We start from the raw sequence: 57,671 nt of genomic DNA on the forward strand, positions 1-57,671 counted from the left end.
ACGCCCACCACTACGGCGGCTCGGGCGTGGGCAACCTGGGCGCGGTGCACGCGGAGAGCGTCCCCTGGCACGGGCTGGCCGCGTCCGCGACGCTGCGGGTGCCCCCGCTCGGCGCCCTCTGGCTCCGCCGCGACTGATCCCGGTCTGGCGGGTTAAGAGGTCGGCGATCTGGCGGTGTCCGGCACCCTTCGACACCGCCAGATCCGCGGAACTGGCGTCGATCTGCGAGCGCCACGGCGGGCGCCGGTCAGACCAGGCCCGCCTCCCGTAGCAGCTTCCAGAGGCCGGCGCCGTCCGGCGCGGCGAGCCACTTCTGCCCGACCGGGCCGGCGGACGGGCGGCCGGGCGGGGCGGGCAGGCTACCGGCCAGCACCGACTGGGTGGGTGACAGCCGGCGGATCGCCACCCCGGCCACGTTGTCCGGGTGCGCGGCGGCGAACTCGCGGTAGATCTCCTGGTCGTGCTGCCCGTCGTCGCCGATCAGCAGCCACCGGACGTCCGGGAACTCCCGGGCCAGCCGGGCCAGGGTGGCCCGCTTGTGCTCCTTGCCGCTGCGGAACCACCGGTCGGCCGTCGGCCCCCAGTCGGTGAGCAGCAGCGGCCCCGCCGGGTAGAGGTGCCGGGAGAGAAACCGGGTAAGCGTCGGCGCGACGTTCCAGGCGCCCGTGGACAGGTAGAAGACGGGGGCGCCGGGGTGGGCGGTGACCAGCCGCTCGTAGAGCACCGCCATGCCGGGCACGGCGGCCCGGGCGTGCTCGTCGAGGACGAAGGTGTTCCAGGCGGCGAGCAGCGGCCGGGGCAGCGCGGTGACCATGACCGTGTCATCGATGTCGGAGAGGATGCCGAACCGGACGTTCGGGTCGAGCACGCGGACCAGGGCCTCGACCGGCTCGGCGTCGGGGACGCTGAGGCGTACGCTGCCCCAGCCGGGGGTGAAGTCGGCCTCGATGACGGTGTCGACGAAGCCGCTGCGGTCCGCCGTCGTCTCGTGGCATACGTCGCCGGCCTCGATGGTCACCGTGGCGTGCTTGGCGGGCAGGGTGGCGAAGCTACGCCAGCCGCGGACCTTCTCCGGTCGGGCCCGCTGGCGGACGTCCGGCCGGCCGAGCAGCACCCGGCAGAGCACCCGCGCCCAGCCCGGCGCGCCGTACCCGGCGTACGCGATGATGTTGACCTTCCAACCCGTGCGCCGCAGCCGACGCTCGACCAGGCCGTGGACGGCGTCCTCGATCCGTGCGGCCCGGTGCAGCCGCGGTACGGCGAGTTCTCCGGCAGGTGTGGCGGGCACGCTGTCACCCTGCCACACGCGGGCGACGGCGGCCACGCGAGTGCGGCCGGCCCCGACTCCGCCGATCCGCCCCGCCGCCGGGTGGCACCGTGAAAAACTGCGGTCGGGACGACGACGGGGGCGTTGGTCGTGTCGACAGCTGTGCAGCACCGCGGGTGGTGGCACCCCACACTCGACCGACCGGCGCTCGTCGCCCTGCTGCTCGGGGCGGCCGGGGTTGGCTACCGGCTGGTCCTGACGCTGCTGACCCTGCCCGGCTCGAACAGCGACGAGGCGACGTTCGGCCTCGCCGCCCTGCACATCGCCGCCGGCCGCGAGCGGCCGGTCTTCCTGTACGGCCAGCACTACATGGGCGTGCTGGAGTCCTACCTGGCGGCCCCGTTGGTCGGCTGGGCCGGGCCGAGCTGGCCGGTGCTGCGGCTGCCACTGCTGGTGCTCTACGCGGTCTTCCTCTGGCTGGCGTACCGGCTGACCCGCCGCCTCTACTCCCCCTGGCTGGCCACCTTCGTGGTGGGGCTGCTGGCGCTCGGTTCGGAGCGGGTGGTCCGGGACCAGCTCACCGTGGTGGGCGGCCGGCCGGAGGTGAAGCCGGCGGTGCTGGCGATGCTGCTGATCGCGGTGGCCCTCGGCGAACGCCGGGTGCGGCACCGCTGGCTGGCCACCGGCGTGTTCGGCCTGCTCGCCGGGCTGGCGCTCTGGTCGGACTGGCTGATCGTGCCCTACCTGGCGGTGGCCGGGATCGTGCTGCTCTGGGCGGCGCCCCGGGACCTGATCGGCTGGCCCGGTGTGCTGCTGATCGCCGGCTTCGTGGTCGGGGTCGCCCCGATGATCAAGGACAATCTCGATGCCCCGCCCGGGCAGGACTCGCTGTCGGTGTTCCGGCAGATCAGCACGAAGGCGGGCGCGGCGCCGTCCTGGTCGGACCGGGTGCACGGCGGCCTGCTGGAGGGGGTGCCGCTGGCCGGCGGGCTCTGCCGCGCGGCCGGCTGCGCCCGGTGGCAGGAGTGGTTCGGGCTGCTCTACCCGGTGCTGCTGGTGGCCGCCGCCGTGCTGGGGCTGGTCGCCCTCCGGCAGGCCGCCAACGCCGCCGGACGGGTCCGGGTGGTCGCGCACCTCGCCCTGGTCGTCGGGGCCGTGCTGACCCTGCTCGGGTACGTGCGCAGCCCGCTCGCCGCGACCGATCCGCTGGGCAACGCCCGCTACCTGTCGGTGCTGCAGATCTCGCTGCCGGCGGTGCTGTGGCCGCTCTGGCTGGCCGCCGCGGAAGCCTGGCGGGGCACGGCGGGAGTGGCGGCCCGGGTCGGCGGGGCGGTGGCCGGCCTGGCGCTGGCCGCGGTGGCCGCGGCGACGGTGGCGGCCACCGTGGCGTTCGTCGCGGACGCCCCGTCGGTGCGGGCCGAGGAGCGGCAGACCCGTGAGCTGGCCGACGCGGTCCGTGGGGCCGGGCTGCACGAGGTGTACGGCGACTACTGGACCTGCAACCGGCTGATCTTCAACACCGGCGAGGCGGTGGTCTGCGGGGTGCTCGACGGCAACCTGACCCCGGGGCAGAACCGCTACCCGCCGTACTGGCGGCAGGTGGGGCGGGCGGCCCGGCCCGGGTACGTGCTCAAGGCCGGGTCGTCGGCGGAGCGCACGCTGCGCTGGTGGCTCGGCGACGGGGCCGACGCCGCCGTGGTCGCCGAGGTCGGCGGCTATCGCGTGTACCACCCGGAGAGCGCCGTCCGGCCCTGGCGCTGAGGTTGGGTCGTACGCTGAGCCGATGCTCATCCTGCTGCCCCCGTCCGAGGGGAAGGCCGAGGCCGGCACCGGTCGCCGGCTGGACCTGTCCCGGCTCTCGCTGCCGGAGCTGACCCCGGCCCGGGAGGAGGTGCTGGCCGCGCTCGTCGCGCTCTGCGCCGGGCCGGACGAGGCGGCGGCCCGGGCCGCGCTGGGCCTCAGCGAGGGGCAGGGCGGCGAACTGCGCCGCAATGCCCGGCTGCGTGTGGCGGCGACCGCGCCGGCCGACCGGATCTACACCGGGGTGCTCTACGAGGCGCTCGACCTGGCCTCGCTGCCGCCCGCCGCGGCCCGGCTGGCCCGCCGCTCGGTGCTGGTCAGCTCCGGCCTGTGGGGCGCGGTACGCCTCACCGACCGGATCCCGCCGTACCGCTGCCCGGTGGGGGCGAAGCTGCCGGGGATCGGGGCGCTGTCGGCGTACTGGCGGCAGGCGCTGGTCCCGGCGATGGCGGCGGCGGCCGGCCGGGGGCCGGTGCTGGACCTGCGTTCCGGCGCGTACGCGGCCACCTGGGCGCCGCGCGGGGAGGTCGCGGAGCGCACGGTGACGGTGCGGGTGCTGCACGAGCGCGACGTCGATGGGGTGCCGACCCGGTCGGTGGTGAGCCACTTCAACAAGGCCACCAAGGGCCGGCTGGTCCGCGACCTGCTCACGGCCGGCGTCCGGCCGCGCACCACTGCCGCCCTGGTGGGAGCGCTGCGGGACCTGAAGTACACGGTCGAGGAGCAGCCCGCGCCCGCCGGCCGGCCACGCCAGGTTGACGTCGTCGTGACGGAGTTGTAGCCGCAATTTTTCCTCAAGGCTCGGGCGCAGCGGTTTCGTCGTGCCGGCCAGGGGGCCACGGTAAGGGAACCCCACGCCGACAAGGAGTTCCTGCCATGGCCTCCGACTCCACGCTGCTCGACCGGCCACACCGGTCGCTGCCGCTCCCACCGCTGGACTGGCTGACCCTGGCCGACGCGTTCGAGGTCGCCTGCCTGATGCGCTGCACCCCACCCCCGGCCACCGACGGCCGCCGGGTCGACTCCGGCACGTACCGGGGCGGGGTCGCCGAGTTCAACCACGAGGCCGCGGCGCACCGGATGCGGCAGCTGCTCGGCCGCCTGGACGTACCGGTGGAGCACGAGCTGACCACCGGCGGCCTGCGCCGCCGCTACGAGCTGCACCGGTTGTCCGTGCCCCGGGAGCACTGGTCGGCGTACGCGATCCTGCTGGAGACCGGCTGGCGGCAGGGCCGCCGGGAGCTGCTCGGGGGGCCCGTCCCCGGCGCCTCCCCGGCCCGGCGGGTGTGGCGGCCCCGGTTGGCCGCGGCGGCCTGGCGCGCGGCGCTGCTGGCCGGCGGGCGGCACGTCCGCCGGCATTGTCTCGGCGTCCGGCTGACCGACCGGGACCTGGCCGCGGTCCTGGTCCGCAGCGCGGCGCTGCTGGACGTCCCGGCGGTGCTCCGGCCCGGCGGCGGCTGCTTCCTGGTGAGCGTGCCCAACGGCCCGCACCGCGCGCGGATCGTGGACAGCGCCACCCTCGCCCCGGCGCAGGCCTGCTGAGCCGTCCGCCCGGCCCGGCCGCCGCGCGGCGCCGCCGGGTCGAACCGTCCGCACCGCGCCGGGCGGGACCACCGGCGCCGCGTCCGGGCTTGCGCGGCGGCGGGTGCACAGCGCAGAGTGCAGCGCGTGAGCCGACGCTGGTCTGTGCGCGGCCGGCGGCCGACCTCGGCGCCGGCGGCCCTGGTGCTGCTGTTGGTGTCGACCCTCGGCGGGCTCGCCGGCTGCCGGGACGCGCCGACCCCGGCCGTGCGGATCCGGATCGCCACGGGCAGCCCGACCGCCGTCTACCACGCCTTCGGCCAGTCGCTGGCCGCCATCCTCAACCGGGAGCTGCCCGGCGTGCAGGCCAGCGTGGTGGTCACCGCGGCGTCCGCGCAGAACGTCCGGCTGGTCGGCTCCGGGGAGGCGGAGCTGGGCTTCACCCAGGCCGACGTGCTGCCACCCCGGTCCCCGGACCACCCCGCCGTACTCGCCGTGGCCCGGGTCTACGACGACCTGCTGCACCTGGTCACCACCGCCGGCGGCCCGGTACGCACGCTCGCCGACCTGCGCGGGCGGCGGGTGTCGGTGGGCGCCTACGGCTCCGGCACCGAGGTCACCGCCATTCGCCTGCTGGAGGTGGCGCAGCTCGGCGGCGACCAGGTCTGGCAGGAGCACCTGGGCCTGGACGACTCGCTCGCGGCGCTGCGGGCCGGCCGGATCGACGCGTTCTTCTTCTCCGGCGGCCTGCCGGTACGCGGCGTCGCCGACCTGGCCGGAAGCACCGCGATGCGGCTGGTCGACCTGGGTGAGTGGACCGAGCCGCTGCGCCGCCGGTACGGGCAGGTGTACGTGACCCGGGACATTCCCCGCTCGGTGTACGGTGTGGACCCGATCAGCACGGTGGCCAACCCGAACTACCTGATCGTCCGCGCCGACCTACCGGAGGCGTTGGTGCGGGAGCTGACCCGGCTGCTGATGGACCGCCGGGAGGAGCTGGCCGCGGCCCATCCGGCGGCCGGCCGGATGAGTCCCCGGTCCGCGATCGTCACCACCCCGCTCCCGTTGCATCCGGGGGCGGCGGGCTGGTACCGGTCGACCAAACCCTGACCCCGAAGGATCCGCGGCGCGGGCTCAGCCGACGACGGAGCCGACCCGCTCGGCCGGGCCGGTGCCGTCGGCGCCGTCGCCGCTCGCCGGGCCCGTGACGGGTTCCTCCGGGCTAGGGAACCACAGCTCAGCGACCAGCCCCCGGGGCCGGCCCTGGCGCATCGTCAACCGGCCGTCGGAGGCGTCGACCAGCACCGCCACGATGGTCAGCCCCAGCCCGGCCCCGTCCACGTTCTGCACGTCGGGCGCCCGCCAGAACCGCTCGGTGGCCTGGTCGAGCTGGCTGGCCGTCATGCCCGGGCCGGTGTCCCGCACCTGCAGCGCGATTCCACCGTCGGCGGGGCGTACCGCCACGGTCACCTCTGCCCCGGTACCGCTGAACTTGACCGCGTTGTCGATCAGCGCGTCGAGCGCCTGGTCGATCGCGGTCGGCACGGTCCGGGCGTACGCGGGCGCCGCGGCTGCGTCCAGCCGGAGGGTGACCGACCGGTGCCGGGCCAGCGGCAGCCAGGCCGCCAGCCGGGAGGCCGCGACCTCGGCGGCGTCCACGGTGACCCGCTGGTTCTCCGCCCGTTCGGCCCGAGCCAGGGTGAGCAGGGCGTCGAGCAGGGTGGCCAGTCGGTCGGTCTCCTCCAGCGCCAGCCGGTGCTCGGCGCGGCCGTCGTCGTCGGTCAGGCTCGGTCCCAGCTCCTCCACCCGCAGCCGCAGCGCGGTCAGCGGGTTGCGCAGCTGGTGGCTGGCGTGCGCCACGAACGCCCGCTGCCGGTCCATCACGTCGGAGACCGCGTCGGCCATGTTGTTGAAGCTCGCCGCCAGTCGGCGCAGCTCGGGCGGGCCGAGCCGGGGGCGTACCCGGGCGGTGCGGTCGCCCTCGGCGATCTCGTGGGTCACCGCGTCCAGCTCGGTGACCGGACGCAGCACCCAGCCGGCCAGCCCGAACGCGGTGGAGATGCAGGCCAGCACCACGAGCACGCCGATCGCGGTGAGCAGCGCCCACCAGGAGGCCACGGTACGTCGGACCTTGCCGGCCGGGGTCGCGGTGACCACCGCGCCGAGCACCTCGCCGCCGTCGGTGACCGGGACCGCCACCACGACCGGTTCGTCCACCCAGGGCCACACCGAGTCGGGCCCGCTGAACTGCTGGCCCGCCAGCGCGGTGTCCAGGGCGACGACGGTGCCCGGGCCGGGCTCCCAGCTCACCGAGGCGGTCACGGTACCGCCCTCCCGGTCGACCAGCGCGGCCGCGATGCCGTACAGGTCGTCGTAGGCGGCCAGCTCGCTGTCGAGCGGGCCGGGCCCGCCGCCGCGCAGCGCCGGGCCGCCCAGCGAGGCGAACCGGCTGGCGTCGGCGAGCCGGTCGGCGCGGACCCGGTCGGTCTCCCGGGTGGCCAGGGTGACCGCCAGCGGCGTCTCCAGGGCCAGCAGGACCAGCACCATCAGCAGCAGATAGCTGATCACCAGCCGGCGGCGCACCCCGGCCCCCTCACTCGCCGCGGAGCCGGTAGCCGACCCCGCGTACGGTCTCCACCAGCTTCGGGTCGCCGAGCTTGCCCCGCAGCGAGCCGACGTGCACCTCGACCGTGTGCCGGTCCGCCCAGGTGGTGCCCCAGACGTCGAGCAGGATCCGGTCCCGCGGCACGGCCACGCCGGGCTGCCGGGCCAGGGAGAGCAGGATGTCGAACTCCTTGCGGGTGAGCGCGACCGCTCGGCCGGCCACGCTGACCGTCCGGCCGCCCACGTCGATGCGGACCGCGCCCGCCTCGATCAGGTTGCGCTCCGGCACGGTGTGCGCCGCCCGCCGCAGCACCGCCTCGATGCGCGCCTGGAGCTCCACCATCGAGAACGGCTTGACCACGTAGTCGTCGGCGCCCAGCCGGAGGCCGAGCACCCGGTCGCGTTCCTCGCCCCGGGCGGTCACCGCGATGATGCCGAGCTGGCTGCTGCGCCGGCGCAGTTCCCGGCACAGGTCGGTGCCGTCGCCGTCGGGCAGGGTCAGGTCGAGCAGCACCAGATCGCAGGGGGCGGCGGAGAGGGCGGCTTCCACGGTGGCCGCGTGCTCCACCTCGTAGCCCCGCCGGATCAGCGCGGAGGACAGGGCGCCGGCCACCCGACGATCGTCCTCGACCAGGAGGATCCGCACCCGTGCCTCCGTTCCCTCTACCTGCTGCCCACGCATCGTGGCAGACGTGCGCGCGCGACGGGAGCCCCAGGCACGTCGTGGGTACGGCGGGTCGGGCCGGTGGGCTATGGTTCTGCCTTGTGTCCGCTCCCGCCCCCGCGCACGACGAGCCGGCGTTCGCTCCCGACGTCGACGCCCCGACCGCCCTTCGGCAACGCCCCGGGGACCCGGGATCCCGCGCCGACGCGGAGGGCCAGTCGGATGCCGTGGCCGAGGAACGTCCGGGGCGGCCCTGGCACCGGCACCCGGCGGTGGCGCCGGTCGCGCTCTACGCCCTGCTGCGGCTCAGCGGGCTGGTCGTCCTCGGGCTCTTCGCCCACCGGTCCGGCGCGGACTTCTGGTCGCTGCTGCACAGCCGGTTCGACGGCATCTGGTACGTGGGGATCGCCGACGACGGATACGACACCGGGATGGTCGGCAACCACCCGAAGTCCCACAGCACGCTGCCGAACCTGCCGTTCTTCCCGCTCTACCCGGGGCTGATCGCGGCGGTCGCCGCCGTCACCCCGTTCTCCACCCAGGTCGCCGCGCTGATCGTCTCCTGGGCGGCCGGCCTGGCCGCCGCGTGGGGCATCTACGCCGTCGGCGCGCACCTCAGCTCGCGCAAGGTGGGCCTGATCCTGGTGGCCCTCTGGGCGGTCCTGCCGCACGCCGTCGTGCAGAACATGGCCTACACGGAGACGGTGTTCACCGCGCTCGTCGCGTGGACGCTCTACGCGCTGCTGCGCCGGCAGTGGCTGACCGCCGGCCTGCTCTGCCTGGTCGCCGGCCTCTCCCGGCCGACCGCCACAACCCTGGTCGCGGCGGTCGGGGTGGCCGCTCTGGTGGCGATCGTCCGCCGCCAGGACGGCTGGCGGCCGTGGGTGGCGGGGCTGCTCGCCCCACTCGGCTACCTGGGTTACCTGGCCTGGATCGGGCATCGCCTCGGCCGGGTCGACGCCTACTTCGAGATGCAGGAGAAGTACTGGCGGATCGGCTTCGACGGCGGCGTCTCGACGGCCAGGACGCTGAAGAAGGTGCTGGTCGAGCCGGCCTCGCTGCCCATGTACGTGTCCACCCTGCTGCTGGGTGTCGCGGTGGTGCTGATCGCGCTGCTCGTGCTGCACCGCTACCCGCTGCCGCTGGTGGTCTACTCGGTCATGTTCTTCCTGCTCAGCATCGGCACGGAGAACTACTACTGGGCGAAGGGCCGTTATCTGGTGCCCGCCTTCACGCTGCTCCTGCCGGTCGCCGTGGGGGTGGCGAAGGCGCGGCGGAGCACCATGCTGGCCGTGTTCGCGTTTCTCGTGGTCGTCTCCGCGGGTTACGGCGTCTACCTGAGCCTGATCTGGAAGTGGTCGCCCTGACCGCTGGCGCTTCGGCGGGTGCCGCCGCCCGCAGCCGCTGACGGACCACCGGGCGCCGACGTGCTGTCGGCGTTGCTCGACTGCCGGCTCGGTATGCTACGCCGAGCCCGATCACCGGCCGGCCGACGCCGCCGGGTGTCGGCTGGTCCCGGCCCGCGCGGTCGCCTCGGTCCCCCGGGCGCGGTCCGACGCACGGCTCCGATGGCGCGACGGCGCGCCCTGCGACGATGCGAGTTGAAGGATGACTGACACCAACGACCGTTCCCCGTCCGTGTTCGTCCACCCGACGGCCGAGGTGGAGGACGGTGCCCAGGTCGGCGACGGCACCAAGGTCTGGCACCTGGCCCACATCCGGTCGAGCGCCCAGGTCGGTGCCGGTTGCGTGATCGGGCGCAACGTGTACGTCGACGCGAACGTCACCGTCGGCGACCGCGTCAAGATCCAGAACAACGTCTCGGTCTACCAGGGCGTCACCATCGAGGACGAGGTCTTCGTCGGCCCGTCCGCGGTGTTCACCAACGACTTCCGCCCGCGCGCCCAGAACCCGGACTGGACGATCACCCCGACCCTGGTCCGCCGGGGCGCCTCGATCGGCGCCAACGCCACCCTGGTCTGCGGCATCGAGGTCGGCGAGTACGCCATGATCGCCGCCGGTTCCGTGGTCACCAAGGACGTCAAGCCGTACCAGCTGGTGGCCGGCAACCCGGCGCGCCCGAAGGGCTGGGTCGACGAGAAGGGCGACGTCGTCTCCCGGGACGTCGACACCCCCCCGGCGCAGCACTGACGGCACCGGTGGCCGGCCGGGAACCCCCGCGCCGGCCACCGGCCCCACCGCTACTCGAAGCCGTGCAGCGAGGTGGTGACGACGAGATCGGGGTGCCGGCGGGCGAGCTGCCAACCGACCGTCACCCCGTAGGTGCCCGCCACCACGACCCGGCGGGTGCGGGTCAGGTCCAGCTTGGGCAGCACGTCACGTCGAACGACCCGCCACATGATTCTCGGCCGCACGATCCGGTAACCCCGCTCGAAGCCGGAGTCGTGCACCAGCCTCGCCAGCTTCCGGTGCGCCCGCTGTGCGTTCAGGACGCCGAGTTCGGGCCAGATGGACTCCTGCCGGCGGGTGCGGTTCCGGGCCGCGGACAGCACCTTGCCGGGCACCCGGTAGACGATCGCCTGCTCGACGCGGAGCATCGGGCGGCGGGACTCCGCCACGTCGATCGGGTGGACACGCAGCCGGGGATCCCGCGCCGCCTCCCGCCACAGGTTCGCGTCGTGGGTGATGACGTCGACGCCGAAGCCCGCCGCGGCGGCACGCAGTGCGAAGTCCCGGGCCGGGTAGAACCGGGGCGCGTTGATCGCGACGAGGACGATCCGTTCCCCCGCGACCGTCGCCGGGGCGGCAGTCGCAGCCGGTTCGGGACCGGCCGCGGCCGGGCCACCCGGGCGAGCCGGGGCCGTCACGGGGGCCTCCGGGACCTGTTCGCCGGTCAACTGCGGCAGTACGGCCGGCGCCTCGTACCGCGCCTGGAGCGCCGCCCGGGCGGCGCTCACGTCGGCCCTGCCGAGGCGCGCGCCCAGGCGACGGTAGCCGTCCACCATCCCCGAGGCGTCCTGCGCCGTCTCGACCAGCGTCCCGGCCACTTCGGACAGCACGGCCAGCATGGGCTCGGTGGGCGCCTCAACGGCCGCCAGCACGGGCGTGCCGGTGGCGACGGCCTCGACCAGGAGTTCGCCGAGCCCCTCCGGCTGGCCGGCGTGCACCAGGAGGTCATGCCCGTGCAGCAGGTCGGCAAAGGCGGTGTGCGGCACCGGGGGTACGAAGGTGACCCGGTCGCGTAGCTTGAGCTCCTTGATGCGGTCCGTCACCCGGCGCCCCGTCGTGGCGGCGTCGACGAGGGTCAGCGTCACCCCCGGATCCGCCGCGGCGACCTCGGCGAACGCCTCCAGGGCCATCGAGAGGCCCCGCCGCTGAAGGAGCGGCCCGACGTGCAGCCAGCGGCGCAACTTCGCCGGCGGCGTGGACCGTGCGGGCAGGACGTCGAAGTCGACGATCTTCGGCACGACCCGGAGCTTGTCCAGGTGCGCGGGGAAGTTCGCGCCGAGGAGCTCGGACAGGAACGGGCTGGTGCAGACCACCTCGTCGGCCCGCTCCAGCACCCGCTCGTAGCGTTCCCGCGTCGCCGGCTGGGCCAGCATCTGCGCCAGCAGCGGCGAGGACTCGATCACCACGACGCGGGCGTCGGGCCGGGCCAGGGCGGTCGCCACCACCCCGCCGAACATGCCGCCGTGCGCGTGCACCACCGGCGCCTCGATCCGGCCGGTGGGCAGCGCGGCGCGCACCGCGTCGAGGTGCGCGTCGGCCCGGGCGACGAACTCCCGGGGCCGGGCCAGCAGGGGTACGGCCATCCGGGTCAGTTCGGCCTCGGGTTCGTCGAGCACCGCCGCGGCGTCGACGAGCCGGGCCAGCCGCTCCAGCGTCACGGTGACCAGCGGCGCCGCCGACGAGGAGGAGGACGTCGGCCACTCCTCCGTGTGCAGCACGGACACCCGGTCGTACCGCTGCCCGAGCGCGGCCACCGCGGCACGGACGAACGTGCCGGCGAGCGGATCCGCCGGTGACGGATACCAGGGAGTGACGACGGCGAGGTCGGCAGCAGCCGGCCGGCGCGCCTCGTCCACGACCGGCTCGAACCGGACCGGCAGGTCCCGCCGGCGGCGGCGCGCCGCGTACGCCACCGGCACGGCCTCCGGATCGCCGGCGACCAGGAGATCGACTCCGGCCAGCAGACCGCGCTGGCCCAGCACGAGGCGGCGGGCGGCCTGCACCGCCTGCCGGGGGTCCCGGGGGACCCGATGCACGGTGGCGGCGGCGGGCAGGTCGACGCCGGTCCACTCCGGCACGTCGGCCACGACGGCCAGCACCTGGTGCCCCTGGTCGACCAGCCGGGTGAGGTGAGCGGCGGCGGCACTCACGCGGGTGCTACCGAGCGCCAGGTAGACGACGTTGTGCTCGGCAGTCGTCACCGGGATCCCTCCGCGAGCCGGCGCAGCCGTGCCTCCCAGGGACCGAGCGTGGCCGCCCGGGTGTAGGTGTGCGCGTGCCGAAGCGCGGCCTCATGGGTGTCCCGGTCGACGTCCCGGGCGGCCTTCGCAGCTGCCACGAACGAGTGGGCGACGCAGTCGGCGTCGAGCCGTGGACCGGCGAACCAGAGCGGATAGCCCTCCAGCACCTCGACCGCCGCGATCTCCGGCTCGTGCACCGACACGATCGGCTTGCCGGAAGCCATGTACTCGAAAACCTTTCCGGAGGTGACGTAGCGGGCGCCGGGCACACAGAAGACCAGGCCGTCGGTCTGCGCGTACACCCCGGCCGCCTCGGCCTTGCCGAAGGCGCCCCGGTAGCGCACGCCCATGTCCTCCTCCTCGGCGATCCGCTGCCGCAGGGGCGGTGCGTTGTCGGGGAAGAATCCCAGGTGGCCGTGGATGTCCAGCTCGGCATCGGCGAGCAGCGGATGCTGCCGGGCCTGCCGCCACCCGGCGAAGAGCACGTCGAGGGGGAGGTACGAGGTCACGGTGCCCACATAGGCGAACCGCAGCGGCTTGTTCGGGTCCGGCACGGTGTGCTCCGGCCGGCCGAGGATCTCCGGCTCCCAGCCGTTCGGCACCACCTGCATCCGGTCCGCCGCGAACGGGTAGCGCTCGGCGTGCCAGCGCCGCATCCCGTCGTTGACGAAGACGATCTCGGCCGCGTCCCGCAGGATCCGGGCCTCCCACCGCATCGCCTTGCCGCCCTCGGGCACCGAGAGCTCCTCGGTGAACTGGTTGAAGGTCCAGGCATCCCGGTAGTCGACCACGTAGGGCACCCGGAAGGCGCGGCCGAGCAGCCGGGCCGCGGCGAACGAGACGAACGGGTTGCCGGTCGCCAGGACAAGGTCGAACCGCTGCTCGCTGTGCAGCCGCCGCGCGGCCCGGAAGACGCCGGGCATCCAGCCGAGATATGGCTCGGGGAAGATGGCCTTCTGCAGCGCCGCGTGCAGCCGGTCGGAGAGCATCGGGAAGTTCGCCCGCAGCCGGCCGAACTTGCGCAGGTCCGTCTCCCAGTGGCGCATGTTCATCGCGGGGCGCTCGACCCGTATCCGCGGGTCGACCGTCGCCTCCAGCGTCTCGTCGCTGGCGTCGGACAGATAGTGGGTGAAGAATTCCCTCGGTGCCGTCAGCACCGTCACATCCCAGCCGGCCTGGGCCAGGTGGTTGGCGGTGGCGCGGGCGCGGAACACGCCGCTGGCCCGGCTGGGCGGGAAGTAGAAGGACAGGTAGAGAATCCGGGGGCGCGTTTCCGTCGCACCGGTTGCCGCGTCGATGGCGCTGTCACTCCTCGTCTGGCCCCGACTCACCGGACCTCCCGCGCTGGCCGCGGTGGCACCGCGACCGGCCCCGGAGGTCCGGGCGTTCGGGTTCGGATCAGGTCCCATGGAGTTGACCCGGGCGGGACGGACCCGCCCGGGATCAGATCATCCGCCGATGACGACGCGGCGAACGCCGGGCCAACGGGCCGGGTCGGTCACCCGGCGCCCGTCCACCAGCACCGTCACGCCGGGCAGGTCGCTCTGGCCGAGCGTCCGGTACTCGGCGTGGTCGGCCTGGACGACCGCTGCGGTGACCGGCTGGCCCTCGTACGCCGGCAGCCCGTGCGCGGTCAGCTCCTCCGTGGTGTACATCGGGTCGGAGACGTACGGCGTGGCGCCCCGGGCCCGCAGCGCCTCGACCGTCGGGAAGACGCCGGAGAAGGCGGTCTCCTTCACGCCGCCGCGGTAGGCGGCGCCGAGCACCAGCACCGCCACGTCGGTCAGGTCGCCGTACGCGGCGGCCAGCAGGTCGACGGCGTACTGCGGCATGGCGGCGTTGGCCTCGCGGGCCGAGCGGACCACCGTTGCGGCCGGGTCGTTCCACAGGTACATCCGCGGGTAGATCGGGATGCAGTGTCCGCCGACCGCGATGCCCGGCTGGTGGATGTGGCTGTACGGCTGGGTGTTGCAGGCCTCGATGACCTTGGTGACGTCGACGCCCACGGTGTCGGCGAACCGGGCGAACTGGTTCGCCAGGCCGATGTTCACGTCGCGGTAGGTGGTCTCGGCGAGCTTGGCCAGCTCGGACGCCTCGGCCGAGCCCAGGTCCCAGACGCCGTTCGGGCGGTTGAGGTCGGCGCGCTCGTCGAAGTCCAGCACCGCCTCGTAGAAGCGCACGCCGTGCGCGGCGGACGCCTCGTCGATGCCGCCGACCAGCTTCGGGTAGCGGCGCAGGTCGGCGAAGACCCGGCCGGTGAGCACCCGCTCCGGGCTGAACACCAGGTGGAAGTCCTGGCCGGCGGTGAGGCCGGAGCCCTCCTCCAGCATCGGCGCCCAGCGGTTGCGGGTGGTGCCGACCGGCAGGGTGGTCTCGTAGCTGACCAGGGTGCCCGGCTTGAGGCCGCGGGCGATGGCCCGGGTGGCGTCGTCCATCCAGCCGAAGTCCGGCACGCCCTCGGCGTCCACGAAGAGGGGGACGACCACGACGACGGCCTCGGACTCGGCGACCGCGGCGGCCGTGTCGGTAGTCGCGCTGAGCAGCCCGGCGGACACCGCCTCCTTGAGCTTGGTGTCCAGGTCGGTCTCACCGGGGAACGGCACCGCGCCGTCGTTGACCAGCTGCACGACCCGCTCGGAGACGTCCGCTCCGATCACCCGGTGGCCCTTGGACGCGAACTGCACGGCGAGCGGCAGCCCGATCTTGCCCAGTGCGACGACGCAGATGTTCATGGCTACTTCTTTCCTCCTAGTGGAAGCCTGTGCCGCAGGCGGGCCAGCAGCCGGCGCGGCGTCAGCGGTGCTACGGCGATCACCAGCTCACCCTTGTGGTTCGTCGTGGCGGTAAGGACGTGCAGGTGGCCTCCCCGCCGCCGCACCGTGCGCTGTGGCACGGGCCGCGCCGGTCCGCGCAGGGCCGTCTCACCAACGGTACCGAACGCCTCGGCCTCCGCCCGGACCACCCGGAGTTCGCCACCGGGGGCGACGCCGGCGAGCAGCCCGGCCAGCGGAAGCTGCGCCCGCACCACAGTCCCGTTGCCGTCCGCCTCGAGCGTCGCGTCGGCGCTGACGGTCTCGCCGGCACGGAGCCGGATCGCGGCGGCCAGCCGGGGCAGATCCCCGCGCGGGCTGCGGGCCGTCACCGCCAGCGTCCGGTTGCCCAGGAACGACACGGAGACGGTGTCCAGCCGGGCGATCCAGTCGGCGACCCGGTCGGTGACCTCGAACCAGCGGTCGGCCATGCCGAGCCGGGGGTCGCGGAAGCCGGGGTAGCCGGCGTACCAGTGCTCCCCGTCGACCACGGCCGGCGGGATGCCCTCCTCGGCGTCCTGTCGGATGACGGCGAGCAGGTCGTCCAACTCCCCGTGCCGGGCGGTGCCCAAGCGCACCCGCGCCTGGATCGGCAACTGGTCGCGGATCTCGTCGGTCAGGTAGCGCTCGACCAGGGTGCGTACGCCGGCCCGGACCTGCTCCTGCACGCCCCGGTCCAGCGCCAGGAAGTCGTTCTCCAGCAGCTTGGCGACTTCCCAGGTGAAGTGCCGCAGCAGGATCGCGTCGCGGCGCTTGCCCGCCTCGACCAGACCGGCGACGAACTCCACCAGCGACTCGGCGCAGCGCAGCCGCTCCAGGTGGCGGCTGCGGTAGGTGATGTTGCGGGCGTTGAGCCGGCGCACCGCGTAGTAGTAGTCGTAGTCGGCCAGCACGGAGATCCGGCGGGCCCGCACGCAGGCCTCGATGGTGAACGGCTGGTCGCTGCCGACCGGCATGTCCTCCGGGTACCGCAGCCCGTACCGCTCGATCAGATCCCGCCGGAACAGCTTCGTGTTCGACAGGGACCAGGGCAGCGCCGAGTCGAACAGGTCCAGGTCGGGCTCGGTCCGGGCGAAGACCGCCTGGTGGATGTAGCGGCTGTTGACCCCGACGGTCCGGCCCAGCACCACGTCGGAGTCGTAGCGGTCCGCCGCCGCGACGAGCCGCTCCAGCGCCTCCGGGCCGAGGTAGTCGTCGGAGCCGATGAAGAAGACGTACCGGCCGGTGGCGTGCTCCAGGCCGCGGTTGCTGGGCGCGGCGGGCCCGCCGGAGTTGGGCTGGTGGATCACCTTGACCGTGCCCGGGTGGAGCCGGGCGAACCGGTCCAGCTCCCGGCCGCTGCCGTCGGTGGAGCCATCGTCCACCGCGATGACCTCCAGCCGGTCCGCGCCGATGGTCTGCTCGACCAGTGAGGTCAGGCACCGCGTCAGGTAGGGCATGGTGTTGTAGACGGCGGTGATGACGGTCACGTCGGGTCGGTTCACCCGCTGACCCCCGCGGGTGGCTGCGCGTCGGTCGTCCGCGCCACCGGCTCCCCCGCCGCCGCGTCACCGACCGGTCGGGGCCGCCCGGGCAGCAGCCGCCGGTAGACGACGTCCAGGACCTTGGCCTGGGCCTCCCAGGTCCAGCTCTCCAGCAGACCGGGCCGGTCGTACGCCGTGCGGTAGCGGGCCGGGTCGGCCAGCACCGCCCGGACGACGCGCACGTAGTCGGCCACGTCCTCGGCTCGGAACACCTCGCCCTGGCCGGTCGACCGTACGGTGCCCGCCATCGTCCGCACGTCGCTGACGATCAGCGGCAGCCGCGCGTGCGAGTACTCGAAGAACTTGGTGATCAGCGCGATCTCGTGGTTGGGCCAGTGGTGGATCGGGATCACGCCGGCGTCCGCCGCCGACAGGAAGGGCACCACCTGCCAGTGGGCCACGTACGGCAGGGCGTGCACCCGGTCGGCCACCCCGAGCTTGGCCGCCCGGGCGAGGAGACCGGAGACGTACGGGCCGGTGGGCTTGTTGACCACCAGCGCGACGTGCACCCCGGGCAGCTGCGGCAGCGCGTCGACCATGACGTCCAGCCCGCGCTGCCGGGCGGCGGCCCCGCTGTAGACCAGCAGCGGAGTGTCGGCGCCGATGCCGCAGAGCGCCCGCAGATCCGGCGCGGGAGCGTCCGGAACCGGCTCCTCGCCGTGGTCGGCGGCCGGGGCGTTGAGCACCACGTCGGGCAGGGTGGCCAGCCCGTGCTGGCGCTGGAGCAGCTCGGCCAGGCCGTCGGAGACGGTCATCACCGCGTCGGCGTACCGGGCGTACTCCCGCTCGTGCGCCATGTGCGCGGGCAGCCAGCGGGCATTGTCCTGCCAGGGTCGGAGCCCGGGCAGGAACTCGTGGGCGTCCCAGACCAGCTTGATCTCGCGCCCCGCGGCGGCGGCGCGGATCTTGGCGCGGGCGCCCACCCCGAGCATGCGGAAGTCGTTGGCGTGGATCAGGTCCGGCCGCAGTTCGTCGAGCACCGGCCCGTAGGCCAGTTCGTAGTCCCACAGCCCCGGCTCCAGCCGTCGCCAGGCGCCGTCGCCCTTCACCGCCTGCCAGAACAGGGTGTAGGCACGGTCCCACGGATTGCGGAACCGGCGTCGGGTGCGGGCCCGGGTGAGCTGCCAGTATCGAAACGAGACCCATTTCCGGGTCGCCTGGGCGGCGAGCCGCTCGGCGGCCAGCAGGCGGCGGCGCAAGGCCAGGCGGGGGGTGTCGGGGTCGGCCAGCTTGAGCTGAGCGGCCCGGACCGCGAGATCGGCCTGCCAGGCCTTGACCGCCTGGGCCCGGTGCGCGGCGATCCCGCTGGGCGGGTACGCCAACGGCCACCGCAGCCAGGCGCGGCGGAACTCGTGCCGGCGGCGGGCGAGCGGATCGGGCATGGGCAGCAGCCGCACCTGGGCGTCGCCGAGGGACCAGCTGCGTGCCTCCAGGACCGGCGATCGACCCAGGAGGATGACCTCCCACCCGGCCTCCGCCGCGGATCGGGCGGCCTTCTGCACCCGCGAGTCCCCGTTGACGGCGTTGTCCACCAGCATCACGACCCGGCCCCGGGCGGTCGGGTCGGCAACGCCGTCGAACCTCATGATGCTTCTCCCGCCTCCCCTGTCGGGCCCCGTCTCCTGCCACGGAACCCCGGCGAGTGTACGGCAAGCGCCGAGGATGCCTCGCGGACATCGGACGATCGGACAGTTAGGCGTCGTAACGGGGCACCTCGGCCCCTCACTACGATGGACCGGGTGAGTGTTCCCGCGCAGGCCGCCACGGCGGCTCCTCGTAGCGTTCTCGAGCGCGACCCTCGATCCCCCGCCCCCTCGACCGGCTCCGCCGGGACCCCGCCGGTCGAGGCCGGCCGCCCCACCCGCCAGTACTCCCTCGACGTGCTCCGGATCCTGGCGATCTCTGGTGTGGTCGCGATCCACACGGTCGGGATGGTGCTGGGCCACGACGAGCTGCGGGGCACGGTCGAGTGGTGGCTGGCGGCCGGCATCGACATCGGGGCGATCTGGACCGTGCCCCTGTTTGTCATGATCAGCGGTGCGCTCACCCTCTCCCCGCGGGCACACGCCGCCGGACCCGGCGCCTTCTATCGCAAGCGTTTCGTCCGGATCCTCCCCGCCCTGGTGGTCTGGCACGTTGTCTACCTGGTGGTGGCCCGGATGGGGCTGCGCGGCGAACGGCTCACCATCGAGGGCCTGGGCGTCCTACTGTTCGATGCCCGGGTCTTCACCGCGCTCTATTTCCTCTGGTTGATCGCCGGGCTGTATCTGGTCGCGCCGGTGCTCGTCGCCTTCCTGCGCGACGGCGGCCGGCGGCGGGCGCTGATCCTCGCGGGCGTGGCACTCGGGTTCACCGTGATCGCCTTCCTGGGGTCCGCGATCGCCGCCCGGCTGGGCGCGCCCCGGCCGATCCACCTCGGCGCGCTCACCCTGTGGTGGCCGTACGTGGGCTACTTCGTCGCCGGATGGGCGCTGCGCACGGTCCGGCTGGGCCGCCGCGGCCTCGTGCTGGCGTCCGTCGCCGGGCTCGCCCTGCTCGCCGAGGGGGTGTGGCAGTGGGGCACCCGGGCGGAGCGACCACTGCTGCAGACCCTGATGCCGATCGGCTACCTGGGGGCGAGCGTCGCCGCGGCCACCATCTGCATCTTCCTGGTCGGCGTGACCCTCGGCGACCAGCGGACGCCCTCCCCCCGCGTCGGCCGGTGGCTGGTCCGGCTCTCCGAGGCGTCCTTCGGCGTGTTCCTCGTCCACCTGCTCGTCTTCGAGGTGCTCCGGTTCAGCGTGCCGGCCATCGCCGCGGGCGCGTCCCTGCCACTGATGCTGGGCACCTTCGCGGTGGTGCTGGTGACCTCGTTCGCGATCTCGCTCGGGGCGGCCCGGATCCCGTACATCCGGGCCGTCTTCTGAGGCGGGCCACGATGGTGGGCGGTACGACGCGATGACGCTGCTGTCGCCAGAGGAGAACGCCGCCTACTGGAACCGGCGGCACCTCACCGAGGGCTACCTGCGCTCGGGCGGCGACATGTCGTACGACGAGGGCACGAACCGGATGTTCTACATCCTGCGGCTCGGGCTGCTGCTGGACATCATCGGGCACAACGCCGATCCGGTGGCACCGCTGTACCTGCTCGACGCCGGCTGCGGGAAGGGCTGGTTCAGCCGGCAACTCGCCCAGTTCGGCCACCAGGTTGACGGCATCGACGCCAGCGAGAGCGCGATCGCGTACTGCCGGGACCGGGGCGGCCCGGCCCGGTTCCACGTCTCCCCGCTGGCCCAGTGGCGCAGCCCCTGGTTCTACGACGTGGTCCTGGCGGTCGACGTGCTGTTCCATGTTCTCGCCGATGACGAGTGGGAACGATCGGTGCGTAACCTCGCCTCGCTGGTGGGGCTGGGCGGACGGCTGGTGGTCAGCGACTGGGGGGAACCGGACGACCGGGTGTACGGCGACTACCAGGTGGTCCGGGGCACCAACCGCTACCTGCCGCTGCTGAGCGAGTGCGGCCTGCGCTCCGACGGCTGGCGGCCGTACGCGTTCCGGCAGAACCCGATCGGGTTCCACGTCTTCACCCGAGAGCACTGAGGGGACCGACCATGCGTCTGCCCGAGGTCCTGGCGCTGCACCTCAGCGGCGTCCGGGAGGTCGTCGACGTCAGCCGCGAGGGGGTCGACCTGGCGGCGCGGTACGCCCTTCCCGACGACGTCAGCCACCGCCGGTGCCCGGTCACCGACGCCGCCGAGCTGGTCCGCACCCCGGACCGGCTCCTGGTTGGCCTGCTCGGGCCGGAGCCGGCGGTGCACCTCCAGGCAGCAGAGGTGGCGGCGGCGCTGGCCGGGGCGGCCGCCGGAACCCGGGGAGTCCTGCTGCTCGCCTGGCCGGTCGACGAGCTGCCGGTCCACCTGCTGGCCGGGCCGATGGTGGCGGCCCGATGCCAGGTCGTGGACGCGATACCGCTGGGCACCGCGGGGATCCGCGGGGTTTCCGCCGCCGTCGTCGTGCAGCGGGTCGACCGTCCGCTGCCGCCGCGTGGGCACCTTGTCGACATGACGGTCGCCCGGCGGACCGCGCATCCCGTCCCCGAGCCGGCCGACGAGCTGCGGACGGTGCTGCGCATGGCCAACGAGCACCGGCTCACCGGCCTGGTGACCCGGGCGGTGCGACGGCGCTTGCGCGAGCTGGAGGAGCAGGTCGAGCGCCAGCGGCAGCGGCTCGACGAGCGCGACGCCCGGCTGGCGGAGCTGGAACGCGAACTGGCCCGCCAGGCGACCGCCGGGGCCCCGGCGGAAGGCGCGGACCGGTAGCCGGGCGAAGGGCGCCACCGGAGCCGGACGAGGGATTCTTCGGATCCGGGCCCGGCTCGAAGTAAGGTGTCCAGAGCCCAGGCCGGGGCGAATCGGGCCCGGTTTCGCCGCCCGTGCCGGGCACCGCGTTCCCACAGCCGTCGCAGCAGGTCAGAAGAATCGGGAGAACATGCCGTGAAGGTAGTCAGTGTCGTCGGTGCCCGCCCTCAGCTGGTGAAGCTCGCACCAATTGCGGCCGCGTTCCGGGACACCGGGCACCAGCACGTCATCGTGCACACCGGCCAGCACTACGATGCCGACCTGTCCGACGTGTTCTTCTCCGGGCTGGGCATCCCGGATCCGGACGTCCACCTCGGGATCGGTTCGGGCAGCCACGGCGCCCAGACCGGCGGGGTGCTGGCCGCGATCGACCCGGTGCTCGCCGAGGAGAACCCGGACTGGGTGCTCGTGTACGGCGACACGAACTCGACCCTTGCCGGCGCCGTCGCGGCCGTCAAGCAGCACCTGCGGGTGGCCCACCTGGAGGCGGGGCTGCGCTCGTTCAACCGGCGGATGCCGGAGGAGCACAACCGGGTGCTCACCGACCACGCGGCGGACCTGCTGCTCGCGCCGACCGAGGAGGCCATGCGGCACCTCGCGGCGGAGGGCCTCGCCGCGCGGTCGGTGCTGGCCGGCGACGTGATGGTCGATGTCTGCCTGCGCATCCGGGATGCCGTGCTGGCCGGCGGGCGGACGGCCCCGGAGCTGCCCGAGGGGATCGACCCCGCGGAGCCGTACCTGCTGGCCACGCTGCACCGCGCGGAGAACACCGACGATCCGCAGCGGCTGGCCGCCCTGCTCGGGGCCCTGGCCGCGGCCCCCGTGCCGGTCGCGCTGCTGGCCCACCCGCGGCTGGTGTCCCGCGCGGAGGCGTACGGGCTGAAGCTCGACCAGGGCGCGATCCGGGCCGGCCGACCCCTCGGCTACGCCGGGATGGTCAGCGCGGTGCTCGGCTCGGCCGGCGTGGTGACTGACTCCGGCGGCCTGCAGAAGGAGGCGTACCTGCTCGGGCGGCCATGCACCACGCTGCGCGGCGAGACGGAGTGGGTGGAGACCCTCGCCGGCGACTGGAACCGGCTGGTGCCCGACCCGCACCTGCTGGAGCCCGGCGCCTGGGCGACGACGGTGAGCCGACCGGCCCCCGACGCCCCGCGCGGCACCCCGTACGGTGACGGCCACGCCGCGGCGCGGGTCGTCCAGCTGCTCGAGCAGCATCTCTGACCGTGACGGGCACTGAGCGAGCGGGAGGAGAGCCCGTGTCCGGACCAGCGAACGTGGCGATCGTGACGCCCTGGTACCCAACCCGGCAACGCCCCTTCCTGGGCGCCTTCGTGCAGGCGATGGTCGAGGCGACGGCTCCGGGGCACGACCGGGTACGGCTCTACCACTGCGAGGAGTGGGGCCACCGGCTGCCACCGGACACCAGCGACGCCGTCGATCAGGGCTACCGGGAACTGATCGCGCACGCGGTACACCCGGGGCGAACCGTGGGCGGGGCGGAGCTGGTGCACCTTCCGGTGCCGCTGCCGGTCACCACCGACTACGCCGCCATCGCCCGGCGGCACGAGGAGACCCTGCGGTCGGTGCTCGGCGGCCAGCCGATCGACGCGCCCGTGGTGCACGCCCACGTCGGGCTGCCCGGCGGGTGGGCGGCGCTGCGCAACGCCCGGCCCGACGCCCGGGTGTTCGTCACCGAGCACGCCACTTTCCTCGATCTGGTGCTGGCCCAGCCCGAGGCCCGCGCGATGTACGAGGAGCTGCTGCAGCGGTGTGCCGGGGTGTTCGCGGTCGGAGAGGCCGTCCGGCGGCCCTTGGTCGAAGCCTTCCCGCAGCACGCCGACCGGGTTGGCTACCTGCCCAATCCGATCTCCTTCGACCAGCAGCGCGCTGCGCCCGTCACCGCGCTGCGCCGCTGGCTCTTCGTCGGCGGACTGATCCCCCGCAAGGGGGTGCGCTGGCTGCTGGAGGCATTCGCGTCCTGCCGGGCCCGGGACCCGGAGCTGACCCTCACCTTCGTCGGCGAGGGCGAGCTACGCGGCCAGCTCCAGCAGCGCGCCGAGGAACTCGGCGTGGCCGACGCGCTGACCTTCACCGGCGCGGTGCCGCCGGACCGGGCCCTGGCCCTGATGCGCGAGCACGACCTGCTGGTCCACCCGAGCCGGTTCGAGACGTTCGGAATGACCGTGGTCGAGGCGGTGGCCGCCGGCCTGCCGGTGCTGGTGACCCGCTGCGGCGGCCCGGAGGAGACCCTGGCCGGGGTCGAGGACGCCGCCGCCGAACTGGTCGATGTGGAGGAGGGCTCCGAAGCCCTGATCGCCGGCTACTGGCGGCTGCGCGAACGGTTCGACCGGCTCGACCTGGCGGGCGCCCAGCGGGAGCTGGCCGCCCGGTACAGCTACCCGGCGGTGGCCCGCGCCCATGACCGGGTGTGGTTCTCGGCGGGCAATTCCGTGGCGGATGCGGTGCAGGCGGGACTGGGTGGACGGATCGATGACTGAGCAGGTGCTCATCCTGGCCCTCGGGGCCACCCGGAAGCGGGCCGTCGTGGAGGACGCGGCCGAGGTCGTCGCACGCGGCGGCCGGGTCACGGTGTTGATCACCTCGGCGGCGGACTGGCGCCGGGAGCGCTTCGCGCCGGGCGTCCGGGTGGTCGACCTGACCGAGCTGGAGGGGCGTCGCCTTCCGCTGCGCGTCGAGCGGGCGGTGCTGTACCGCGCTCCCCGGCTCGCCTTCCGGGCGGTCGGTCGGGGTCGCCTGGCCGGGTGGACGAAGCGGGCCGGGCGGGCGTACGAGCGGCGGATCGCCGACCGGGTGCACCGGCGCGTCTTCCTGCCGGCGTACCAGCGGCTGCGCAACGACCTGGTGCCGCAGCGGCTGGCCGAACGGGTGGTCACCGAGACCGCGGCGGATCTCCTCGTGGTCGCCGACCCGGCCTCGATCCCGCTGGCCGCACGGATCGTCCGGCAGTCCCCGGCGCTTCGGGTCGGCTACGGCCTGCCCTACCTCACTCCGGCCGCCCCCAGCTGACCCCCGCGGTCGGGGGCGTACGACACGACCGGCCGGTGCCCCGAGGGGCACCGGCCGGTTTGCCGTTCCGGCTCCTGTGGTCAGGCCTGGCCGAGGAACTCCTCGAAGGCCCGGGCGGTACGCCGGCCGTCGTGCACCCGGCGCACGTAGTCAACCGCGCGCCGGCCCAGCTCGGCGGTGCCCTCCCGGTCGGCGAGCAGCCCCTCCAGCACCGACTGGAGGGTCTTGCCGGTGGCGTTCGCCATCGGCGGCCGCTCGCCGACGGTGTGCTCCACACTCGGCGCGAGGTACGCCACCACCGGCTTGCCGGCCGCCATCGCCTCGACGGCGAAGGTGCCGTAGCTGCCCGTGGTGATCTGGTCCACCACGATGTCCGCGCCCTTGACCATCTCCACCATCTCGGCCCACGGCACGCCCTCGGCGAGCCGCAGCTCGATGGCGCCGGAGTCGTGCAGGCTGTTGAGCACCGGCAGGATGCGGTCGGTGCCCTTGGTCCACCGCTTCGAGGGGCCGTGCAGGACGACCGGGCGGGACCGCTGCATCACCGGTTCGTCGCAGGCCCACGCCTCCAGATCGACCACGAGCGGCGCCCACGTGGCCCAGGGCAGGTCGTCGAGCAGATCCGGGGTCGTGACGAAGAGCGGCAGGCCCGACTCCTCCGCCACCCTGCGGTTGCGTTCGGACCGGGCGGTGAATCGCTCGACGTACCCGGCGGGTGCGTCGAAGAAGAGCGAGTCCTCGTGCCGCTCCATGTGCCGCAGCGGGTGCCGGACCTCACTGCCGTGCGCGAGCAGGGCCACCTTGATCTTGGCTCGGCGCAGCGCCGGCAGGTCGTACTCGATGTTGTCGCCGTTTAGCGAACCGAAGATCGGCAGGAACGCGTCCACCACCAGATGGGTGTACCGGCCGATCACCCGGTGCAGCTGTTCGACCTGCACGTCGAGATCGTGCAGCAGTCGCTCCGGGTCGAGGTAGACGTCGGCCGGGTAGATCAGAGTCGGCGACGTCTTGCGCATCAGGACCTCGGCCGACACGTCCGGATTGTCCCGGCAGATGGCCTGGGCGAAGGCGGCCGCCTGGCCGGCGTAGTTCGCCGGGCCGAGGCCGAGCCGTACCCGGGTCACGTCCAGCTTGCGCCAGGTGGGCAGGGCGGTCGGCGGGGCACTCGTGTCGACGGTCGCCGCCGCGGTGACCGGACGCTCGTCCACCGCCCAGGAGACGTCGGAGCGCCTCTCCGCGGGCGGCGCCACCGGCGAGATCCGGCGGTAGAGCTCCAGCAGCCCGTCGCACTGCTGCTCCCAGGAGAGGTCGTGCAGGATCGGCTCGGTGATGTTGCCGACCAGCTCCGACCGGTGGGCGAAGGCGTCCCGGACGGCAGCGGCGAAGCTCACCGGGTCGTCGGCGGTGAAGACCGCCCCGACCTTGTGCTGGTTGACGTACGCGCCGAGCGTCTTGACGTCGCTGGCGACGACCGGCAGACCGGCGTGCAGGTACTCGGCCAGCTTGGTGGGCAGCGAGATCTCGTAGTTGAGGGTCCGCTGGGAGCAGATCAGCCCCAGGTCGGCGGTGGAGAGGTAGTCCGGGACCGCATGCTGCGGCACGTACGGCACGACGTGCACGCGCTGCCGTACCCCGAGCGTCTGCGCCCGCTCCAGCAGCAGCTCCCGCTCCGGGCTGTTGCGGCCGGAGACGATGGCCAGGTGGAATTCCGGAAGCTCCGGCAGGGCGGTGACCGCCGTGCCGAGGCCGCGCTCGGCGGCGAGCCAGCCGGAGTAGACCAGCAACGGCACCTCGGGTGCCAGCCCGCAGGCCTGCCGTACGGAGGGCGGGTTGGCGCTGACGCCGATGGTCTCCCGGATCGGCGTGTTGCGCACGACCAGCGGGGTCTCGGGCAGCTGGAAGTCGTCGCGGATCAGCTCGGCGATCTCCGGGGAGACGGTGACCACCGCGTCGGCGAAGTTGATGAACTCCTTCTCGTACGCGATGTACGCGCTCGCCTGCTCCGGCTTGGGCCAGTCCACGCCGCTGACGTATTCGTGCGCGTCGTAGAGCCAGGCCACCTTCTCGCCACGCGCCCGCATCCGGGCGACGCTGAGCGCGGCCGTGCCGATCATGGTGATGTCGTTGGCGTGGATCAGATCCGGCTTGAGCTCCTCGATGACCGGCCCGAAGGCGAGATCGAGGTCGAGCAGGAACGGGTAGTCGCGGCGCCAGTTGCCGGTCGGAGCGGGCGTGTGCCGCTGCTCCCACTGGAACGCCCGCACCCGGAACTGGTGCACCGCGCGGCTGGCCTTGACCATCGCACCCAGCGCCCGGCTCGCCGGGTAGGCGATCGGGGAAATCGCCTGGGGGCGGTGCTGGTCGTCGCGGAGCCAGCCGATCCGCGCGGTCACCTGGCGTACCCACGCCTGGTGGGCCGCCCGGCGGCGAGCCAGGCTGGACTTGTCGGCGATGCCGAACTGGGTGATCTTCCGCCGGATCCGGTGGCCCTTCGCGCGCTCCCGCATGTGGCTGCCGACGGGCAGCCGCACGACCTCGACGGGACCCATCATCGAGCGCTGAGGGCGGACCCGTCCCCCGGCACCGATGAGAGTCACGTCCCACCCGGCACGCGCGGCGGCGAGCGCGGTCTTCTGCACGCGGGAGTCCCCGGTGATGCCGTTTCCGACGATCACCGCCAGCCGCGGCCGGCGGGCGGACGGTTCCATTCCATGTCCTCCAGGAGTCGTGGGGCTCAGTCGGTACGAGCCGCGCGGTGGGCCGCCAGCGGGCCGCCCACCGCGCTGCCAGGATCGTCAGACAGCGGCCGGCACGGCCGGAACGTCGCGCGACGACACGTCAACCGTGCTGCCGTCCGCCGCGGAAGACAGCAGCGCTGCCGCGACCTGGACCGTCCGCAGACCCTGCCGGAGGGTCACGATGTCGCTCTCCTTGCCCTCGACCGCGTCCCGGAAGCGCTCGTGCTCCACCAGCAGCGGCTCCCGCTTCGGGATGGCGTACCGCACCATGTCGCCCTCGGCCACCCCGCGGAACGCGCGCAGCGCCTCCCACTCGGTGTCGATGGCGCCGTTGGCGTAGAAGGTCAGGTCCGCGGTGAGGGTGTCGGCCACGAAGCAGCCCCGGTCACCCGTGATCACAGTGGACCGCTCCTTGAGCGGGCTCAGCCAGTTGACCAGGTGGTTGACCATCGTGCCGTCGGCGAGCTGGCCGACCACGGCGACCATGTCCTCGTGCAGCCGACCGCTGCGGGAGACCGTCCGCGCCGAGACGGAGGCGTACTCCTGCCCGGTGACCCAGCTGGTGAGGTCGATGTCGTGGGTGGCGAGGTCCATCACCACGCCGACGTCGGCGATCCGGTGCGGGAACGGGCCCTGCCGCCGGGTGACGACCTGGAACACCTCGCCCAGCTCCCCCGCCTCCAGGCGCAGGCGCAGGTTCTGCAGGGCGGGGTTGTACCGCTCGATGTGGCCGACCCCGGCCACCAGGCCGGCGGTCTCGAACGCCTCGACGAGCCGGCCGGCGGCCTCCACCGACTGGGCCAACGGCTTCTCGATCAGCGCGCCGACGCCGTTGCGGGCCAGCTCCAGGCCGACCTGCTCGTGCAGCGCGGTCGGGCAGGCGACCACCGCGTAGTCGATGCCCATGGCCAGCAGGTCGCCCAGTTCGGGCACCACCGGAGCGCGCAGCGTACCGGTGACGTCGCCGGCGGGGTCGACGATGCCGACCAGGTCCACACCGTCCAGGCCGGACAGGACCCGGGCGTGGTTGCGGCCCATCGCGCCGAGGCCGATCAGGCCGGCGCGCAACTTACGTCCCTCGCTCATCGGGCACCCCCGGCGAGGTTCGCGCCCTCGGCGATGCGCTCGAGGTCGGCCGGGCTCAGCGCCGGGTGCACCGGCAGCGAGATCACCTCGGCGGCGGCCCGCTCGGTCTCCGGCAGGTCCCACGGGCCGGGCTTGCCGTCCTCGGTCAGGTACGGCTTGAGCCGGTGGATCGGGGTCGGGTAGTAGACCGCGTTGCCGATGCCGAGCTCGGTCAGGCGCCGCTGGGCGGCGTCCCGGTTGCCCTGGGTCCGGACCGTGTACTGGTGGTACACGTGCTTCGCGTTGTCGGCCACCGGCGGGGTCACCATGCCGGTGATGTTGGTGTCGAGGAACTTCGCGTTCGCCCGCCGCTGCTCGGTCCACTCCGGAAGCTGGCGCAGCTGCACCCGGCCGATGGCCGCCGCCACGTCGGTCATCCGCATGTTGGCACCGACGATCTCGTTGGCGTACCGCTGCTCCATGCCCTGGTTGCGCAGCAGGCGCAGGGTCCGCGCCAGCTCGGGATCGGCGGTGGTGATCATGCCGCCCTCGAGCGAGTGCATGTTCTTGGTCGGGTAGAAGCTGAAGCAACCCGCGGTGCCGAACGCGCCCACCGGCTGGCCGTCGAGCGCGGCGCCGTGCGCCTGGGCGGCGTCCTCGACCACGGCCAGGCCGTGCCGCTCGGCGATCTGCATGATGCGGTCCATCGCGGCCGGGTGACCGTAGAGGTGCACCGGCATGATCGCCACGGTGCGCGGGGTGACCGCGGCGGCCACGGCCTCCGGGTCGACGCAGAAGGAGCCGGGCTCGATGTCGACGAAGACCGGCTCGGCGCCCACCAGACGGACGGCGTTCGCGCTGGCGGCGAAAGAGAACGAGGGAACGATGATCTCGTCACCGGGGCCGAATCCGAGCGCCATCAGGGTCAGCTGGAGCGCCGAGGTGCCGGAGTTCACCGCGACGCAGTGCCGACCGGCGACCAGCTCGGCGAACTCCTCTTCGAACGCCTTGACCTCCGGCCCCTGCACCACCAGGCCGCTGCGCAGCACCCGGACAGCCGCCTCGATCTCGGCCTCACCGATCACCGGCCGGGCTGGGGGGATGAATTCTGCGTTCAGCCCAGACATGGGCTTCCTCCTGTCAACAGGGAGCTCGTTCGGGACGCGATGCTAGCCGGTCCACCAGAGACCGGACTTAGGGGTACGGAAGCGGTCATGACCCGATGGGATCGATGGCCACGGTCATGGGGGATAGGTGAACGTCCGGTTCTGTCCGGACTGCCGGTTGGCATGCTACCTCCAGTGCGGTGGCGACAACGGCCGCCAGTCGGGGCAAATCCTCCGCGGACAGGGGGGCCCGGGACACCGCGAGCCGCCAGTACAGCGGGCCCACGATGAGGTCGACCGCCAGGTCGAGATCGGTGTCGGGGCCGAGCTCGCCACGCTCGATCGCCCGGCCGATGAGCTGGCCGCCGACGTCGCGCTGGTTGCCCCGGAGAGCCTCCTCCAGGGTCTGGGCGATGCGCGGGTTGCGGGCGGCCTCGGCCAGCAGGTCGGGGATGATCTGCGCCGCGAGCGGGTGCCGCAGCGCCCGGGACATGATCAGGAACAGCATCTCCAGGTCGGTGCGGAGGTCGCCGGTGTCCGGCAACGGCAGGCTTCGCCCCGCCGCCGACGAGACGATCTCCAGCACCAGCTCCAGCTTCGAACTCCAGCGCCGGTAGATGGCGGTCTTGCTCACTCCGGCCCGGCGGGCCACCGCCTCGATGGAGAGCCTTCCATAGCCGACCGCGGCGAGTTCCTGCATGACGGCGCCGCGGATGGCCGTGGTGATCTCATCTCGCAACACCGCCGCTCCGGCGGGAGCACGCCTCTTCTCGGTCGTCACGTGGGACAATGTACCGCAGCGACGGTACGGTTGCGTCCCGACGTGTTTTGAACTACCGTCCACGCATCGACGGAGCGGCGATCCGCACCCCCCGTGCCCCCCGCTCTCTGCCGTCGCGGATCTTCCCAACGCACAAGAGATCGGAGCGCCTACCCATGGCCAACACGGCGGTGGCCGACGCCGACTCAGGACTGACCCGGGCACAGCTCGCGGCCCGGCACGGCCTGTCCGTCGCCGGCGCGCGGCCGACCCTGGCCGCGTATGTGAAGCAAGTGTGGTTCTACCGGCACTTCATCACCACATACGCCAACGCCAAGGCGGTCTCCGCGTTCAGTCAGGCCCGACTGGGCCAGATGTGGCAGGTGTTGACCCCGCTGACCAATGCGGCGGTCTACTACCTGATCTTCGGCATCATCATCGGCACGAGCAGGAACGTGCCGAACTTCATCGCGTACCTCTGCGTGGGCGTGTTCGTCTTCAACTTCGCCCAGCTGGTCATCCTCGGCGGCACCTCGGCGATCACCGGCAACCTCGGGCTGATCCGGGCGCTGCACTTCCCGCGCGCCAGCCTGCCCATCGCGGTGACCCTCACCCAGCTGCGCAACCTGCTCTACGCGATGGCCGTGCTGGTGGTGATCGTGCTGGTCACCGGCGAGCCGATCACCCTGGACTGGCTGCTGGTGATCCCGGCGATGGTGCTGATGACGATCTTCAACGCCGGCCTGGCCATGGTGCTGGCCCGGCTCGGGTCCAAGCTGACCGACATGAAGCAGATCATGCCGTTCGTCATGCGGACCTGGATGTACGGCTCCGGCGTGCTCTACAGCGTGAAGGCGTTCGAGCAGAACCTCCCGGCCGTGCTGGCCCACCTGGTGAACGTCAACCCGCTGCTGATCTACATCGAGCTGGTCCGGCACGCCCTGCTGGAGAACACCATCCTCACCTCGTCGGCGCCCAGGCTGTGGCTGCTTGCGATCGCCTGGGCGGTCGTGATGGGCGTGGGCGGTTTCATCTACTTCTGGCGCGGCGAACAGGAGTACGGTCGTGGCTGAGCTGAACGTACCCGCCAACGTGGCCACGACGGCCGTCGGCGAGCGGATCCCCACGGTGATCGTGGACGACGCCCACCTCATCTACCGGATCTACGGCGCCGGCACGGGTAGTGCCGCGTCCCCGGTGGCGGCGCTGCGGCGGATCGTCCGCCGCCAGCCCCAGAAGCCCACGCTGCGGGAGGTGCACGCGGTCAAGGGCGTCAGCTTCACCGCCTACCGGGGTGAGGCGGTCGGTTTGATCGGCAGCAACGGCTCCGGCAAGTCGACCCTGCTGCGGGCCATCGCCGGGCTGATGCCGGTCAACCGGGGCGCGATCTACACCCAGGGCCAGCCCTCCCTGCTCGGCGTCAACGCCGCGCTGCTCGGCGACCTGTCCGGCGAGCGCAACGTCGTGCTCGGCTGCCTGGCCATGGGCATGAGCCCGGAGCAGGTCAAGAAGGCCACCTCCGAGATCCTCGCCTTCTCCGGGATCAACGAGCGCGACGACTTCGCCTCCCTGCCGATGCGGACGTACTCCTCCGGCATGCAGGCCCGGCTGCGCTTCTCGATCTCCGCCGCCAAGCGGCACGACGTCCTGCTGATCGACGAGGCCCTCGCCACCGGCGACTCCCGGTTCCGCCGGCGCAGCGAGCAGCGCATCCGCCAGCTGCGCGAGGACGCGGGTACCGTTTTCCTGGTCAGCCACTCGATCAGCTCGATCCGGGACACCTGCGAGCGGTCGATCTGGCTCGAGTCGGGGTTGATCCGGATGGACGGCCCCACCGACGAGGTGACCAAGGCGTACGAGAACTACATGGCCAGCCGCTGAGGCGGCAGCGGGTTTCGACGGCCGGCGCCGCCCTCGCGGGCGACGCCGGCCGTCGGGACGTTACGCCGCTCACCCCAACCGCTCATGGATCAGTGAGGACCGCAATGACGCAGGACCGCACCACCGCACCGGATGCCACGCCGGCCGGCCCGGCACCCTGGCGCCCCTCGCGGACGGTGGCCGTGATCCTCGCCGGGGGGACCGGGACCCGCCTCGGGCTGGGCATCCCGAAGCAGCTGTTGAAGGTCGCGGGCAAGCCGATCGTCGAGCACACCCTCGCCGTCTTCGAGGCCGCGCCGGAGATCGACGAGATCATCGTGCTGATGGCCGCCGGCCACGTGGCGGAAGCCCGGCGGATCGTCGCCAACGCCGGCTTCCACAAGGTCAGCAAGGTGATCGAGGGCGGCGAGACCCGCAACGACACCACCCGGATCGCGCTCGACGCGATCGGTGCCGGCGATGTCAACGTCCTCTTCCACGACGCGGTCCGCCCGCTGGTCAGCGCCCGGATCGTGCGCGAGTGCGTGAACGCCCTCTGGACGTACTCGGCGGTCGACGTGGCCATCCCGTCCGCCGACACGATCATCCAGGTCGACGAGGACGACTGCATCACCGACATCCCGGTCCGCGCCACCCTGCGCCGGGGCCAGACCCCGCAGGCGTTCCGGTCGGGCACGATCCGGGAGGCGTACCGGCGGGCCGAGGGCGACCCGGACTTCGCCGCCACCGACGACTGCGGCGTGGTGCTGCGCTATCTCCCCGGCACGCCGATCAAGGTGATCGACGGCTCGGACGAGAACATCAAGGTCACCCACCCGGTCGACGTGCACCTGGCGGACAAGCTCTTCCAGCTCGCCGCCGCGCAGGCGCCCCGGTTGAGCGACCACCGCAGCTACACCGAGGAGCTGACCGGCCGGACCATCGTGGTCTTCGGCGGCAGCTACGGCATCGGCCACGACCTCACCGAGCTGGCCCGCCGCTACGGCGCCCAGGTCTTCCCGTTCAGCCGCTCCACCACCGGCACCCACGTGGAGCGGGCCGAGGACGTGGCCGCAGCGCTGACGACCGCCTTCGAGGCGACCGGCCGGATCGACCACGTGGTGGTCACCGCCGGGATCCTGGAGAAGGGCGCCCTCGCCGAGATGGACGACGCGACGATGGACCGGCTCCTGCAGGTCAACTTCGTCGGCCCGGTCACCGTCGCCCGGCAGTCGCTGCCGTACCTCCGGCAGACCAAGGGGCAGCTGCTGCTCTACACCTCCAGCTCGTACACCCGCGGCCGGGCCCGGTACGCGCTCTACTCGGCCACCAAGGCGGCCCTGGTCAACCTGACCCAGGCGCTCGCCGACGAGTGGGCCGACTTCGGCGTACGGGTCAACTGCGTCAACCCGGAGCGCACCGCCACGCCGATGCGTACCAGAGCGTTCGGCGAGGAGCCGGAGCACACCCTGCTCTCCGCCGAGGCGGTCGCGCAGGCCTCCCTCGACGTGCTCGTCTCCGAGCTGACCGGGCAGGTCATCGACGTCCGCCGGGCTCCCGGCGAGCAGCCGGTCGGCGAGCAGGTCGCCGTGGTGCCCGCCCAGCCGGACGCGCACCCGGTGCCGACGTCGGGCCGGGCGACCAGCGGGACGGGGTGGTAGCGATGCGTGGTGACCTGGTCCGGAAGCTGCTCGCCCGGGCACTGACCACCGGGCTGGCGGTGCTGGCGTTCCTCGTCGTGGCGCTCACCGGCGCGACCGGTTGGGGGCTGGCGATCGCGGTCGCCGCCCTGGCCGCCGCCGGATGGGAACGGCGGGTACGGCCCACCGCCGACGGCGTCGCCGAGTCGGTGCTGGTCGCCGCCGGGATCCTGGTCGGCTACGCCCGCCGCCTCGACGCCGGCTTCGATCCGGCGCTGGCCGCCACCGCGCTGGTGCTGCTCGGCCTGGTGCTGCTGGTCGGGCCGCTGCGCGAGGCCGGGGCGCTGGAGATCCGCGCGGCCAACCTGCCGGTCCGCACCTGGACACCGCTGGTGGCCGCGCGGCTCGGTGACGCGCTGCTGGTGCTGCTCGCCGTGGTGGCGGTGGCCGCCGTCCTCGCCCTGCCGGCCTGGCTCGCGCTGGTCGCCGCCCTGCTGGTCGGGGCCGGGTGCGGCGCGGTCGGGCTGGACCTGGCCCGGCGGCGGTTCCGGCCGCCGGCCGGGGGCGGGCCGGTGGGCCGGGCGCTGCGCCGCCACCAGCCCGAGTTCGTGCTCTACTTCTCCGCCCCGCCCGGGTCGGAGTACCAGGTCACCATGTGGCTGCCCTACCTGGAGCGGATCGGCCGGCCGTTCCTGGTCATGCTGCGGGAGCCGGAGTTCCTGCCGGCGATCGCCGCCGCGACCAGCGCGCCCGTGGTGTTCTGCCCGACGCTCAAGGCCATGGACGAGGCCCTGGTGCCCAGCCTGCGGGCGGCGTTCTACGTCAACCATGGTGCGAAGAACAGCCACTGCATCCGGTTCGCCCACCTGACCCACGTGCAGCTGCACCACGGGGACAGCGACAAGGCGCCCAGCGCCAACCCGGTGTCGGCGATCTTCGACCGGATCTTCGTGGCCGGGCAGGCCGCGATCGAGCGGTACGCCCGCGCCGGCGTGGAGATCCCCGCCGAGAAGTTCGTCGTGGTCGGCCGCCCCCAGGTGGAGGCGATCGAGGTACGCCGGGAGCCGGTCCGCAGCCTGGCCAACCCGACGGTGCTCTACACGCCGACCTGGACGGGGCACCACGCGGACGCGAACTACTGCTCCCTTCCGGTGGCCGAGACGGTGCTCCGCCGGCTGCTGGACCGGGGCGCCACGGTGATCCTGCGGCACCACCCGTACACGGCGCAGAACCCGGCCTCGGCGCGGCAGCTGGCCCGGCTCACCGAGCTGCTCGCCGCGGACCGGGCGAAGACCGGCCGGGCGCACCTGTGGGGCGCGGCGGCCACCCGCGAGTTGACCCTGACCGACTGCGTCAACCGCTCCGACGCGCTGGTCTCGGACGTCTCCGGGGTGATCTCCGACTACCTCTACTCCGGCAAGCCGTACGCGGTGACCGACATGGGCGCCGACGGCGACGAGTTCGTCGCCCGGTTCCCCCTGGCCGGCTCCGGCTACGTGCTGCGCCGGGACATGTCCAACGTGGACGAGGTGCTGACCGAGCTGCTCGACACCGACCCGAAGGCTGCGGCCCGCTGGGCCACTCGCACCCGCTACCTGGGCGACTTCCCCGCCGATTCGTACGCCGAGGCGTTCCTCGACGCCGCCCGCCGGCAGCTCGAACCGGGCTGGAACCCGCCGGCCCCGCGCGCCGCCGACGCGGTCGCGCCGGACGGCTCGCCGCTGTCCCCCACCGCCTGACCCACCCCCACCGCCTGACCGCTCCGTCGCCAATGGCCGGAGCGGTCATCGGCGTGTCGAAAATCACCGCCACACATTCACCGTTGTAAATATTTATCTCCATCATCATACTTGCTCCCGGGCGCCCAGCCGACTCGGTGTAGTCGGCCCCGTTACCGGCGACGCGGCACGTCCGCACGCCGGCCACCCCTCGTCCACAGGAGCACCTATGAAAACGGTTTTCCGTCAGCTCGCCATGTGGCTCGGCGCGCTCGCGCTCGCCGTGGCGGCCGCACTGACCGGTCCGACCGCGGCCCAGGCCGCGGCGCCGGCCTGGCCCCTGCTCAGCAACGGCTCGACCGGCGCCAACGTCACCACCGCCCAGTACCTGCTCCGCCACCGCGGCTACAGCCTCACGGTCGACGGCCAGTACGGCGCCGGCACCACCTCGACCGTGAAGTCCTTCCAGTCAGCCAACGGCCTCTCCGCGGACGGCCAAATCGGCGCTCAGACCTGGGGCAAGCTGGTGGTCACCCTGAGCGCCGGGGCCAACAACGACGCGGTCCGCGCGCTGCAGACCGCACTCAACAAGTACGGCTACGGTCTGGCCGTGGACGGCGACTGGGGCCCGGCCACGACCAACGCCGTGAACAACTTCAAGTCCGCCCGTGGCCTCTCCGGCGGCTCGGTCGACACCACCACCTGGCAGTACCTGACCGGCGGCAGCGGCGGCACCGGCAACTACCGGCTGGTCATCGGCAAGTCGGTGCTGCCCCGCAGCGAGTACGACGATCCGCACCACGACTACCCGGCGATCGACCTGCCCACCGTGACCGGCACGACCACGTACGCGATCACCTCCGGGACGATCGGGCACGTCGGCGGCAGCTGCGGCCTCGGCATCGGCATCACCGCCGACGACGGTGCCTACTACCTCTACTGCCACCTGAACTCGCGCTCGGTCGCCGCCGGCTCCCGGGTCAGCGCCGGCCAGGTCCTCGGCTACACCGGGGCCACCGGCAACGTGACCGGGCCGCACCTGCACCTGGAGGTCCGGGTCAACGGCGCCAACCGCTGCCCGCAGAACATGCTGCTGGCCATCTACGACGGCGTCGCCCCACCGGCCCCGTCCGCCCTGCCCGCCACCGGCTGCTTCTACTGACGCAACCTGCGGTCGTGATGTCGTCGCCCTGCCTGCGGGGCGACGGCGTCACGGCCCGTCGGGCGCCGCGAACGGCGCGAGCAGGTCGAGGACCACGGCGGGGTCCTCGACGTGCGCGTTGTGGCCGAGCCCCGGCAGCGTCGCCACCGGCACGCCCAACTCCTTGAGCTGTCCGTCGGACACCATCGGGTCCTGCTCTCCCCGGGCCAGCAGCACCGGCACGTCGGTCGCGGCGAGCAGGGCGGGCAACTGGGGCTCCCCGACCGCGAACGCGGCCGGGTCCATGGCCAGCCGCCAGCGGCCGTCCTCGCGGCGCAGCCCGGCGTCCACCACCGGGTGGTCGGGGGCGAACAGCCCGGCCAGCCCGGCCACCCGCAGGTAGCGGCGGGCCGCCTCGTCCCGGCTGGCGAACCAGGTCACCGGCCGCTGGGCGAGCTCGCGGGCCTTGTCCAGCTCGGCCGGCGACCAGGCGACCTTGATGCCGAGCCCGACCACCCCGTCGATCGGAAGCTGCCGCGCCCGTGCGGCCAGCGCCAGCGCCACCACCCCGCCGAGCGAGTGCCCGAGCACCACCAGCCGGTCCCGGGGGCCGAGCCGGTCGGCGACCGGGCCGAGCCCCGCCACCACCCGGTCCGCGAGCGCCTCGAAGGAGTACGCCGGCAGTTGCGGCGACCAGCCGTGCCCGGCCAGGTCGGGGGCCAGCCAGCGGCCCGCCCAGCGGCGCTCCAGCAGCGGCGCCCAGGGCAGCCACACCTCACCGGTGGCGCCCATGCCGTGCAGCAGCAGCAGATGGCGGGTACCCGTCTCGTCGCCCATACGGCGCAGTGTGCCACCGGACGGACACCAGGCGCGAGACCGGCCCCGGATACGGCGTCGGGCACCGGCTCCTGGAGCCGGTGCCCGACGTGCAGGGGTGGGATCAGGCGGAGTAGCCGCGGGTGGCGGCCCAGTTCGCCAGATCGATGGTGGTGATCCAGTACTCGGGCAACGCCGGGTTCGCCGAGTCGGCGATCCGCACCGTCCGGCCGTCGTCCTTGTAGCCGACCACGGCGATGTAGTGGCCGCCGGGGAACGAGTGCCAGCCGCCGTTGGTGTCGGTGGCGGAGCCGGCGATGTTGACCACCACGCCGCGGCCGTCGGTGATCGCCTTGACCACGTCGGCCTGGAGCTGGTCCATCTGCGCCGGGGTCGCGGCCTGGCCGGGGATCATGTGGGTCCGGTACGGGTTGCCCTTGACCATCTGGTTGAGCCCGCGGGTGGTGTCCTCGGCCGAGTTGGTGCCGTTCTCGCCGGCGTTCAGCGGGGCGACCATCGCGTCCTGGGTGGTCTCGACGCCGCTCGCGCTCAGCGCGTTGCGCACCGCGGCCGGACCGCAGTTCCAGTAGGCGGTCTGGGCCTCGTAGTTGTAGTCGAGGACCTTCGTCGACGGCGGCTTCGGCTTCGCCTTCGCGGTCTTCGTGACGTCCGGGTCCGGCTTGGCCGAGCTGGCCTTCGCCGACGGCGACCCGCTCGGCGACCCGCTGGGCGAGGCGGTCGGGGACGGGGCGGCGACCCGGGCCTCGCTCCGGGTGGCGACGTCACCGAGGCGCGGCGCCAGTTCGGCGACGGCGGCGGTGGTCTCCTGCCGGACCGGCGCGTCGTTCGTGCTGGCCAGTGCCGCGCTGGCGCCGCCGGCCAGCACGAGGGCCGCGGCGGAGCCGGCGACGATCTGGTACGGGCGCTCGGTCGCGAGGCGCCGCAGCTGACGCTTCAGGTGGTGCTTCACGTGTTCCTCCACGGGGGCCGGAGCGGCACACGCCGACCCGACGCGCGGAGTAGCTCACGCGCGTTCCTGGGCGGGTGGCCGCGGGAAAAGAGCGCCCGGCGGACCGGGCAGCGGGGGTCGGTTACCGGAACGGACTCGCGGGTCAGGCGAGCGCCGGCACCGTGGCGCCGTGGAGGCGGGGGGAGGATCGGGGGGTGGTTCGCACGAGGTTGGAACTCCTTCCGTGGCCGCCTACCGGGTTAGCTGACGGATTCGGGCGGGAAGTAGGCCCTACCGCGGGCCTTGGCTCGCGGATTCACCCCGGTGTTGCACTGGGTCCCCGGTTCGTGAGATCACGATTGAGCGGGTCGGCGCGGCGTCGCCACTTGCGATCGAAAACCGCACCGGACGCGCTGACACTACCGGTGGGTACGCCGCCTGCCAAGCGTGACCACCTGCGTAAACGTCAACCACCGTTACCGAGACCGGAACAGCCGGTCACTGACCTGACTCAATGGGACGACCGTTTTAACGGGAACCGTCGGGTGACTATCGGACATCCGGGTGGGGATCGAAGGGGAATTGCGGGGCTCGATCGCCCGGCCTGATCCGGTTGACCGTTTCCCCGGTCGCCGTGACCGGGCTCACCTAATTCGGATAACGATTCAGCCGACCCGCGCCGGACGCCACCGTGCGGGGTGCGCCGCGACGGCGCCGGCCGACACCGGGGCGAGGGTCTGGGTCACCGCCTCGGCGGGGCGTACCGGGACCGCTCCGGGGCGCACCGCCTCGGCGGCCGCGTACGCCTCCACGGCCAGCACCCGGGCCGCCTCGGCGGCCACTTCGGCGTCCCGCCAGGCCCGCCGCTCCCGTTCGGCGGCCGCCCGCCACCGGGCCCGCCGGCCGTCGCGTACCACCCGGGCCAGGGCGATCTCCTGCTCGGCCGGATGCCGGCGCGGGTCCCACCCGTTGCGCCCGGCGAGGACGTCCGCGAGCTGCCGGGCAGTCAGGTCGCCCTGCCAGTGCGCCGTCATGGCGGCGTGGTGCAGCCACCGCTCCCGGGCCGCGTACTCGGCCGGCGTCCGGGGCGTCCGCGGCTCGGGCAGCACGGCGGCCCCCGCGAACCGCCGGGCGGCCGCCTCGGCCTCGTCGTACGCCCGCCAGGCCCGGTCGACCTCGTCGTGCGCGGTCAGCCACTGCTCGCGCCACCGGCGCGCGGTCTGCCGGGCCCCGGCGGCGGCGACCGCCACCTCATCGGCGTACCGGCGCAGGTCGGCGTGGCGGGCGGCCGCCACGGCGGCCGGGTCGGGGGCGGGATCCGGCGGAGTCCCCCGCTCGGGCCGGGCGACCAGGGCGGCGAGCACGCCCAGGGCGAGCACGAGCAGGGCCGACCAGATGGCGGCGGCCACGGGAATCTCGGTCAGGAAGTGGTAGAGAAGGGTCTGCTTCATGGTCGGCACCTCACGGGAACGACGTGGTGGAGAGGTCCGCACGGCCGGCGGGGCGGGGCGCGACCGGGTACGGGCGCCACCGGGCCGGTGCGGGGTGAGGTTCGGGTACGGCGTGGGCGGGCCGGGCCCGCCGGGCTCGTCAGCGGGCGGGCGGGGCCCGGGAGCCGACGGTCGCCGGGACCAGCCCGACCAGGACGCGGTGCCGGTCGGCCGGGGCGACCACGACACCCCGCACCAACGAGTCCGGTGCGCTGGCCAGGACTGCCTGCCGGTCGCCGGTCGCGTCGGACGACGTCCACCCGGCCGCCGCAGCCGATCCGGTCCCGATCCGCGCGGCGGGACCGGGCGCTCCGGTCCCGGCCCGGACCACCGCGTCGGCGGCCCCGCCGGACCAGCGGATCAGCGCCCGGAGGGTGGGGTCGGCGCCGGCGGACTCGGTGCCGCCGAGGTGCCCGGCCCGAAGGGTCGCGGTGTCGACGGCGACCGTCGCGGGAGCCGCGTGCGCCGCCGCGGCCGGGCCCAGGGGCAACGTGGCGGCGCCGAGCGAGCAGGCGACGACCACGGCCAGGCTGGCCAGCATGCGCGCGGTCCAGCGCGCCACCCACCACACGGGACAGGTGAGCGCGATCGGAAGCACCGGTCCAAATTACCGTCGAACCGGCCGTATCGCACCGTCCACGGGCGTGTCGCACCGCCGCAGAGGCGCACCGGCCACCGTGGACACCGGTCCGGCGGCGGGGGTGTGGTCCTGCGGCCCGCTCAGCGCGGGTCGCGCCGCCCCGCGTACTCGATCGACCGGGGCCGTGGGACGCGGACCTCGACCGGTGCGGCGGAGGTGGCCTGCGTGCGGGCCCGCCGGGGCGGTCCCAGCCGGCGCATCATCGGCGTCTCCACCCAGCGGTGCAGGGCGGCGGCGAGCAGCAGGTTGCCCAGCAGGAAGCCGAGCACCGCGAGCGGGCCCCACCAGCCGCTCAGCCCCTCGCCCCAGTGCCCGGTCAGGCGCAGCACGGCCTGCATCACCAGCACGTGCACCAGGTAGAACGCGAAGGAGACCTCACCGAGCCAGACCATCGGACGAGACCGCCACGGGGTGCGCCGGCCGTGCACGTCGGCGTCGGCCGCGGCGGTGATGACCAGGAGGTACGCGACCGCGAGCAGAGCCGCCCAGAGCTCCGCGCGGACCCACTGCGCGGCGACCACCCAGGTGGCGACGAAGAGCAGGCTGGCCACGGTGAGGTTCGGGCCACGCCAGCGGCCCCGGCGCATCAGTTCCGCCGCGGCCACGCCCATCCAGAACTCCAGCGACCGCGCCACCGGGAAGACCTGGGTGAACCACCACCGGTCCTCCTCGGGCACCAGCAGCTGACCCGGCCACAGGGCCAGGATGAGTAGCGGTGCGGCGACCACCACCGCCCGGAGCAGCCCGGTGCGCGACCGACGCAGGTAGGGCAGCACGAACGGCAGGCAGAGATAGAAGGCGAGCTCGCAGGAGAGCGACCAGCTCACCGTGTTGACGCTGTAGAAGTAGCCGGGGGTGGGGTTCCAGGCCTGCACCAGGGCCAGGTTGCCCAGCGCGGCCCAGGGAGCGACCGGGTCGGCGAACCAGAACGCGACCAGCAGCGCGGCCACGAAGGTGACCAGGTGGTTCGGGTAGATCTTGGCGAGCCGGCGACGCAGGAAGGTACGCCGGGGCTCACCGTCCCGGTACGACCACACCAGCACGAACCCACTGAGGATGAAGAAAAACTCCACACCGGACAGACCGAGGGTGAACAGCCAGCTCACCACGGCCTGGTAGTCGGGCTCGGCAACGATCCGCATGGTCCCCGCATGGAAGCCGAAGACCAGCAGGGCGGCGACCCACCGCAACCCGGTCAGCGACGGCAGCCGGACGGCCTGGGCCACGGTCGGCGTACTGGTCATGCCGGACGCCCGACCGTCAGCAGGATCATCAGCGCGTCTCCTCCTCGGGCGGTCGGCGACGGGCGGCACCGGGACCACCCGGGGCGGCGCTCCACCGCGACGCCGCCGCCGGGCACCCTACCCGCCGGCGCCCCGGACCGCCTCCCGCGCCGTCGGGCCGCCCGGCCATCGGGGCGCCGGCGAGCTGCGGCCAGAGTCCTCGTACGTCTGTTCGATCGAGGGGTAGGATCGGCGTCGTGTCCGACGTCGCGTACCAGCCCTCGATGCTCGACTTCGCCGAGCAGGGGCCGACCCTGGGCCCGCTCGCCGGCGGGCCGCGCCGGCACGAGCTGAGCCGCGGCGCGTGGGTCGACCACCTGCCGGGCTGGGTGCGGGGCTCCGACGGGGTGCTCGACACGCTGCTGCGCGACGTGCCCTGGCGGGCCGAGCGCCGCACCATGTACGAGACCGAGGTCGACGTGCCCCGCCTGCTCTGCTGGTACGGCGCCGGCCGCCCACTGCCCCACCCGGTGCTCACCGAGGCCCGCGCGGCGCTCACCCGGCACTACGCGGACGAACTGGGCGAGCCCTTCGTCACCGCCGGCATGTGCCTCTACCGCGACGGCCGCGACAGCGTCGCCTGGCACGGCGACACCCTGGGCCGCTCCGCGCACAGCGACACCATGGTGGCCATCGTGTCCTTCGGCTCGCCACGCCCGCTGCTGCTGCGTCCCCGCGGCGGCGGGGCGAGCCTGCGCTTTCCGCTCGGCCACGGCGACCTGGTGGTGATGGGCGGGTCGTGCCAGCGCACCTGGGAGCACGCCATCCCCAAGACCGCCCGCCCGGTCGGTCCCCGGATCAGCGTCCAGTTCCGTCCGGCCGGCGTCGCCTGACCCCGACCGGCTCGGCCGCGCCGGCGCACGCCCCCGGCGCTGCCGGATCCGGCCCACCACACCCGGACGCGGATCCGTGACGTGCTACAAACGACCCTCAGGGTCGATCACGCCCCCGTCACCTGACGACGCGAAGGGCGGAGCATGTCCCAGTCCTCCACCGAGCCACGACCCCGCTGGTCCCCGTGGCACCTGCACGGCGACGGCCGGTCCGTCCGCCCCGGCGACGTGGTGCATCCCGACGAGCGGCTGTCCTGGCCGCGTACCGTCGGCGTCGGCGTGCAGCACGTCGTCGCGATGTTCGGCGCCACCTTCACGGTGCCGCTGATCACCGGCTTCCCGCCGGCCACCACGCTCTTCTTCTCCGGGCTCGGCACGCTGCTGTTCCTGCTGATCACCGGCAACCGGCTGCCGTCGTACCTGGGCTCGTCGTTCGCGTTCATCGCCCCGGTGCTGGCCGCGAAGACCAGCGGCGGCATCCCGGCGGCGCTGGGTGGCATCGTGGTGGTCGGCGCGGTGCTGGCCCTGGTCGGCCTGGTGGTGCAGTGGGCCGGCGCACGCTGGATCGACGCGCTCATGCCGCCCGTGGTCACCGGCGCCATCGTCGCGCTGATCGGGCTCAACCTGGCCCCGGTGGCCTGGGACGGCGGGGGCAGCGGCACCGGCGTGAAGGCGCAGCCGCTGATCGCGGTGGTCACCCTGGTCGCGATCCTGGTCGCGACGGTGCTCTTCCGGGGCTTCCTCGCCCGGCTCTCCATCCTGCTCGGCGTGGTGGTCGGCTGGGTGCTCGCCGCGGTCCTCGGCGAACTCGACCCGAAGGCGGTCACCGGGCTGAAGGAGGCCGCCTGGGTGGGGCTGCCGCAGTTGCACGCCCCGAGCTTCAGCCTGCGGGCGGTGGTGCTGGTCATCCCGGTGATCCTGGTGCTGATCGCGGAGAACGCCGGGCACGTCAAGGCGGTCGCCGCGATGACCGGCCGCAACCTCGACCGGGACATGGGCCGGGCGTTCCTCGGTGACGGCATCGCCACCGTGCTCGCCGGCTCGGGCGGTGGCTCCGGCACCACCACGTACGCGGAGAACATCGGCGTGATGGCGGCGACCCGGGTCTACTCGACCGCCGCGTACTGGGTGGCCGGCGTGGCGGCGGTGCTGCTCGGGCTGAGCCCGAAGTTCGGCGCGCTGATCCTCACCGTGCCGGCCGGGGTGCTGGGCGGGGCGACCACCGCCCTCTACGGCCTGATCGCCATCCTCGGCGCGCGGATCTGGATCGAGAACCGGGTCGACTTCCACGACCCGGTCAACCTGATGACCGCCGCCGTGGCGGTGATCATCGGGGCGGCCAACTACACCCTCACCGCCGGCGACCTGTCGTTCAGCGGCATCGCCCTCGGCACCGCCGCTGCCCTGGTCATCTACCACGGCATGCGCCTCATCGCCCGCCTCCGCGGCACCACGCCGGAATCCCGCCCCGCCCCCGAACCCGAACTCTGACCGTTCCCCCGCCCCGAGACCACCCCGGTGATCATGAGGTTGGCTGGGCGAGATGTCCGTTTCGGGACCGCCAACCTCATGATCAACACGCGGGACGGGGGGAAACGCGGCAGGGCCGGCGGCGTGAGCCGCCGGCCCTGCCGTGGTGCCTGGTCAGTCGCGTTCGATCTGGTGGCCGACGACGGTGGGGCCGAGCATGACCGCGAAGCCGGAACCGTCGCGGCGGGGGTCCGCCGGGGGCAGTTCCACCGGATCGCCGGTGGCGGTCGCGCCGACCGGACGCGGACCGACCCAGGCCACCGCCAGGTCCACCTCGCCCTTGAGGAACCGCTGCGCGCGCACCCCGCCGGTCGCCCGCCCCTTCGCCGGGTACGCCTTGAGCGGCGTCACCTTCACCGTGGCGCCGGTCGAGGTGACCACCATCGGCTCCCCGTGCCCCGGATCGTCGGTGCGGACCGCGCCGAAGAAGACGACCGTCGCCCCGGCCGGCAGGTTGATGCCGGCCATGCCGCCGCCCTTGATGCCCTGCGGGCGCACCAGCGACGCGGCGAAGCGCAGCAGTGACGCCTCCGAGGAGACGAACGCCAGCGTCTCGGCGCCGTCGGTGAGCCAGGTCGCCCCGACCACCTCGTCGCCGTCGCGCAGGGAGATCACCTCGAACTCGTCCGAGCGGACCGGCCACTCGGGCGCGCAGACCTTGATCACGCCCTGCCGCGTACCCAGCGCCAGGCCGGGCGATCCCTCGGCGGACGGGCCGAGCGGCGCCAGCCCCACCACGGTCTCCCCCGGCGCCAGCGGCGCCAGCTCGGCCGCGGACATGCCGCCGCGCAGCGACACCGTGCCGGACTGCTCGGGCAGCACCGGCAGCGGCAGTACGTCGATCTTGAAGGCCCGCCCGGCGCTGGTGACCACGAGCACCCGGCCCCGCGCGGTGGAAGAGACGACGGCGCGTACCGCGTCGTGCTTGACCCGGCCGCTGCGCCGGCGCCCCTCGGTGGCCTCCTCCGACTCGGCCGCGGTCCGGGCGACCAGCCCGGTGGCGGAGAGGATCACCTGGCACGGGTCGTCGGCGACCTCCAGCGGCCCGGCCGGTACGGAGGCGGCCAGCACCTCCTTGAGGTCCCCGTCGACCAGGGTGGTGCGGCGCTCGGCGCCGAACTGCTTGACCACGGCGGCCAGCTCGTCGGAGACGAGCTTCCGCAGCACCTTCGGGTCGTCGAGGATCTTCGACAGCTCGGCGATCTCGGCGCGCAGCTTCTCCTGCTCGGCCTCCAGCTCCAGCCGGTCGTACTTGGTGAGGCGCCGCAGCGGGGTGTCCAGGATGTAGGTCGCCTGGATCTCGGAGAGCTTGAACTTCTGCATCAGGCCGTCCTTGGCGGCCTGGGCGTCCTCGCTGGCCCGGATCAGCTTGACCACCTTGTCGATGTCGAGCAGGGCGATCAGCAGACCGTCGACCAGGTGCAGCCGCTCCTCGCGCTTGCGCTTGCGGTACGCGCTGCGCCGGGTCACCACCTCGTACCGGTGGGCGAGGAAGACGTCCAGCAGCTCCTTGAGCCCCAGGGTCTGCGGCTGGCCGTCCACCAGGACCAGGTTGTTCACGCCGAAGGACTGCTCCAGCGGGGTGAGCCGGTAGAGGTCGGCGAGCAGCGCCTGCGGGTTGACCCCGACCTTGCACTCGACGACCAGACGGGTGCCGTTCTCCCGGTCGGTGAGGTCCTTGACGTCGGCGATGCCGGAGAGCCGCTTGGTCTTGTTGACCTCGTTGGTGATGGCCGCGATGACCTTCTCCGCACCGACGCCGTAGGGCAGCTCGGTGACCGTGATGGCCTGCCGGCCGCGGCTGCCCTCGAGCGGGCCGATCTCCACCCGGCCGCGCATCCGCACCACGCCCCGGCCGGTCTCGTACGCCCGGCGCACCTCGTCCAGGCCGAGCAGCAGCCCGCCGGTCGGCAGGTCCGGGCCGGGGACGAACTCCATGAGTTTGTCCAGCGTGGCGTCCGGGTGGTTGATCAGCCAACGGGCCGCCTGGACGACCTCGCCCAGGTTGTGCGGGATCATGTTGGTGGCCATGCCGACCGCGATCCCGGACGCGCCGTTGACCAGCAGGTTGGGGAAAGCTGCCGGCAGCACGGTGGGCTGGGTGAGCGAGCCGTCGTAGTTGGGCTCGACGTCGACCGTGTCCTCGCCCAGCTCGCCGACGAGCAGCATCGCCTCCCGGGACATCCGGGCCTCGGTGTTGTGGTTGACGAAGCCACCGGCCAGGAAGGAGTGATCAGCGGACTCGACCCGGACCGAGTAGACCTCTGCTGGCTCCTCACGCGTCACTTCGGCAATCTGCTCGAATCGATACCCGGAGTCCATGATCGGAAGGATGGTCGCGAGGATCTCGGTGTCCTTGATCCGATCGATGATGCGGAGCCGTTCGGTCTCCCACTTTTCGACGCGGTCGAAGTTGTGCTGCGTCAGCCACTTCCGTCCGCTGCCTCTGCGGTCGAAGTCGAGGGCGCTGCGCACGTAGTCAGCGACGAATGGGACGTGATCCTGGCTAAGGCGATGTGGACGCAGCGGCGCATGCCCCAGCACCTGGTTCAACACTGCCTGCTTCGTGCGGAGGAAGCCGACCCGGTTGGCGAAAGCCTTGATGTTTCGAAGACCGGAAACAACCAGTCGGTGCTCCACGGAACCACTGGGACGCGTGTATTGACGCCGACAGGCGATGACGCCGAACTCCGCCAGCAGCTCCTGAACTTCCCGAGTTAGTCGTTCGCTATAGCTGGTGTACTGAATCGTGAAGCTGCTGTTCGCGACCCGGACCCCGCCGTCACCCTCGAAGAGGGCCATCAGGAAAGCGCGCTTCACTCCCCATCCGCCGTTCCAGACGAACTGGGGTACGAACTTCTCTCGCGCCTGGTGGCCGATGAACTCGGCCAGAGGACTCGCCCGGAAGGCTTCCATACCGCCGGCGAAGTCCTGGACATCCAGTTCCTGGATACGCTTACGATCCCCGCGGGTGTGCCGCTCGCTCACATAGCGCCGGCCGCCGACGACCTGGTCGTATGCGTGCAGAACTTCCCCGAAGAAATGCTCGTCAGTGTTGCTGAAGCCGGCGCGAGAGCCGCTTGCGAAGCCTTCAGAGGCCCACGCGCCACCGAGAACACCCAACATGTACTCGCGGGCGGCCGGGATCACCTGGGCCCAGGCGTTGCGCGCGACACAGACAACCGTGCCGGCGGCGACTTCATCGAGGCGTCGCCACTGAAAGACGGGGACGCCCATCGGCGCTTCCAGGCAGAGCACGAGATGATTCTCGCTACCGCGAAGCGAGAAGCCCGCCTCCGTCGTAATCCGAATCGTCGGATGCACGCCGGAGTTAAAGACCTTGTTGACATGGACAAACTTTCCATCCTTGTCAACTACCTCGAAGTCGGCATCCGCCTCACTGTCCGACGGAAGTGACACAAGGTCTTCGATGCGGGGACTGGTGCCATCGGCGAGACGGATACGAGTGTCACCTGTGACGCAGTAACGCGCCGCGGCCGGTCCATCGTCTGGGCTTCCAAAGTTTCCATGCCCATCGATGAGCGGGGCGTTGAGCGAGAAGTCCTGGGCAAGGCGGACCATCGCGTCGTAGATCGCGGCGTCGCCGTGCGGATGGTACTTACCCATCACATCCCCGACAATTCGGGCAGACTTCACATGCCCCCGGTCGGGGCGGTGGCCCTGCTCGTACATCGACCAGAGGATGCGCCGGTGCACCGGCTTGAGGCCGTCCCGCGCGTCGGGCAGGGCGCGGGAGTGGATGACCGAGAAGGCGTACTCCAGGTAGGAGTCGGAGACCTCGGTGATCAGCGGGTTGTCGAAGACCCGCGCACCGGCCTGGTCGAACGCGGACAGGTCGGCGCGGGCGCGGTCGTCCCTACGGCGTGCCATGGTTCAGCTTTCCTTCCGAAACGAACCCGGTGGTCAGGCGTCGATGGCTTCGCGGTCGACCCGGTCGGCCGAGTCGATGAGCCAGTTGCGGCGGGGTTCGACCTTCTCCCCCATGAGCAGTTCGAGGATCTGCTCGGCGGCCTCGACGTCGTCGAGGGTGATCCGGCGGACCGCTCGGGTGGCCGGGTTCATGGTGGTCTCCCAGAGCTCGTCGGCGTCCATCTCGCCGAGGCCCTTGAAGCGCGGGATCGGGGTGACGATCTGCTTGCCGGCCTTCTCCAGCTTGCGGACCGTCGCCTCCATCTCGGCCTGGGTGTAGGTGTAGATGGTCTGCGGGTTGCGCCCCTTGGTAGTGATCTTGTGCAGGGGTGGCATGGCCGCGTAGAGCCGCCCGGCCTCGATCAGCGGTCGCATGTACCGGGCGAAGAGCGTGATCAGCAGGGTACGGATGTGCGCGCCGTCGACGTCCGCGTCGGCCATGATGAGGACCCGGCCGTAGCGCATCGCCGACAGGTCGAAGGTACGCCCGGAGCCGGCGCCGAGCACCTGCACGATCGCCGCGCACTCGGCGTTGTCCAGCACCTGCTGGAGGTTGGCCTTCTGCACGTTGAGGATCTTGCCGCGGATGGGCAGCAGGGCCTGGTATTCGGAGGAGCGGGCCATCCGACTGGTGCCGAGGGCGCTGTCGCCCTCCACGATGAACAGCTCGCTGCGGTCCACCCCGGTGGCCCGGCAATCGACCAGCTTGGCCGGCATCGACGCGCCCTCCAGCGCGGTCTTACGCCGGGCGGCGTCCTTCTGCTGCTTCTGGGTGAGCCGCACCCGCGCCGCGTCGACGATCTTCTGCAGCACCGTCCGGGCCTCGGCCTTGGTCTTCCGGTCCTCCAGCCAGGCCTTGAGGTGCTGCTCGACCAGGCCCTGCAGCACCTTGGTGATGCCGGCGGTGGAGAGCTCGTCCTTGGTCTGCGAGGTGAACTGCGGCTCCGGGATCCGCACGTGCACCACCGCGGTCATGCCCTCCAGGACGTCGTCCAGGGTGGGCGCGTCCTCCTTGGGCTTGAGCAGGCCGCGGGTGTTGCGGGCAGCCTCGGCGAGGGTACGCGCCAGGGCCCGCTCGAAGCCCTTGCGGTGGGTGCCGCCGTGCGCGTTGCGGATGGTGTTGGTGAAGCATTCGACGGTGCGCTCGTAGCCGGTGCCCCAGCGGAACGCGACCTCGACCTCGGCCCGGCGCTGCACGTTGGACTGCATCACGCCGTTGGCGTCGGCGGCGTTCTCCCGGTAGGTCCCCTCGCCGGTGACCAGCAGCGTGCCGGAGACCGGGCGGTCGCCGGCCGGGGCGAGGTATTCCACCATGTCGGTGAGGCCGTTGGGGAAGTGGAAGCTCTCCTCGACGACCTCCTCCCCCGTCTCGTCGCGCAGCCGGTATGCCACGCCGGGGACGAGGAAGGCGGTGTTGCGCAGCTTGAGCCGGACCGCCTCGGTGTCCAGCGTCGCGCCGGTCTCGAAGTAGCGCGGGTCGTGCCACCAACGGATCGAGGTGCCGGTCGGCTGGCGGCGCTTCATCGCGCCGACGATCTGCAGGCCGGGGCCGGGCGTGAACGCCGCGTCCGGGCCGTCCCCGTCGAAGATCCCGGGTACGCCGTGCCGGAACGACATCGAGTGGATCTTGCCACCGCGGCGGACCGTGACGTCGAACCGCCGGGAGAGCGCGTTGACCGCGGAGGCGCCCACGCCGTGCAGCCCGCCGGAGGTCTTGTAGCCCGAGCCGCCGAACTTGCCGCCCGCGTGCAGCCGGGTCAGCACCAGCTCGACGCCGGAGATGCCGGACTTGGCGTGCACGTCGGTGGGGATGCCCCGCCCGTCGTCGTCGACCTGCACCGAGCCGTCGGCGTGCAGGATCACGTCGATCTTGGTGGCGTGACCCGCGACACCCTCGTCGGTGGAGTTGTCGAGGATCTCGTTGACGAGGTGACCCACGCCACGGCTGTCGGTCGAGCCGATGTACATGCCGGGGCGCTTGCGGACAGCGTCCAGCCCCTCCAGGTGCGTCAGGTCGTCGGCCCCGTACAGGGTCTCAGGCTGTGCGGTCAACTGGTCGTACTCCCAGGTCTCGGCGGTGTGGTGCCGCTCACCGGCTTGATCGCCTCGCGCGGCGCGCCGCAGCGAGCCTAGCCCGGCGATCCGACAGAGCCGTGGCACCGGGTGGGTGCGGCGTCCGGTTTGGCCGCGTCCGGGGTCTCTGCCACCGCCCGGTCGTGGGCGTCCGGAGGCGAGGAGGCGTCCGTGCAGCACAACCGCTTGACCTGCCGGTTGTCTTCCCCGAACGATCGGCCGAGGGCGATCCGGCCGATCGGTGCTCACCGGGAGCTACGACCCGAGGCTCGCGTTGCGGGCGGGCGGCGCCCCGAGGCTGAGCAGGATCTGGCTGGCGGAGCCGTCCACCAGGTCGCCGAGGCGTACCCCGTCGAGCACGGCGAGGAAGGCGGCCTGGGCCCGGCGCAGTTCACCGCGGAGCCGGCAGCCGGCGACCAGCGGGCAGGCCGGCTGCTCGCAGGAGACCACCTCGCCGTCCCCCTCGAAGGCCCGGACCACCAGCCCGACGGTCAACTCGCCGGCCTGCTCGGCGAAGGCCACCCCGCCGGAGCGACCGCGGGTGGTCACCAGCACCCCGAGCCGCTGCAACCGCTGCACGACCTTGGCGACGTGGCTGCGGGGCAGCGCGAGCCGGGTGGCGAGCTCCTCCACGGTCGTCCGGGCCGGAGACGCGGCCGTGAGCATGGCGGTCCGCAGGGCCATGTCCGTCGACCGGTTGAGCTTCACCACCCGACCCTAGCCAGCCACCGGACGACCCGGCACAGGCCGACCAGCCGGAGCCGGCGGGTGACCTGGATCATTTCCCGTCCGGGACCTTCGACCCTGAAGCGGAATCCCAGATTCCTGTTCAGTTGGGCGCGATCCAATCCCTGTCCGAAGGAGTAGTCGTGCTCTCGGAATCCTCAGCAGCGGTGGTGGCGGCGACCCTGCCCGCCGTGCAGACCCACGGTGAGGCGATCACCGGCCGGTTCTACCAGCGGATGTTCGACGCCCACCCGGAGCTGCTGGACATCTTCAACCGAGGCAACCAGGCCACCGGGCAGCAGAAGGCCGCGCTCGCCGCCGCCGTGGTCGCGTACGCCGAGCACCTGATCGGGGGTAGCCCGGTGCCGTGGGGGCCGATCATGGACCGGGTCGCCCACAAGCACGCCGCGCTCGGCATCACCGCCACCCAGTACCCGATCGTCGGGCGGCACCTGCTCGCCGCGGTCGGCGAGGTGCTCGGCGACGCGGTGACCCCCGAGGTCGCGGCGGCCTGGGACGAGGTCTACTGGCTGCTGGCTTGCGAGCTGATCGCCCGGGAGGCCCGGCTCTACACGGTCGCCGGGGTGACGGAGCACGACTCGGTGTGGCGGCCGTGGCGGGTGGCGGAGACGACCCGGGAGACCGCCGACGTGGTCTCGTTCACCCTGGTCCCGGCCGACGGCGGCCCGATGCCCGGCTTCACCCCGGGCCAGTACGTCTCGGTCGCGGTGGACCTCGACGGCGGCCGGGGACAGCAGATCCGGCAATATAGCCTCTCCGGCCGGCCCGGCGCCGAGCACTGGCGGATCACCGTGAAGCGGGTGTCCGGCACCGCGGGCGCGCCCGACGGCATGGTGTCCAGCTACCTGCACGAGCGGGTGGAGGCGGGCGACAAGCTGCGGCTGAGCCCGCCGTTCGGCGAGGTCAGCGCGGTCGGCGACGAGGCTCCGCTGCTGCTGGTCAGCGCCGGCATCGGACTCACTCCTTCGATGGCCGCCCTGGCGCATCTGGCCGCCGTCGCGCCCGAGCGCGAGGTGGTGCTGGTGCACGCCGACCGGGCCGGCGCCGCGCACGCGTTGCGCCACGAACTGCCCGGCCTCCAGGAGCAGTTGCCGAACCTGTCGGTGCGCCTGTGGTACGAGGACGCCGCCGACGGTGAGATGGCCGGGCTGAAGGCGGAGGTCGCCAGCGGTCTCGTCGATCCGGCGCGGATTCCGTTGGCCCCCGGGGCGTACGTGCATCTCTGCGGGCCGGTGCCGTTCATGACCCTGGTCCGCGGCGCACTGCTGCGCCGGGGCGTGCCGGCGGAGCGGATCGCCTACGAGGTGTTCGGCCCGGGGATGCTGCACGGCTGAGCCGCACGGGCCCGAAGACCCGGGGCCGGTGCCGGGGCGATGCCCGGCACCGGCCCCTCGCCATGCCGGCCCCGACCGGCGTGGCCACGGTCACGCTAAGTGACCACAGCCGGCCTCCCGCAACCACCGGCCCGCGCCCTTTGCTCTGCAGCCACGGACGCAGCAGTCACTCATGGTTCGCTGCTGCGTCTATGGCTGCAGAGCAAAGCCGGGTGGGGGATGTTTCGGCACCGGAGCTAGCGCACGGATTTTCGCTGGTCAGGAGATTGCGGCCAGATCAGGGCCCACGGGGGCGCCACGCGCTGGGGTCACGCTGGGTGACATCGAGTTTCCGCGGAGGCGTGTCACCCACAGTTCTCGGCAGCACGCCAGGCAGACGCCCGACCTGCCGGCCGTCAGGCCCAGTGCCCGACCACGGCGGCGAACACCAGCAGCGAGCCGACCAGCTCGACCAGCCCGACCCGGACCGGGGCCAGCCGCCGGCCCGGCAGCAGCGCCGCGCGGAGCAGCAGCAGCGCGAAGACCCCCGCCACCGCCGGGCCCCAGTAGGCCACCGCCACCACGACCGCCGCGAGGTGGTACGCCCCGGACGCCCACCGGTAGCCGACGCTCTCCCGCTCCCGGATCATCGTCTTGACGTAGAGCACCGTGCCGACCAGATACGCGGCGACGGCGCCCGCCACCCCGGCCAGCCCGGCGGGCGGGACTCCGGCGACGGTGGCCACCACGAACACCATGAGCACGCTCTGCGCCACCGAGGCGAGATCGTTGAGCAGGGCCCGCTCGCGACGCTGCCGGGCGTACCCGATGTTGACGGCCGCGAGCAGGGCGTAGAGCGGGGCGTAGCCGAGGACCGCGGGCCGGGCCAGCAGTACCGGCGTGACCAGCAGCGCGGCCGCGGCGCCGTAGAGCAGCAGCTGGGGGCGTACCCGGTCGGCGCGGCCGGTCTTCACGACCAGCAGGGCGTAGTAGGAGAAGAGGTAGCCGGCCAGCCAGGCACCGAGCAGCGGCAGGTGCGGCCACCGGAGCCCGGCGACGCAGACCGCCGTGGCGTACGGGAGGAGCAGCATGGCCCAGGCGCCGTGCTGCGGCGGCAGCCAGCGGTGCCGGCGACCCCGCTGCCGGCCGGCGGCCCCCGGTCTGGCTGCGGCGGGCGGCGCGATGCTCATCCGCGGGCCACCGTGAGCAGCACCACGGAATCCTCGTCGGCGTGCAGCGCGTGCCGGGCGTCCGGGATCACCAGTAGGTCCCCCGTCTCGCCGGGCCAGGACCGGTCCTGGGCGACCAGGGTCTGCCGCAGCGGCGTGTCGGCACCGCCGTGGATCGTCCGGGCGCTGCGCCCGCTGCCGGTTGCGCGAGCCAGCGTGAGTTGCTCCTCGGCCAGCGCGGGCAGCGATGACGTCGACACAACCGGTCACCTCCCGAAGGTCAGTTCGGACGAGGCGGGCCACAAACCGGAGCCGGCCACACGTCTCTGCCCAGTTTGGCCCCCTCCTACGCCGTCAACCAGGGACTTTGGTCACTGATCCGAGACTCCACAGGTGACATCGAACTCCCCTGGAGAAGTCGATGATCTCAGGTTAGGCAGTGTTCGCGGGGGTAGGGGACTTCCCATGCGCGTCCTCGGAATCAACGCGATCTTCCACGACCCCGCAGCTGCCCTCGTGGTCGACGGCAGGGTGGTGGCCGCTGCCGAAGAGGAGCGGTTCAGCCGCCGTAAGCACGGCAAGCGCCCGGTGCCCTTCGCCGCCTGGGAGCTGCCCGAGCTGTCCGCCGCCTGGTGTCTGACCAGCGCCGGGATCGACGTCGACAGCCTCGACGCGGTCGCGTACTCCTTCGACCCCGGACTCTGCCGGGACGCGACCGAGTTGGGCCTCGACGACCCGTGGGACTGGCTGCGGGTCGACTACGCCAAGCAGGCCCCGCAGTTCCTCGCCGCCGCCCTGCCCGGGCTCGACCCGGAGAAGGTGCGGTTCGTGCCGCACCACGTGGCGCACGCCGCCTCCGCCGGGCTGGCCGCCCCGCCGGCCGGCGACGACACCGCGGTGCTGGTGCTCGACGGGCGCGGCGAGGTGGCCAGCCACCTGGCCGGCGTCTACCGCGACGGACGGCTGTCATCCCTGTACGCCCAACAACTCCCGCACTCGCTCGGCCTGCTGTACGAGGACCTGACCCGGCACCTCGGCTTCCTGCACTCCAACGACGAGTACAAGGTGATGGCGCTCGCCTCGTACGGCCGGCCGACGCATCTGGGCATGCTCCGTGAGCTGGTCCGGGTCACCGACGACGGCGGGTTCCACGTCGAACGGATCGACTGGGCCGGCATGGCCAAGGCGCGCACCGCCGACGGCGAGATGACCGACGACCACGCCGACCTCGCCGCCAGCGTGCAGGCCCGGCTGGAGGAGGTCGTCCTCGACCTGTCCCGCTGGCTGTACGACACCACCGGCGGCACCGGCACCCTGGCCCTGGCCGGCGGGGTGGCGCTGAACTGCGTGGCCAACGCCCGGCTCGCCGCCGAGGGGCCGTTCCGGGACGTCTGGGTGCAGCCGGCGGCCGGCGACGCGGGCACCGCCCTGGGCGCGGCCCTGCACGTGGCCGGCGAGTTGGGCGACCGGTCCACTCCGATCGCCGGGGTGGACCTGGGCCGCGGCTGGTCGGACGAGGAACTGGAGGCCGAGCTGCGGCGGGCGGCGCTGCCGTACCGCCGGCCGGCGTCGATCGCCGCAGAGGCGGCCCGGGTGCTCGCCGACAACGGCATCGTCGCCTGGTACCAGGGGCGCAGCGAATACGGCCCGCGGGCGCTGGGCCACCGGTCCCTGCTCGCCCACCCCGGCGACCCGGACACCACCCGCCGGATGAACGACGTCAAAGGCCGGGAACAGTTCCGGCCGATCGCCCCGATGGTCCGCGCGGAACGCTTCGCGGAGCTCTTCGAGGGCGTCTACCCCAGCCCGTACATGCTCTTCGTGCATCGGGTGAAGGCGCAGTGGCGGGACCGCATCCCGGCGGTCACCCACGTCGACGGCACCGCCCGGGTACAGACCGTGCACGCCGACACCGAGCCACTGGTGGCCGAACTGCTGGCCGAGTTCGAGCGGCGCACCGGGCTGCCGGTGGTGGTCAACACCTCGCTGAACACCGCCGGGCGGCCGATGGTGGACACCCCACGGGAGGCGCTGGAGCTGTTCGGCTCCGCGCCGGTGGACCTGCTCGCCCTCGGTCCGTTCGCGGTGCACCGCCGGGCGCTGGGCGGTGGCCGGTGATCAGCGTGGTGGTGCCTACGCTCGGCCGGCCTAGCCTGGCCGTGCTGCTGGACACCCTCGCCGGTCAGCTCGGCGACCTGCCCGGGGCCGAACTGCTGCTGGTCGACGACCGGCGCGACGAGACCGGGGAACTGGCCGTGCCGGGGGCGCTGGCGGCGTACACGAAGGTGCTGACCGGTCGTGGCGCGGGCCCGGCGGCGGCCCGCAACCTGGGCTGGCGGGCCGCCCGCGGCGAGTGGGTGGTCTTCCTGGACGACGACGTGGTGCCGGCGCCGGACTGGGCCCGGCGGCTGCGCGCCGACCTCGCGGTGCCCGGCCGGATCGGCGGGGTGCAGGGCGTGGTGACCGTGCCGCTGCCGGCGGACCGCCGCCCCACCGACTGGGAACGCGCCACCGCCGGTCTGGCCGAGGGTAGGTGGATCACCGCCGACATGGCCTACCGTCGGGCCGCCCTCGCGGCCGTCGGCGGGTTCGACGAGCGCTTCCCCCGGGCCTATCGGGAGGACGCCGAACTGGCTCACCGGGTCCGGCTGGCCGGCTGGGACCTGGTCCGCGGCCAGCGCCGGGTCACCCATCCGGTACGCCCCGAGGGCCGCTGGGTGAGCCTGCGCACCCAGCGCGGCAACGCCGACGACGCGCTGCTGCGCCGGTTGTACGGCCCGAACTGGCGGACCGCGCTCGACCTGCCCCCGGGCCGGCGGCCCGGGCACGTCGCGGTCGCCACGTCCGGCGCGGTCGCGCTGGCCGTCGCCGTGCTGCGCGCCGTGGCCCGTCCCGGCGCCCGGCGGCGCGACCTCGGAGCGGCCGCCCTCGTCGCCGGACTGGCCTGGGCGGCCGGCACCGCCGACTTCGCCCGGGTCCGCATCGCGCCCGGCCCGCGTGCCCGCAACGAGGTCGTCACCATGCTGGCGACCAGCGCGCTCATCCCGCCACTCGCGGTCGTCCACTGGGTACGCGGCTGGTGGCACGCCCGCTCGCAGCCCGCCGGGGCGATCGTCACGGCGGACGGACCCGAGGCGGGACGATGACGTTCCCTTCGCTTGCCCCGGGCAACTGGGCGGCCAACACGCCGCCCGGTCCCGCCCTGTTCGACGCGGTGCTGCTGGATCGGGACGGCACGCTCGTCGAGGACGTGCCCTACAACGGCGACCCGGAGAAGGTCCGCCCGGTGCCCGGCGCGCGGGAGGCGCTGGACCGGTTGCGCGCGGCCGGGCTGCGCCTGGCCGTGGTCAGCAACCAGTCCGGCCTGGCCCGGGGCTACTTCACCGAGCGGCAGATGCGCGCCGTCAACGCCCGGGTGGAGGAACTGCTCGGCCCCTTCGACGACTGGCAGATCTGCCCGCACGAGGACACCGACGGCTGCGGCTGCCGCAAGCCGGCGCCGGGTCTGGTGCACGCCGCCGCCCGGGCGCTCGGCACCACGCCGACCCGGTGCGTGCTGGTCGGCGACATCGGCGCCGACATGACCGCCGCGCTCGCCGCCGGGGCGACCGGCATCCTGGTCCCCACCCCGGTCACCCGCCCGGAGGAGGTCACCGAGGCGCCGACCGTGGCCCGGGACCTGCCCGCCGCGGTGGACGAGATCCTGCGCCGGATGCGGGCGATCCGGCCGGTCGCGCCCCGCGCCGGGCGGGCCGGGACGGTCCTCGTGGTGCGCAGCGACGCGGCCGGGGACGTGCTGGTCACCGGCCCCGGCATCCGCGCCGTCGCAGCCGGCGCCGACCGCGTCGTACTGCTCTGCGGACCACAAGGCCGCGCAGCCGCCGACCTGCTACCCGGCATCGACGAAATCATCGAATGGCCACTGCCCTGGATCGACGCCAACCCCCAACCCGTCGACCCCCACGACATGCACCACCTCACCACCCGACTCACCACCACCCACGCCGACGAAGCAATCATCTTCACCTCCTTCCACCAATCCCCCCTACCCCTCGCCCTGCTCCTACGCATCGCCGGCATACCCCACATCAGCGCCATCAGCGACGACTACCCCGGCACCCTGCTCAACATCCGCCACCACGTCCCCACCGGCATACCCGAACCCGAACGAGCCCTCTCCCTCGCCGCCGCCGCCGGATACACCCTCCCCACCGACGACGAACCGGGACTACGACTGCGGGACGACCTGGAGCCACCGACCGGGACGGAATCCGCGCCGGACCACCGGGTCCCCGCACCGACCGACGACTACGTGGTGGTGCACCCCGGCTCGTCGGTGCCGGCCCGGGCCTGCCCGGCGGATCGCTGCGCCGAGATCGTGGCCGCCCTGGTCGCCGACGGGCGCCGGGTCGTCGTCACCGGCGGGCCGGACGAGCGGGACCTGACCGCGCGGGTCGCCGCCGCCGGCGGCGTGGACGTCGGCGGGACGACGGACCTCACCGGGCTCGTCCGGATCATCGCCGGCGCCCGCTGCCTGGTGGTCGGCAACACCGGGCCGGCCCACCTCGCCGCGGCCGTGGGTACCCCGGTGGTCAGCCTCTTCGCCCCCACCGTCCCGTTCGGACAGTGGGGACCGTACCGGGTGGCGACCGTCCGGCTCGGCGACGCCGGGGCGGCCTGCCGGGACACCCGCGCGGCCGTCTGCCCGGTCGCCGGGCACCCCTGTCTGGCCGGCGTCGACCCGGCCGAGGTGGTTGCCGCCGTGCGGCTCCTCGACCCGCCCGACTGACCGCCGTGTCCGCCGCGCCCCGACCAGCCCGATCGTGAGGAGAGGCATGAACGTTCTGCTGTGGCACGTACACGGCTCCTGGACGACGTCGTTCGTCC

At 73.1% G+C, this 57,671-nt stretch carries 45 protein-coding genes, 4 pseudogenes and 1 riboswitch (2 of these 50 running past the window's edge); of the genes and pseudogenes, 25 read left to right on the plus strand and 24 right to left on the minus strand.

Annotated elements, in window-relative coordinates; translation table 11 throughout:
- Window positions 1-137, plus strand: the final stretch of a protein-coding gene (gene glgB / locus ABZ783_RS22260) for a 1,4-alpha-glucan branching protein GlgB (RefSeq protein WP_357441355.1). It extends 1,966 nt beyond the left edge of the window; 137 of the gene's 2,103 nt are visible here — the last part of the coding sequence; the start codon falls outside the window, past its left edge; its stop codon occupies window positions 135-137.
- Between the two features lie 110 nt (window positions 138-247).
- On the opposite strand, the gene ABZ783_RS22265 is transcribed toward glgB, so the two are convergent.
- A complete protein-coding gene (locus tag ABZ783_RS22265; protein ID WP_357441357.1) occupies window positions 248-1,288 on the minus strand; it encodes a phosphatase domain-containing protein in 1,041 nt (346 codons plus the stop codon).
- A 129-nt stretch (window positions 1,289-1,417) separates the two neighbouring features.
- Here ABZ783_RS22265 and ABZ783_RS22270 point away from each other — a divergent pair, with 129 nt between their 5' ends.
- The 4 genes from ABZ783_RS22270 (at window position 1,418) to ABZ783_RS22285 (ending at window position 5,698) form a co-directional block, all read left to right on the plus strand.
- Window positions 1,418-3,028, plus strand: a complete 1,611-nt coding sequence (locus ABZ783_RS22270) for a hypothetical protein (RefSeq protein WP_357441358.1) — start codon at window positions 1,418-1,420, stop codon at window positions 3,026-3,028.
- 22 nt (window positions 3,029-3,050) lie between these two features.
- Complete coding sequence (gene yaaA / locus ABZ783_RS22275; protein ID WP_357441360.1) at window positions 3,051-3,848, plus strand: peroxide stress protein YaaA; 798 nt, start codon at window positions 3,051-3,053, stop codon at window positions 3,846-3,848.
- A gap of 95 nt (window positions 3,849-3,943) precedes the next feature.
- Window positions 3,944-4,609, plus strand: a complete 666-nt coding sequence (locus ABZ783_RS22280; RefSeq protein ID WP_357441362.1) for a hypothetical protein — start codon at window positions 3,944-3,946, stop codon at window positions 4,607-4,609.
- A gap of 117 nt (window positions 4,610-4,726) precedes the next feature.
- A complete protein-coding gene (locus tag ABZ783_RS22285) occupies window positions 4,727-5,698 on the plus strand; it encodes a TAXI family TRAP transporter solute-binding subunit (RefSeq protein WP_357441363.1) in 972 nt (323 codons plus the stop codon).
- A 24-nt stretch (window positions 5,699-5,722) separates the two neighbouring features.
- Here ABZ783_RS22285 and ABZ783_RS22290 read toward each other — a convergent pair whose 3' ends face one another.
- Both ABZ783_RS22290 and ABZ783_RS22295 read right to left on the minus strand, forming a co-directional pair.
- Window positions 5,723-7,171: a HAMP domain-containing sensor histidine kinase gene (locus ABZ783_RS22290; protein WP_357441364.1), complete on the minus strand. Its 1,449-nt coding sequence runs from the start codon at window positions 7,169-7,171 to the stop codon at window positions 5,723-5,725.
- A 10-nt stretch (window positions 7,172-7,181) separates the two neighbouring features.
- Window positions 7,182-7,874, minus strand: coding sequence for a response regulator transcription factor (locus ABZ783_RS22295; RefSeq protein WP_357441366.1), 693 nt, complete (start codon window positions 7,872-7,874; stop codon window positions 7,182-7,184).
- A gap of 83 nt (window positions 7,875-7,957) precedes the next feature.
- Between ABZ783_RS22295 and ABZ783_RS22300 the strand changes: the two genes are divergently transcribed.
- Both ABZ783_RS22300 and ABZ783_RS22305 read left to right on the plus strand, forming a co-directional pair.
- Window positions 7,958-9,223, plus strand: a complete 1,266-nt coding sequence (locus ABZ783_RS22300) for a glycosyltransferase family 39 protein (RefSeq protein ID WP_357441367.1) — start codon at window positions 7,958-7,960, stop codon at window positions 9,221-9,223.
- Between the two features lie 241 nt (window positions 9,224-9,464).
- A complete protein-coding gene (locus ABZ783_RS22305; RefSeq protein ID WP_357441368.1) occupies window positions 9,465-10,007 on the plus strand; it encodes an acyltransferase in 543 nt (180 codons plus the stop codon).
- 50 nt (window positions 10,008-10,057) lie between these two features.
- Here ABZ783_RS22305 and ABZ783_RS22310 read toward each other — a convergent pair whose 3' ends face one another.
- The 5 genes from ABZ783_RS22310 to ABZ783_RS22330 all read right to left on the minus strand — a co-directional run bounded on the left by ABZ783_RS22310 (window position 10,058) and on the right by ABZ783_RS22330 (window position 18,157).
- Window positions 10,058-12,247 carry a glycosyltransferase gene (locus tag ABZ783_RS22310; protein ID WP_357441370.1) on the minus strand — a complete coding sequence of 730 codons (2,190 nt, stop codon included), beginning with the start codon at window positions 12,245-12,247 and terminating at the stop codon, window positions 10,058-10,060.
- Window positions 12,244-13,617, minus strand: coding sequence for a glycosyltransferase (locus tag ABZ783_RS22315; protein ID WP_357441371.1), 1,374 nt, complete (start codon window positions 13,615-13,617; stop codon window positions 12,244-12,246). The genes ABZ783_RS22310 and ABZ783_RS22315 overlap by 4 nt, the downstream gene beginning before the upstream one ends.
- A gap of 117 nt (window positions 13,618-13,734) precedes the next feature.
- Window positions 13,735-15,018: a nucleotide sugar dehydrogenase gene (locus ABZ783_RS22320; RefSeq protein WP_357441372.1), complete on the minus strand. Its 1,284-nt coding sequence runs from the start codon at window positions 15,016-15,018 to the stop codon at window positions 13,735-13,737.
- 2 nt (window positions 15,019-15,020) lie between these two features.
- Window positions 15,021-16,580 (minus strand): glycosyltransferase family 2 protein, encoded by a 1,560-nt coding sequence (locus ABZ783_RS22325; protein ID WP_357441374.1) that lies wholly within the window; start codon window positions 16,578-16,580, stop codon window positions 15,021-15,023.
- On the minus strand, window positions 16,577-18,157 hold the full coding sequence (locus ABZ783_RS22330) for a glycosyltransferase family 4 protein (protein WP_357441430.1): 1,581 nt from the start codon (window positions 18,155-18,157) through the stop codon (window positions 16,577-16,579). Before ABZ783_RS22330 ends, ABZ783_RS22325 begins: the two co-directional genes overlap by 4 nt.
- Window positions 18,158-18,358: 201 nt before the next feature.
- Between ABZ783_RS22330 and ABZ783_RS22335 the strand changes: the two genes are divergently transcribed.
- The 6 genes from ABZ783_RS22335 to ABZ783_RS22360 all read left to right on the plus strand — a co-directional run bounded on the left by ABZ783_RS22335 (window position 18,359) and on the right by ABZ783_RS22360 (window position 23,983).
- The gene (locus ABZ783_RS22335) at window positions 18,359-19,525 is read left to right on the plus strand and encodes an acyltransferase family protein (RefSeq protein ID WP_357441376.1); all 1,167 of its coding nucleotides are present in this window, start codon (window positions 18,359-18,361) and stop codon (window positions 19,523-19,525) included.
- A 31-nt stretch (window positions 19,526-19,556) separates the two neighbouring features.
- Window positions 19,557-20,198, plus strand: coding sequence for a class I SAM-dependent methyltransferase (locus tag ABZ783_RS22340; protein WP_357441378.1), 642 nt, complete (start codon window positions 19,557-19,559; stop codon window positions 20,196-20,198).
- A gap of 11 nt (window positions 20,199-20,209) precedes the next feature.
- The gene (locus ABZ783_RS22345; RefSeq protein WP_357441380.1) at window positions 20,210-20,917 is read left to right on the plus strand and encodes a hypothetical protein; all 708 of its coding nucleotides are present in this window, start codon (window positions 20,210-20,212) and stop codon (window positions 20,915-20,917) included.
- Between the two features lie 174 nt (window positions 20,918-21,091).
- Entirely contained in the window at window positions 21,092-22,177 is a 1,086-nt protein-coding gene (gene wecB, locus ABZ783_RS22350; RefSeq protein WP_357441382.1) for a UDP-N-acetylglucosamine 2-epimerase (non-hydrolyzing), read from the plus strand.
- A 35-nt stretch (window positions 22,178-22,212) separates the two neighbouring features.
- Window positions 22,213-23,454 carry a glycosyltransferase family 4 protein gene (locus ABZ783_RS22355; RefSeq protein ID WP_357441385.1) on the plus strand — a complete coding sequence of 414 codons (1,242 nt, stop codon included), beginning with the start codon at window positions 22,213-22,215 and terminating at the stop codon, window positions 23,452-23,454.
- A complete protein-coding gene (locus ABZ783_RS22360; protein ID WP_357441387.1) occupies window positions 23,447-23,983 on the plus strand; it encodes a hypothetical protein in 537 nt (178 codons plus the stop codon). The genes ABZ783_RS22355 and ABZ783_RS22360 overlap by 8 nt, the downstream gene beginning before the upstream one ends.
- Before the next feature lie 80 nt (window positions 23,984-24,063).
- On the opposite strand, the gene ABZ783_RS22365 is transcribed toward ABZ783_RS22360, so the two are convergent.
- From ABZ783_RS22365 to ABZ783_RS22380, 4 genes are all read right to left on the minus strand, one after another.
- Window positions 24,064-26,691 (minus strand): glycosyltransferase, encoded by a 2,628-nt coding sequence (locus tag ABZ783_RS22365; RefSeq protein WP_357441389.1) that lies wholly within the window; start codon window positions 26,689-26,691, stop codon window positions 24,064-24,066.
- Window positions 26,692-26,778: 87 nt separating this feature from the next.
- A complete protein-coding gene (locus ABZ783_RS22370) occupies window positions 26,779-27,807 on the minus strand; it encodes a Gfo/Idh/MocA family oxidoreductase (RefSeq protein ID WP_357441391.1) in 1,029 nt (342 codons plus the stop codon).
- Window positions 27,804-28,913, minus strand: coding sequence for a DegT/DnrJ/EryC1/StrS family aminotransferase (locus ABZ783_RS22375; protein ID WP_357441392.1), 1,110 nt, complete (start codon window positions 28,911-28,913; stop codon window positions 27,804-27,806). Before ABZ783_RS22375 ends, ABZ783_RS22370 begins: the two co-directional genes overlap by 4 nt.
- Before the next feature lie 85 nt (window positions 28,914-28,998).
- The gene (locus ABZ783_RS22380) at window positions 28,999-29,634 is read right to left on the minus strand and encodes a TetR/AcrR family transcriptional regulator (protein WP_357441431.1); all 636 of its coding nucleotides are present in this window, start codon (window positions 29,632-29,634) and stop codon (window positions 28,999-29,001) included.
- A gap of 194 nt (window positions 29,635-29,828) precedes the next feature.
- Between ABZ783_RS22380 and ABZ783_RS22385 the strand changes: the two genes are divergently transcribed.
- From ABZ783_RS22385 to ABZ783_RS22405, 5 genes are all read left to right on the plus strand, one after another.
- A complete protein-coding gene (locus ABZ783_RS22385) occupies window positions 29,829-30,725 on the plus strand; it encodes an ABC transporter permease (protein WP_357441394.1) in 897 nt (298 codons plus the stop codon).
- Complete coding sequence (locus ABZ783_RS22390; protein WP_357441396.1) at window positions 30,718-31,533, plus strand: ABC transporter ATP-binding protein; 816 nt, start codon at window positions 30,718-30,720, stop codon at window positions 31,531-31,533. Before ABZ783_RS22385 ends, ABZ783_RS22390 begins: the two co-directional genes overlap by 8 nt.
- Window positions 31,534-31,637: 104 nt before the next feature.
- Window positions 31,638-33,173: a bifunctional cytidylyltransferase/SDR family oxidoreductase gene (locus ABZ783_RS22395; RefSeq protein ID WP_357441397.1), complete on the plus strand. Its 1,536-nt coding sequence runs from the start codon at window positions 31,638-31,640 to the stop codon at window positions 33,171-33,173.
- 2 nt (window positions 33,174-33,175) lie between these two features.
- On the plus strand, window positions 33,176-34,891 hold the full coding sequence (locus tag ABZ783_RS22400; protein ID WP_357441399.1) for a CDP-glycerol glycerophosphotransferase family protein: 1,716 nt from the start codon (window positions 33,176-33,178) through the stop codon (window positions 34,889-34,891).
- A 208-nt stretch (window positions 34,892-35,099) separates the two neighbouring features.
- Entirely contained in the window at window positions 35,100-36,032 is a 933-nt protein-coding gene (locus tag ABZ783_RS22405) for a peptidoglycan-binding protein (RefSeq protein WP_357441401.1), read from the plus strand.
- A 48-nt stretch (window positions 36,033-36,080) separates the two neighbouring features.
- On the opposite strand, the gene ABZ783_RS22410 is transcribed toward ABZ783_RS22405, so the two are convergent.
- From ABZ783_RS22410 to ABZ783_RS22430, 5 genes are all read right to left on the minus strand, one after another.
- Window positions 36,081-36,848, minus strand: coding sequence for an alpha/beta hydrolase (locus ABZ783_RS22410; RefSeq protein WP_357441403.1), 768 nt, complete (start codon window positions 36,846-36,848; stop codon window positions 36,081-36,083).
- 103 nt (window positions 36,849-36,951) lie between these two features.
- On the minus strand, window positions 36,952-37,809 hold the full coding sequence (locus tag ABZ783_RS22415; RefSeq protein WP_357441405.1) for a C39 family peptidase: 858 nt from the start codon (window positions 37,807-37,809) through the stop codon (window positions 36,952-36,954).
- Between the two features lie 201 nt (window positions 37,810-38,010).
- Window positions 38,011-38,152: riboswitch (cyclic di-AMP (ydaO/yuaA leader) on the minus strand.
- Window positions 38,153-38,441: 289 nt separating this feature from the next.
- The gene (locus tag ABZ783_RS22420) at window positions 38,442-39,227 is read right to left on the minus strand and encodes a hypothetical protein (protein WP_357441406.1); all 786 of its coding nucleotides are present in this window, start codon (window positions 39,225-39,227) and stop codon (window positions 38,442-38,444) included.
- Window positions 39,228-39,366: 139 nt separating this feature from the next.
- Window positions 39,367-39,864: a hypothetical protein gene (locus tag ABZ783_RS22425; protein ID WP_357441408.1), complete on the minus strand. Its 498-nt coding sequence runs from the start codon at window positions 39,862-39,864 to the stop codon at window positions 39,367-39,369.
- 122 nt (window positions 39,865-39,986) lie between these two features.
- Complete coding sequence (locus tag ABZ783_RS22430) at window positions 39,987-41,150, minus strand: acyltransferase (protein WP_357441409.1); 1,164 nt, start codon at window positions 41,148-41,150, stop codon at window positions 39,987-39,989.
- A 236-nt stretch (window positions 41,151-41,386) separates the two neighbouring features.
- On the opposite strand from ABZ783_RS22430, the gene ABZ783_RS22435 reads away from it, so the two are divergent.
- Both ABZ783_RS22435 and ABZ783_RS22440 read left to right on the plus strand, forming a co-directional pair.
- On the plus strand, window positions 41,387-42,022 hold the full coding sequence (locus ABZ783_RS22435) for an alpha-ketoglutarate-dependent dioxygenase AlkB (RefSeq protein WP_357441411.1): 636 nt from the start codon (window positions 41,387-41,389) through the stop codon (window positions 42,020-42,022).
- 144 nt (window positions 42,023-42,166) lie between these two features.
- Window positions 42,167-43,513, plus strand: coding sequence for a solute carrier family 23 protein (locus ABZ783_RS22440; protein ID WP_357441412.1), 1,347 nt, complete (start codon window positions 42,167-42,169; stop codon window positions 43,511-43,513).
- A 153-nt stretch (window positions 43,514-43,666) separates the two neighbouring features.
- On the opposite strand, the pseudogene ABZ783_RS22445 reads toward ABZ783_RS22440, so the two are convergent.
- The 5 genes and pseudogenes from ABZ783_RS22445 to ABZ783_RS22465 all read right to left on the minus strand — a co-directional run.
- A pseudogene (locus ABZ783_RS22445) lies at window positions 43,667-45,748 on the minus strand (DNA gyrase subunit A); the annotation flags it as partial.
- 393 nt (window positions 45,749-46,141) lie between these two features.
- Window positions 46,142-47,023: pseudogene (locus ABZ783_RS22450) on the minus strand (LAGLIDADG family homing endonuclease); the annotation flags it as partial.
- A gap of 12 nt (window positions 47,024-47,035) precedes the next feature.
- Window positions 47,036-47,443 (minus strand): annotated as a pseudogene (locus tag ABZ783_RS22455) (DNA gyrase subunit A); the annotation flags it as partial.
- A gap of 33 nt (window positions 47,444-47,476) precedes the next feature.
- Window positions 47,477-49,534, minus strand: a complete 2,058-nt coding sequence (locus ABZ783_RS22460) for a DNA topoisomerase IV subunit B (RefSeq protein WP_357441413.1) — start codon at window positions 49,532-49,534, stop codon at window positions 47,477-47,479.
- A gap of 276 nt (window positions 49,535-49,810) precedes the next feature.
- A complete protein-coding gene (locus ABZ783_RS22465) occupies window positions 49,811-50,263 on the minus strand; it encodes an Rrf2 family transcriptional regulator (protein WP_357441414.1) in 453 nt (150 codons plus the stop codon).
- Window positions 50,264-50,424: 161 nt separating this feature from the next.
- Here ABZ783_RS22465 and ABZ783_RS22470 point away from each other — a divergent pair, with 161 nt between their 5' ends.
- Window positions 50,425-51,636 carry a globin domain-containing protein gene (locus ABZ783_RS22470; protein WP_357441415.1) on the plus strand — a complete coding sequence of 404 codons (1,212 nt, stop codon included), beginning with the start codon at window positions 50,425-50,427 and terminating at the stop codon, window positions 51,634-51,636.
- Window positions 51,637-52,031: 395 nt separating this feature from the next.
- Here ABZ783_RS22470 and ABZ783_RS22475 read toward each other — a convergent pair whose 3' ends face one another.
- Together ABZ783_RS22475 and ABZ783_RS22480 are read right to left on the minus strand one after the other, a co-directional pair.
- Window positions 52,032-52,805, minus strand: a complete 774-nt coding sequence (locus tag ABZ783_RS22475) for a YwiC-like family protein (protein WP_357441417.1) — start codon at window positions 52,803-52,805, stop codon at window positions 52,032-52,034.
- A complete protein-coding gene (locus tag ABZ783_RS22480) occupies window positions 52,802-53,044 on the minus strand; it encodes a LuxR family transcriptional regulator (protein WP_357441419.1) in 243 nt (80 codons plus the stop codon). The genes ABZ783_RS22475 and ABZ783_RS22480 overlap by 4 nt, the downstream gene beginning before the upstream one ends.
- Window positions 53,045-53,249: 205 nt before the next feature.
- On the opposite strand from ABZ783_RS22480, the gene ABZ783_RS22485 reads away from it, so the two are divergent.
- The 4 genes and pseudogenes from ABZ783_RS22485 to ABZ783_RS22500 all read left to right on the plus strand — a co-directional run.
- A complete protein-coding gene (locus tag ABZ783_RS22485; protein WP_357441420.1) occupies window positions 53,250-54,902 on the plus strand; it encodes a carbamoyltransferase C-terminal domain-containing protein in 1,653 nt (550 codons plus the stop codon).
- Window positions 54,899-55,930 carry a glycosyltransferase gene (locus ABZ783_RS22490; RefSeq protein ID WP_357441422.1) on the plus strand — a complete coding sequence of 344 codons (1,032 nt, stop codon included), beginning with the start codon at window positions 54,899-54,901 and terminating at the stop codon, window positions 55,928-55,930. The genes ABZ783_RS22485 and ABZ783_RS22490 overlap by 4 nt, the downstream gene beginning before the upstream one ends.
- Window positions 55,927-57,573: an HAD-IIIA family hydrolase gene (locus ABZ783_RS22495; RefSeq protein ID WP_357441423.1), complete on the plus strand. Its 1,647-nt coding sequence runs from the start codon at window positions 55,927-55,929 to the stop codon at window positions 57,571-57,573. The genes ABZ783_RS22490 and ABZ783_RS22495 overlap by 4 nt, the downstream gene beginning before the upstream one ends.
- A 46-nt stretch (window positions 57,574-57,619) precedes the next feature.
- Window positions 57,620-57,671: pseudogene (locus ABZ783_RS22500) on the plus strand (glycosyltransferase family 1 protein) (its annotated part continues 475 nt past the right edge of the window); the annotation flags it as partial.

This window comes from Micromonospora sp. NPDC047738, from assembly GCF_040642675.1.
In the GTDB taxonomy this organism is placed as follows: Bacteria; Actinomycetota; Actinomycetes; order Mycobacteriales; family Micromonosporaceae; genus Micromonospora.

Excerpts from the sequence above, each read along its gene's own strand:
- yaaA (WP_357441360.1), top strand. The coding sequence starts at position 3,051 with ATGCTCATCCTGCTGCCCCCGTCCGAGGGGAAGGCCGAGGCCGGCACC.
- ABZ783_RS22280 (WP_357441362.1), top strand. The coding sequence starts at position 3,944 with ATGGCCTCCGACTCCACGCTGCTCGACCGGCCACACCGGTCGCTGCCG.
- ABZ783_RS22295 (WP_357441366.1), bottom strand. The coding sequence starts at position 7,874 with ATGCGTGGGCAGCAGGTAGAGGGAACGGAGGCACGGGTGCGGATCCTC.
- ABZ783_RS22305 (WP_357441368.1), top strand. The coding sequence starts at position 9,465 with ATGACTGACACCAACGACCGTTCCCCGTCCGTGTTCGTCCACCCGACG.
- ABZ783_RS22320 (WP_357441372.1), bottom strand. The coding sequence starts at position 15,018 with ATGAACATCTGCGTCGTCGCACTGGGCAAGATCGGGCTGCCGCTCGCC.
- ABZ783_RS22330 (WP_357441430.1), bottom strand. The coding sequence starts at position 18,157 with ATGCTGGTGGACAACGCCGTCAACGGGGACTCGCGGGTGCAGAAGGCC.
- ABZ783_RS22340 (WP_357441378.1), top strand. The coding sequence starts at position 19,557 with ATGACGCTGCTGTCGCCAGAGGAGAACGCCGCCTACTGGAACCGGCGG.
- ABZ783_RS22345 (WP_357441380.1), top strand. The coding sequence starts at position 20,210 with ATGCGTCTGCCCGAGGTCCTGGCGCTGCACCTCAGCGGCGTCCGGGAG.
- ABZ783_RS22360 (WP_357441387.1), top strand. The coding sequence starts at position 23,447 with ATGACTGAGCAGGTGCTCATCCTGGCCCTCGGGGCCACCCGGAAGCGG.
- ABZ783_RS22365 (WP_357441389.1), bottom strand. The coding sequence starts at position 26,691 with ATGGAACCGTCCGCCCGCCGGCCGCGGCTGGCGGTGATCGTCGGAAAC.
- ABZ783_RS22370 (WP_357441391.1), bottom strand. The coding sequence starts at position 27,807 with ATGAGCGAGGGACGTAAGTTGCGCGCCGGCCTGATCGGCCTCGGCGCG.
- ABZ783_RS22375 (WP_357441392.1), bottom strand. The coding sequence starts at position 28,913 with ATGTCTGGGCTGAACGCAGAATTCATCCCCCCAGCCCGGCCGGTGATC.
- ABZ783_RS22385 (WP_357441394.1), top strand. The coding sequence starts at position 29,829 with ATGGCCAACACGGCGGTGGCCGACGCCGACTCAGGACTGACCCGGGCA.
- ABZ783_RS22395 (WP_357441397.1), top strand. The coding sequence starts at position 31,638 with ATGACGCAGGACCGCACCACCGCACCGGATGCCACGCCGGCCGGCCCG.
- ABZ783_RS22400 (WP_357441399.1), top strand. The coding sequence starts at position 33,176 with ATGCGTGGTGACCTGGTCCGGAAGCTGCTCGCCCGGGCACTGACCACC.
- ABZ783_RS22405 (WP_357441401.1), top strand. The coding sequence starts at position 35,100 with ATGAAAACGGTTTTCCGTCAGCTCGCCATGTGGCTCGGCGCGCTCGCG.
- ABZ783_RS22410 (WP_357441403.1), bottom strand. The coding sequence starts at position 36,848 with ATGGGCGACGAGACGGGTACCCGCCATCTGCTGCTGCTGCACGGCATG.
- ABZ783_RS22420 (WP_357441406.1), bottom strand. The coding sequence starts at position 39,227 with ATGAAGCAGACCCTTCTCTACCACTTCCTGACCGAGATTCCCGTGGCC.
- ABZ783_RS22430 (WP_357441409.1), bottom strand. The coding sequence starts at position 41,150 with ATGACCAGTACGCCGACCGTGGCCCAGGCCGTCCGGCTGCCGTCGCTG.
- ABZ783_RS22440 (WP_357441412.1), top strand. The coding sequence starts at position 42,167 with ATGTCCCAGTCCTCCACCGAGCCACGACCCCGCTGGTCCCCGTGGCAC.
- ABZ783_RS22475 (WP_357441417.1), bottom strand. The coding sequence starts at position 52,805 with ATGAGCATCGCGCCGCCCGCCGCAGCCAGACCGGGGGCCGCCGGCCGG.
- ABZ783_RS22485 (WP_357441420.1), top strand. The coding sequence starts at position 53,250 with ATGCGCGTCCTCGGAATCAACGCGATCTTCCACGACCCCGCAGCTGCC.
- ABZ783_RS22495 (WP_357441423.1), top strand. The coding sequence starts at position 55,927 with ATGACGTTCCCTTCGCTTGCCCCGGGCAACTGGGCGGCCAACACGCCG.